55 protein-coding genes, 1 tRNA gene and 7 pseudogenes (1 of these 63 running past the window's edge) are annotated in these 55,078 nt (G+C 66.4%); 38 read left to right on the top strand and 25 right to left on the bottom strand.

Features of this window, described 5'->3' with window-relative positions; all coding sequences use genetic code 11:
• The 6 genes from DK389_RS26915 to DK389_RS26890 form a co-directional block, all read right to left on the bottom strand.
• Positions 1-457, bottom strand: the 5' portion of a protein-coding gene (locus tag DK389_RS26915) for a homocysteine S-methyltransferase family protein (protein WP_109894303.1). It extends 482 nt beyond the left edge of the window; the window shows 457 of its 939 coding nt (coding positions 1-457); its start codon is at positions 455-457; its stop codon lies beyond the left edge, outside the window.
• Positions 458-513: 56 nt separating this feature from the next.
• Positions 514-3,012 (bottom strand): two-component system VirA-like sensor kinase, encoded by a 2,499-nt coding sequence (locus tag DK389_RS26910; RefSeq protein ID WP_109894301.1) that lies wholly within the window; start codon positions 3,010-3,012, stop codon positions 514-516.
• Positions 3,009-3,803 carry a cytochrome-c peroxidase gene (locus DK389_RS26905; protein WP_236960375.1) on the bottom strand — a complete coding sequence of 265 codons (795 nt, stop codon included), beginning with the start codon at positions 3,801-3,803 and terminating at the stop codon, positions 3,009-3,011. The genes DK389_RS26910 and DK389_RS26905 overlap by 4 nt, the downstream gene beginning before the upstream one ends.
• A gap of 245 nt (positions 3,804-4,048) precedes the next feature.
• Positions 4,049-4,771: a response regulator gene (locus tag DK389_RS26900; RefSeq protein WP_109894297.1), complete on the bottom strand. Its 723-nt coding sequence runs from the start codon at positions 4,769-4,771 to the stop codon at positions 4,049-4,051.
• Between the two features lie 290 nt (positions 4,772-5,061).
• A complete protein-coding gene (locus tag DK389_RS26895; protein ID WP_109894295.1) occupies positions 5,062-5,934 on the bottom strand; it encodes an alpha/beta fold hydrolase in 873 nt (290 codons plus the stop codon).
• A gap of 441 nt (positions 5,935-6,375) precedes the next feature.
• Entirely contained in the window at positions 6,376-6,864 is a 489-nt protein-coding gene (locus tag DK389_RS26890; protein WP_109894293.1) for a cupin domain-containing protein, read from the bottom strand.
• Between the two features lie 263 nt (positions 6,865-7,127).
• Here DK389_RS26890 and DK389_RS26885 point away from each other — a divergent pair.
• Positions 7,128-7,394: pseudogene (locus DK389_RS26885) on the top strand (indole-3-glycerol phosphate synthase TrpC); the annotation flags it as partial.
• A gap of 16 nt (positions 7,395-7,410) precedes the next feature.
• On the opposite strand, the pseudogene DK389_RS26880 reads toward DK389_RS26885, so the two are convergent.
• Positions 7,411-7,518 (bottom strand): annotated as a pseudogene (locus DK389_RS26880) (IS5/IS1182 family transposase); the annotation flags it as partial.
• 225 nt (positions 7,519-7,743) lie between these two features.
• On the opposite strand from DK389_RS26880, the gene DK389_RS32985 reads away from it, so the two are divergent.
• Positions 7,744-8,244: a hypothetical protein gene (locus DK389_RS32985; RefSeq protein ID WP_162560886.1), complete on the top strand. Its 501-nt coding sequence runs from the start codon at positions 7,744-7,746 to the stop codon at positions 8,242-8,244.
• A gap of 512 nt (positions 8,245-8,756) precedes the next feature.
• On the opposite strand, the pseudogene DK389_RS26875 reads toward DK389_RS32985, so the two are convergent.
• Positions 8,757-9,460: pseudogene (locus tag DK389_RS26875) on the bottom strand (IS5 family transposase).
• A gap of 84 nt (positions 9,461-9,544) precedes the next feature.
• Between DK389_RS26875 and DK389_RS26870 the strand changes: the two are divergent.
• Positions 9,545-10,144, top strand: a pseudogene (locus DK389_RS26870) (indole-3-glycerol phosphate synthase TrpC); the annotation flags it as partial.
• 26 nt (positions 10,145-10,170) lie between these two features.
• Here DK389_RS26870 and DK389_RS26865 read toward each other — a convergent pair.
• The 4 genes from DK389_RS26865 to DK389_RS32980 form a co-directional block, all read right to left on the bottom strand.
• Positions 10,171-11,106, bottom strand: coding sequence for an NADP-dependent oxidoreductase (locus DK389_RS26865; RefSeq protein ID WP_109896868.1), 936 nt, complete (start codon positions 11,104-11,106; stop codon positions 10,171-10,173).
• Between the two features lie 87 nt (positions 11,107-11,193).
• On the bottom strand, positions 11,194-11,646 hold the full coding sequence (locus DK389_RS26860) for a cupin domain-containing protein (RefSeq protein WP_109896866.1): 453 nt from the start codon (positions 11,644-11,646) through the stop codon (positions 11,194-11,196).
• Positions 11,647-11,929: 283 nt separating this feature from the next.
• Positions 11,930-12,571, bottom strand: coding sequence for an HD domain-containing protein (locus DK389_RS26855; RefSeq protein WP_109896864.1), 642 nt, complete (start codon positions 12,569-12,571; stop codon positions 11,930-11,932).
• A gap of 43 nt (positions 12,572-12,614) precedes the next feature.
• Positions 12,615-12,761, bottom strand: coding sequence for a hypothetical protein (locus DK389_RS32980; protein WP_162560885.1), 147 nt, complete (start codon positions 12,759-12,761; stop codon positions 12,615-12,617).
• A gap of 201 nt (positions 12,762-12,962) precedes the next feature.
• Between DK389_RS32980 and DK389_RS26850 the strand changes: the two genes are divergently transcribed.
• The 15 genes and pseudogenes from DK389_RS26850 to DK389_RS32975 all read left to right on the top strand — a co-directional run bounded on the left by DK389_RS26850 (position 12,963) and on the right by DK389_RS32975 (position 26,904).
• Positions 12,963-13,949 (top strand): GlxA family transcriptional regulator, encoded by a 987-nt coding sequence (locus DK389_RS26850; protein ID WP_109896862.1) that lies wholly within the window; start codon positions 12,963-12,965, stop codon positions 13,947-13,949.
• A gap of 243 nt (positions 13,950-14,192) precedes the next feature.
• The gene (locus DK389_RS26845) at positions 14,193-15,386 is read left to right on the top strand and encodes a glycosyltransferase (RefSeq protein WP_236960373.1); all 1,194 of its coding nucleotides are present in this window, start codon (positions 14,193-14,195) and stop codon (positions 15,384-15,386) included.
• Positions 15,383-16,660: a multidrug effflux MFS transporter gene (locus tag DK389_RS26840; RefSeq protein WP_109894287.1), complete on the top strand. Its 1,278-nt coding sequence runs from the start codon at positions 15,383-15,385 to the stop codon at positions 16,658-16,660. The genes DK389_RS26845 and DK389_RS26840 overlap by 4 nt, the downstream gene beginning before the upstream one ends.
• On the top strand, positions 16,657-17,406 hold the full coding sequence (locus DK389_RS26835; RefSeq protein ID WP_109894285.1) for an alpha/beta fold hydrolase: 750 nt from the start codon (positions 16,657-16,659) through the stop codon (positions 17,404-17,406). Before DK389_RS26840 ends, DK389_RS26835 begins: the two co-directional genes overlap by 4 nt.
• A gap of 93 nt (positions 17,407-17,499) precedes the next feature.
• On the top strand, positions 17,500-18,708 hold the full coding sequence (locus DK389_RS26830; RefSeq protein WP_109896011.1) for an IS256 family transposase: 1,209 nt from the start codon (positions 17,500-17,502) through the stop codon (positions 18,706-18,708).
• 79 nt (positions 18,709-18,787) lie between these two features.
• Entirely contained in the window at positions 18,788-18,919 is a 132-nt protein-coding gene (locus tag DK389_RS35035) for a hypothetical protein (RefSeq protein ID WP_257791914.1), read from the top strand.
• 417 nt (positions 18,920-19,336) lie between these two features.
• Positions 19,337-20,041 (top strand): alpha/beta fold hydrolase, encoded by a 705-nt coding sequence (locus tag DK389_RS26825; RefSeq protein ID WP_162560884.1) that lies wholly within the window; start codon positions 19,337-19,339, stop codon positions 20,039-20,041.
• Between the two features lie 128 nt (positions 20,042-20,169).
• Positions 20,170-20,808, top strand: coding sequence for an HD domain-containing protein (locus DK389_RS26820; RefSeq protein WP_109894281.1), 639 nt, complete (start codon positions 20,170-20,172; stop codon positions 20,806-20,808).
• A gap of 118 nt (positions 20,809-20,926) precedes the next feature.
• On the top strand, positions 20,927-22,489 hold the full coding sequence (locus DK389_RS26815; RefSeq protein WP_236961057.1) for an MFS transporter: 1,563 nt from the start codon (positions 20,927-20,929) through the stop codon (positions 22,487-22,489).
• Between the two features lie 126 nt (positions 22,490-22,615).
• Positions 22,616-23,161: pseudogene (locus DK389_RS34605) on the top strand (FAD-binding oxidoreductase); the annotation flags it as partial.
• A gap of 511 nt (positions 23,162-23,672) precedes the next feature.
• Positions 23,673-24,029 carry a BBE domain-containing protein gene (locus tag DK389_RS35355; RefSeq protein WP_210206788.1) on the top strand — a complete coding sequence of 119 codons (357 nt, stop codon included), beginning with the start codon at positions 23,673-23,675 and terminating at the stop codon, positions 24,027-24,029.
• Between the two features lie 112 nt (positions 24,030-24,141).
• Positions 24,142-24,690 (top strand): arginase family protein, encoded by a 549-nt coding sequence (locus tag DK389_RS34590; protein ID WP_335645504.1) that lies wholly within the window; start codon positions 24,142-24,144, stop codon positions 24,688-24,690.
• Positions 24,585-25,591, top strand: a protein-coding gene (locus tag DK389_RS26800; RefSeq protein ID WP_418292077.1) for an IS630 family transposase whose coding sequence is annotated in 2 segments (ribosomal slippage) — positions 24,585-25,035 and positions 25,035-25,591 — 1,008 coding nt in all. Because the reading frame shifts where the segments join, the coding sequence is not laid out codon by codon here. The genes DK389_RS34590 and DK389_RS26800 overlap by 106 nt, the downstream gene beginning before the upstream one ends.
• Before the next feature lie 22 nt (positions 25,592-25,613).
• Positions 25,614-26,288 carry an arginase family protein gene (locus tag DK389_RS26795; RefSeq protein WP_162560883.1) on the top strand — a complete coding sequence of 225 codons (675 nt, stop codon included), beginning with the start codon at positions 25,614-25,616 and terminating at the stop codon, positions 26,286-26,288.
• Positions 26,289-26,541: 253 nt separating this feature from the next.
• Positions 26,542-26,904 carry a hypothetical protein gene (locus tag DK389_RS32975; protein ID WP_162560882.1) on the top strand — a complete coding sequence of 121 codons (363 nt, stop codon included), beginning with the start codon at positions 26,542-26,544 and terminating at the stop codon, positions 26,902-26,904.
• Between the two features lie 74 nt (positions 26,905-26,978).
• On the opposite strand, the gene DK389_RS26785 is transcribed toward DK389_RS32975, so the two are convergent.
• Entirely contained in the window at positions 26,979-27,881 is a 903-nt protein-coding gene (locus tag DK389_RS26785; RefSeq protein ID WP_109894275.1) for an SDR family oxidoreductase, read from the bottom strand.
• Positions 27,882-27,942: 61 nt separating this feature from the next.
• Positions 27,943-28,680 (bottom strand): SDR family oxidoreductase, encoded by a 738-nt coding sequence (locus DK389_RS26780; protein WP_109894273.1) that lies wholly within the window; start codon positions 28,678-28,680, stop codon positions 27,943-27,945.
• A 178-nt stretch (positions 28,681-28,858) separates the two neighbouring features.
• Here DK389_RS26780 and DK389_RS26775 point away from each other — a divergent pair, with 178 nt between their 5' ends.
• A complete protein-coding gene (locus DK389_RS26775) occupies positions 28,859-29,128 on the top strand; it encodes a ComEA family DNA-binding protein (protein ID WP_335645503.1) in 270 nt (89 codons plus the stop codon).
• 583 nt (positions 29,129-29,711) lie between these two features.
• Here the strand turns inward: DK389_RS26775 and DK389_RS26770 are convergent.
• The 5 genes from DK389_RS26770 to DK389_RS26750 all read right to left on the bottom strand — a co-directional run bounded on the left by DK389_RS26770 (position 29,712) and on the right by DK389_RS26750 (position 33,651).
• Complete coding sequence (locus tag DK389_RS26770; protein WP_109894271.1) at positions 29,712-30,023, bottom strand: nitrile hydratase accessory protein; 312 nt, start codon at positions 30,021-30,023, stop codon at positions 29,712-29,714.
• Positions 30,024-30,032: 9 nt separating this feature from the next.
• Positions 30,033-30,656 (bottom strand): nitrile hydratase subunit alpha, encoded by a 624-nt coding sequence (gene nthA / locus DK389_RS26765; RefSeq protein WP_109894269.1) that lies wholly within the window; start codon positions 30,654-30,656, stop codon positions 30,033-30,035.
• A 13-nt stretch (positions 30,657-30,669) separates the two neighbouring features.
• The gene (gene nthB, locus DK389_RS26760; protein ID WP_109894267.1) at positions 30,670-31,404 is read right to left on the bottom strand and encodes a nitrile hydratase subunit beta; all 735 of its coding nucleotides are present in this window, start codon (positions 31,402-31,404) and stop codon (positions 30,670-30,672) included.
• Positions 31,405-31,453: 49 nt separating this feature from the next.
• Complete coding sequence (locus DK389_RS26755) at positions 31,454-32,464, bottom strand: CobW family GTP-binding protein (RefSeq protein WP_109894265.1); 1,011 nt, start codon at positions 32,462-32,464, stop codon at positions 31,454-31,456.
• Positions 32,465-32,667: 203 nt separating this feature from the next.
• Complete coding sequence (locus DK389_RS26750; RefSeq protein ID WP_109894263.1) at positions 32,668-33,651, bottom strand: GlxA family transcriptional regulator; 984 nt, start codon at positions 33,649-33,651, stop codon at positions 32,668-32,670.
• A gap of 123 nt (positions 33,652-33,774) precedes the next feature.
• Here DK389_RS26750 and DK389_RS26745 point away from each other — a divergent pair, with 123 nt between their 5' ends.
• A complete protein-coding gene (locus DK389_RS26745; RefSeq protein ID WP_109894261.1) occupies positions 33,775-34,452 on the top strand; it encodes an HD domain-containing protein in 678 nt (225 codons plus the stop codon).
• Positions 34,453-34,872: 420 nt separating this feature from the next.
• On the top strand, positions 34,873-35,307 hold the full coding sequence (locus DK389_RS26740) for a DUF1810 domain-containing protein (protein ID WP_109894259.1): 435 nt from the start codon (positions 34,873-34,875) through the stop codon (positions 35,305-35,307).
• A 747-nt stretch (positions 35,308-36,054) separates the two neighbouring features.
• On the opposite strand, the gene DK389_RS26735 is transcribed toward DK389_RS26740, so the two are convergent.
• Entirely contained in the window at positions 36,055-36,264 is a 210-nt protein-coding gene (locus DK389_RS26735) for a cold-shock protein (protein WP_109890725.1), read from the bottom strand.
• A gap of 307 nt (positions 36,265-36,571) precedes the next feature.
• Here DK389_RS26735 and DK389_RS34585 point away from each other — a divergent pair.
• Positions 36,572-36,691: pseudogene (locus DK389_RS34585) on the top strand (alpha/beta fold hydrolase); the annotation flags it as partial.
• Here DK389_RS34585 and DK389_RS26725 read toward each other — a convergent pair.
• Entirely contained in the window at positions 36,637-37,530 is an 894-nt protein-coding gene (locus tag DK389_RS26725; protein WP_236960371.1) for an HWE histidine kinase domain-containing protein, read from the bottom strand. The pseudogene DK389_RS34585 and the gene DK389_RS26725 overlap by 55 nt on opposite strands.
• Before the next feature lie 204 nt (positions 37,531-37,734).
• On the opposite strand from DK389_RS26725, the gene DK389_RS26720 reads away from it, so the two are divergent.
• From DK389_RS26720 to DK389_RS26705, 4 genes are all read left to right on the top strand, one after another.
• Complete coding sequence (locus tag DK389_RS26720; RefSeq protein ID WP_109894255.1) at positions 37,735-38,208, top strand: DUF3597 domain-containing protein; 474 nt, start codon at positions 37,735-37,737, stop codon at positions 38,206-38,208.
• Positions 38,209-38,379: 171 nt separating this feature from the next.
• On the top strand, positions 38,380-38,634 hold the full coding sequence (locus DK389_RS26715) for a hypothetical protein (protein WP_109894253.1): 255 nt from the start codon (positions 38,380-38,382) through the stop codon (positions 38,632-38,634).
• A gap of 1 nt (position 38,635) precedes the next feature.
• Positions 38,636-38,824, top strand: a complete 189-nt coding sequence (locus DK389_RS26710; RefSeq protein WP_109894251.1) for a hypothetical protein — start codon at positions 38,636-38,638, stop codon at positions 38,822-38,824.
• A gap of 279 nt (positions 38,825-39,103) precedes the next feature.
• Positions 39,104-40,099 (top strand): NAD(P)/FAD-dependent oxidoreductase, encoded by a 996-nt coding sequence (locus tag DK389_RS26705; RefSeq protein WP_109894249.1) that lies wholly within the window; start codon positions 39,104-39,106, stop codon positions 40,097-40,099.
• Between the two features lie 24 nt (positions 40,100-40,123).
• Here DK389_RS26705 and DK389_RS26700 read toward each other — a convergent pair whose 3' ends face one another.
• Complete coding sequence (locus DK389_RS26700) at positions 40,124-40,567, bottom strand: DMT family transporter (protein ID WP_109894247.1); 444 nt, start codon at positions 40,565-40,567, stop codon at positions 40,124-40,126.
• A gap of 168 nt (positions 40,568-40,735) precedes the next feature.
• Here DK389_RS26700 and DK389_RS26695 point away from each other — a divergent pair, with 168 nt between their 5' ends.
• Together DK389_RS26695 and DK389_RS26690 are read left to right on the top strand one after the other, a co-directional pair.
• A complete protein-coding gene (locus tag DK389_RS26695) occupies positions 40,736-40,978 on the top strand; it encodes a hypothetical protein (protein WP_109894245.1) in 243 nt (80 codons plus the stop codon).
• A 15-nt stretch (positions 40,979-40,993) separates the two neighbouring features.
• The gene (locus DK389_RS26690) at positions 40,994-41,878 is read left to right on the top strand and encodes a type 1 glutamine amidotransferase (RefSeq protein ID WP_109894243.1); all 885 of its coding nucleotides are present in this window, start codon (positions 40,994-40,996) and stop codon (positions 41,876-41,878) included.
• A 29-nt stretch (positions 41,879-41,907) separates the two neighbouring features.
• Here DK389_RS26690 and DK389_RS26685 read toward each other — a convergent pair whose 3' ends face one another.
• A complete protein-coding gene (locus tag DK389_RS26685) occupies positions 41,908-42,900 on the bottom strand; it encodes an IS481 family transposase (RefSeq protein ID WP_109887600.1) in 993 nt (330 codons plus the stop codon).
• A 137-nt stretch (positions 42,901-43,037) separates the two neighbouring features.
• Here DK389_RS26685 and gntA point away from each other — a divergent pair, with 137 nt between their 5' ends.
• The 7 genes and pseudogenes from gntA (at position 43,038) to DK389_RS26650 (ending at position 52,010) form a co-directional block, all read left to right on the top strand.
• Entirely contained in the window at positions 43,038-43,742 is a 705-nt protein-coding gene (gene gntA / locus DK389_RS26680; protein ID WP_109894241.1) for a guanitoxin biosynthesis heme-dependent pre-guanitoxin N-hydroxylase GntA, read from the top strand.
• A pseudogene (locus tag DK389_RS26675) lies at positions 43,732-44,404 on the top strand (DUF1989 domain-containing protein). Before gntA ends, DK389_RS26675 begins: the two are co-directional and overlap by 11 nt.
• 44 nt (positions 44,405-44,448) lie before the next feature.
• Entirely contained in the window at positions 44,449-45,447 is a 999-nt protein-coding gene (locus DK389_RS26670; protein WP_109894239.1) for an SDR family oxidoreductase, read from the top strand.
• A gap of 66 nt (positions 45,448-45,513) precedes the next feature.
• Positions 45,514-46,665, top strand: a complete 1,152-nt coding sequence (locus DK389_RS26665) for a patatin-like phospholipase family protein (RefSeq protein WP_236960370.1) — start codon at positions 45,514-45,516, stop codon at positions 46,663-46,665.
• A 69-nt stretch (positions 46,666-46,734) separates the two neighbouring features.
• Positions 46,735-48,261, top strand: coding sequence for an ATPase domain-containing protein (locus DK389_RS26660; protein ID WP_109894237.1), 1,527 nt, complete (start codon positions 46,735-46,737; stop codon positions 48,259-48,261).
• Positions 48,261-50,315 carry an ATP-binding protein gene (locus DK389_RS26655; RefSeq protein WP_109894235.1) on the top strand — a complete coding sequence of 685 codons (2,055 nt, stop codon included), beginning with the start codon at positions 48,261-48,263 and terminating at the stop codon, positions 50,313-50,315. Before DK389_RS26660 ends, DK389_RS26655 begins: the two co-directional genes overlap by 1 nt.
• Positions 50,316-50,636: 321 nt before the next feature.
• Positions 50,637-52,010, top strand: coding sequence for a transposase (locus DK389_RS26650; RefSeq protein ID WP_109887551.1), 1,374 nt, complete (start codon positions 50,637-50,639; stop codon positions 52,008-52,010).
• Between the two features lie 192 nt (positions 52,011-52,202).
• Here the strand turns inward: DK389_RS26650 and DK389_RS26645 are convergent, their stop codons facing one another.
• Complete coding sequence (locus tag DK389_RS26645) at positions 52,203-52,448, bottom strand: hypothetical protein (protein WP_109894233.1); 246 nt, start codon at positions 52,446-52,448, stop codon at positions 52,203-52,205.
• A 434-nt stretch (positions 52,449-52,882) separates the two neighbouring features.
• Here DK389_RS26645 and DK389_RS26640 point away from each other — a divergent pair, with 434 nt between their 5' ends.
• From DK389_RS26640 to DK389_RS26630, 3 genes are read left to right on the top strand one after another with little or no spacing between them, the layout of a single operon-like run.
• Positions 52,883-53,593: a hypothetical protein gene (locus DK389_RS26640; protein ID WP_109894231.1), complete on the top strand. Its 711-nt coding sequence runs from the start codon at positions 52,883-52,885 to the stop codon at positions 53,591-53,593.
• Positions 53,593-53,781: a hypothetical protein gene (locus DK389_RS26635; RefSeq protein ID WP_109894229.1), complete on the top strand. Its 189-nt coding sequence runs from the start codon at positions 53,593-53,595 to the stop codon at positions 53,779-53,781. The genes DK389_RS26640 and DK389_RS26635 overlap by 1 nt, the downstream gene beginning before the upstream one ends.
• On the top strand, positions 53,771-54,820 hold the full coding sequence (locus tag DK389_RS26630; RefSeq protein WP_109894228.1) for a tyrosine-type recombinase/integrase: 1,050 nt from the start codon (positions 53,771-53,773) through the stop codon (positions 54,818-54,820). Before DK389_RS26635 ends, DK389_RS26630 begins: the two co-directional genes overlap by 11 nt.
• Positions 54,821-54,861: 41 nt before the next feature.
• Here DK389_RS26630 and DK389_RS26625 read toward each other — a convergent pair.
• Positions 54,862-54,935, bottom strand: a tRNA-Gln gene (locus tag DK389_RS26625).
• Positions 54,936-55,078: the final 143 nt, after the last annotated feature.

Raw genomic sequence — 55,078 nt, 5'->3', positions numbered from 1 at the left:
CCTCGATCTGCGGGTGGTGATAGGCAGCGGCCTCCTCAGCCGTCATGGCAGTCTCGACCGCGTACCCGTCTCCGCGCGGGCCGATCACGCCGTTGAGCACGAGAGGCAGGTCGAGTTGTGCGTGCCGACGCCGGAGTGCGTCGAGAAAACTGACCGCCATCCGGTTCACCTTGGCCAGAGCGACGGCGTCGTAGCCGAGTTTGGCACCCCAATCGGGGTTGGCACGCCAGGTCGGCGTGTCCAGGATCATGCCCACCCGGTATCGCTTTGCCAGCTCCAGGTAGGGCTCGAAGAAGCGCGCCAGCGTAGCTCGCCCCTCTTCGTTGAGGAGCAGAGGAAAGTGGGCGAAGTGGGGAAGGTCGACGTTCTCGTGGAACAGGAGAGTGGTTCCGATGCCGCCCTCAGTCAGGAATGGGCGGCCGGTGAGTTGAGGAAGTGACTCCCGGAATTGCGGCATGCGGCATCTCCATCTGTCATGCGTGTGCGTACTTGAACGATCGCCCGGTCTTCAGATCATCCTGGCAGCATCGCGTCCTCGGGCTGCGGAAGGACGCGGGCGAGTGCCATCGCGATCTCCGACGCGAGCAGCGGCCACTGCACGAGTTCATGGATGCCGGCGCGTGCCAGCGCGGCAGCATCGTCGCCGGCCGCCGAGCCGGTCGCGAGGATGAGCGGGAGGTTGGGAACCTTGCGGTGCAGGGTGGACGCGAAGCACAGCTCCGAGGCCGGCAACATCGGCTGGCCTATCAGAACGGCGGCGAAACGGTTGGGAGCCTCCTCCACGGCCGAGAACGCGAGGTCCATCTGCGAGATCCCGATCGGCTCGTAGCCGAGCGCCGCGAGGACCTCCTCGTCCCTGAGGCGGCAGGCCGGATCCGGATTGAACACCAGGACGGTCTGACCGCACCCCCGCGGCAGACCGGGGGCGCCTCGAGGAACGGCTTGCGATCCGGTCTGCTCGGGGATCATCGCGCAGGGAAGCCAGACTGCGAAGCAGGTCCCGGCACCGGGCCGGCTGGCGACCGTGATCGTGCCGCCGTGCTCGCGCACGATCTCGCGCGCCGTCGCGAGCCCGAGCCCGTTGCCCGCCGGCCGGGTGGTGAAGAACGGCTCGAAGATCCGGCTGCAGGTGGCCTCGTCCATGCCGCGGCCCCGGTCTTCGACGAGGATCCGGACGTAGCGGCCAGCCGGAAACGGATCGGGAAGCCCAGAGGTCGAAGCCCCGATTTGGCGGATCTCGGTCCTGATCACGAGTGGCCCTACTCCATCCATCGCCTGCGCGGCGTTGTTGCCGAGGTTCAGGATCACCTGCTGCAGCTGGGTGGCTTCGCCGGATACCACGGCATCGGGTCCGCCCTCCCGGAGCGTCAGCTCGACGCCGGGCGGCAGGGAGGCGCGCAGCAGGGAGATGCTCTCCGCCACGAGGGCCGACACGCGGATGGGGCGGCGGGCGGCGTCCCGGCGGCGGCCGAAGGTGAGGATCTGGTCGACGAGGTCGCGCGCGCGCTCGCCGGCGCGGCGGATCTCGCCGAGATGCGGCCTCGACCGGTCTGTCGGGTGAGCCTGCTCCTCCGCCATCTCCGCATAGCCAAGGATCGCACCGACGATGTTGTTGAAGTTGTGGGCGATCCCGCTCGCGAACGTGCCGACCGTCTCCATGCGCCGCGCCTGCTGCAGCCGGCGCTCGAGACGTGCCCGGTCCTGCTCCAGGACCTCGCGCCCGACGGCGTTCACGAAGACGTCGAAGGCCATCCTGAGAAGGCCGCGCTCGTCGCTCGGCAGATCGAGCCGGCACCGGACGCCGTCGAAGCCGAGGAGGCCGATCTCGCCCTGGCTCGTCATCCTGGAGACGCAGGCCCAGTCCCGCAGCCCCAGCGTCGAGAGGGCGTCGATCCCGGCTCCCGCGGGCCCCTGTCCTGCTGAGGGAACCTGGACGAAATCTTCCCCTTGGACTGCGGTGCGCGCCGCGAGCAGGCGGGTGCGCTCGATCCAGCCAACCGGCAATTGTGCACCGTCCGCGCTCCAATGGAAAATCCGCCTGTTCTGCCCCAAGTGCAGGAAGTAGGCGCGCTCCGCCCCGAGATTCTCGCCGAGTGCGGCCAGTGCCTGCTCGATCCGCACGCCCAGTTCGTGCGGCGGCGCATCGATGAAGCCGAGGGACAGGCCAGCGATCAGGTGTTCCAGCGTGGCACGCCTCTGGAGACTCAATGCTCGCGACCGGAGCCGCAATCCGAGGTGGACGAGCAGCACGACGAGCGAGACAGAGACCGCGTAGAGCACGACTCGATAGCGCCGTGCGGTCTCGCGAGACGCGCTCTGGTGGGTGAGCACCATGGTGCGAAGGTCGGCCTGCTGTCGGTCGACCGGGATCGCGGAGAGGGCACTCAGGGCTTCGTCCACGCTCGGCAGGAGCCGGTGCAACATGCGTCCATGGGCCAGAAGCGCCTGGATGCTGGGATCGTCGCGCGCGCCGATCTCCGCCGTCAGCCGGTCGAGCCGGTCCGCGACCTCGTTTGCAGCGGCCGGTGCGGTATCGAGCGTCAGGTGCAGCATCGCGGCGGCGAGCTCGCTCACGCGGGCAAGCACCCGGCTGTCGTCGCCGTTCTTGGTGATGGCGGTGCCGAACAGTCCGAAGTAAGCGAGCGAGTTCTGAAGGAGCGCGTTCTCCGTCTTGAAGCGCTCGATCAGCTCATCCTGCCGGCGGATGGAGGCGGCCAGCGCGTCGATCGCGGAGCCCGTCCGAGCGCCCGGCGAGGCGATGCAGTGCATCTGCCCGACGATCCCGTAGAGGTCCGCGATCTCCCGCACGAGGGGGTCGTAGTTGCGCAGCGTTCCCGCTCGGGCCATCAGAACGTCCTTCTGCAGTGCGCTCTCCGCGACCGCCATCCGGTCGAGGTTCTGCAGGGCCTGGTCGTACATCTCCGCGTCGGCATTGACCGCGCCGAAGGACAGCCACGTGAGCAGCAGCAGAAGCAGCGGGACGGCGAGGAGTGCCGGAGGCGCGATCCTCATGGCGTCGCCGGCCGCAGGGGCTTGCCCTGGTAGCGCCCTGTCAGGGTCCGCAGGAACGCGACGATCTGGTCGATCTGCCCGTCCGTCAGTGTCCGGTCGAGCTGAGACTTCGCCATCCGCCGGACTGCCTCGTGCAGCGTGGCAGCGCTGCCGTCGTGGAAGTAGGGCGAGGTCGTGGCGACGTTCCTGAGGCTCGGCACCCGCAGAACCTCGGGCCGATGCGTCGACAGGGGGTGGAAGACGCCGAGGCGCTGCTTGAGGTTGGCTCCGACGTTCACGCCTTGGTGGCAGGACACGCAGCCCAGCGACTTGAAGGTCTCGTACCCGCTCAGTTCCTCCGCTGAGAGGGCGGCCGTGTCGCCGTGCAGCCAGCGGTCGAACGGGCTGTCGGGCGTCAGCAGCGATCGTTCGTAGGTGGCCAGAGCGTCGAGCAGGTCGGTCCGGTTCGGATCCCGGCCGAACGTGCTGCGGAACTGCCGCGTCAGATTTGCATCCTTCCGAATGCGGACCACAACCTCGTCGACGCGAGCTCCCATGACGTCGGGGCTTTCGAGCGAACTCTCCGCCTGCTCCTCGAGGGTTCGGAACTGCCCTTCCCAACCGAGCCGGTAGCTCAGCGCCGCATTGAAGACCGTGGGCGTGTTGAAAGGAGGATCCGAGCCGGTGGGCATCAAGCTTCGAACGCGGCCGTCCGCGCCGTTGGTGCGGGTGTCGTGGCACGACGCGCAGGAGCGCGCTCCGTCGCCTGACAGGCGCGGGTCCGCGAAGAGGCTCTCGCCGAGCGCGAGCACACGCGGATCGGCTGCCGGCGGGGCAGGGATCGGGCTGATCGGCTCCTGATCGGCAGGAGGTGTCGCTTCCGGGAGCGGAGGAGCAACCGCAGGCGCGGTTGCGGCAACCATCAGCCCTGCGCAGAGCACCCATGGACGCGCAGGTCGGCAGGCGCGAACAAGCCAGTCGACGCTCGGTCTCACCCCAGCTCCTCCTGCCCTGGACGTTGCGGATCGCTCGTCCCCCGGGAGCCAGTTCCTCAGGCTCATTCCACCGCCACCGGCAGGGCGAAGACGTACCCGATGCCGCGCTCGGTCAGGATGATGCGGGGCTGGCTGGGATCGGCCTCAAGCTTGCGCCGCAGCCGGAGGATCTGGACGTCGATGCTGCGGTCGAAGACGTCCTCGTGCACGCGGGTCGCCTGGAGCAGGTGTTCACGTGTCAGGGGGCGCTGCGGGGCCGACACGAAGGCCAGCAGCAGCGCGTACTCGCCCTTCGTCAGCATCACCATCTCGCCGGCCGGGCCGGTCAGCCGGCGCGTCCGCGTCGCGAGCTGCCACCCGTCGAAGTGGTAGGTCGCGAACGTGCCGCCCTGCTGCTGGGCAGCCCGCCATGCCTCCTGCCGGCGCAGCACCGTCCGGATGCGCGCCAGGAGCTCGCGCGGGCTGAACGGCTTGACGAGATAGTCGTCCGCGCCGAGCTCGAGCCCGATCACCCGGTCGATTTCGTCCCGGCGATGGCCGGTGGTGATGATGACCGGAAGTTCGGAGCGGGCGCGGATCTCGCGCAGCAGAGCCAGACCGTCGTCGGTGCCGAGGCGCAGGTCGAGAATCACGAGGTGGGGCTCGCCTGCGCGCAGCCGCGCCGCCATCTCCTGGCGGTTGGAGGCGGTCTGCACCTGGACGTCGTGCTCGCCGAGGTAGGTCGTGAGGAGATCGCGCATGGCAGGATCGTCGTCGACCACAAGCACGCGGATCGGAAGTTCCATCGTGGAGCCAACCTGCTCGAGAGGTAGCGCTGTCACATTCATCGGGGGTGCCCAGATATTTCCAAGACGTACCGTTGCTTCCTCTGCCACCGAGACAGCCGTCTCGCTCAGGCTAGGATGACCGGATGAATTCGCGGTCGAGTCGGAAGAGGTTGCACCTCATCCGAAATGCACCGAGCGATCGGTGGACGACGCTGACGCACGGTTTCATGCAAGTGCGTTACAGGAATGTTGCAGGCCTCCGGCGGGGCAATCATCGCCTGCAACATGGCGGTAGCGAGAATGTGCCGTCAGCCTCGGATGAAGGCCAGGAGGTCGCGGTTGATGACGTCGGGATGGGTCGTGCACATGCCGTGCGGGTAGCCCTCGTAGGTCTTGAGCGTGGCGTTTGGCAGGAGCTTGGCCGAGAGCGGAGCGGAATCGGCGTAGGGCACGATCTGGTCGTCGGTGCCGTGCATCACCAGCACGGGCACGTCGATCGCCTTCAGGTCCTCGGTGAAATCGGTCTCCGAGAACGCCTTGATGCAGTCGTACTGCGCCTTGGCGCCGCCGATCATGCCCTGCCGCCACCAATTGCCGATGATCCCCTCCGAGACCGTCGCGCCCGCGCGGTTGAAGCCGTAGAACGGGCCGGAGGGCACGTCGCGGTAGAACTGCGCCCGGTTCGCCACCAGCGCGGCGCGGAAGCCGTCGAACACCTCGATCGGCAGGCCGCCCGGGTTCGTATCCGACTTCACCATCACCGGGGGCACGGCCCCGATCAGCACCGCCTTGGCGACGCGGCCCGGCTCCGCCCGGGCGACGTAGCGGGCGACCTCGCCGCCCCCGGTCGAGTGGCCGACATGGATGGCGTTTTGCAGGTCGAGCGCCGCGACGAGTTCGGCGACGTCGGCCGCGTAGGTGTCCATCTCGTTGCCCGTTGCCGTCTGAGAGGAGCGGCCGTGGCCGCGCCGGTCGTGGGCGATGACGCGGTAGCCTTCTCCGAGGAAGAACAACATCTGGTTGTCCCAGTCGTCGGCACTCAGCGGCCAGCCGTGATGGAAGACGATCGGCTGCGCATCCCTGGGCCCCCAATCCTCCGCTCTCGGACCCCAATCCGCGTTCTTCGGACACCAATCCTTGTAGAAGATCTGCGTCCCGTCCTTGGTCGTCATGGTGCTCATTGGACAATCCTCCCGTAATTCGGAGTAGGGAGAGCCATTCCGCGATGGGTCTGCTTGATGATTGTCCAGACAGCAGACGATCACCGCAGGGAGGATACTGGAGCTGCGGCCTATCGCCCGCAACAAGGCGGACCGTTCGATCTCCGCCAAAGTCCCTGACTTTCCCGCCAGAACTGGAAATCCGCGGTGTCGCGGAGCTGTGGACTATGTGAGACAGATGCGAAGAGCCACGCTCCGCCCGCCTCAATCGCGTAGCGCATGCCACACACTTGGTGGGCTTGCAGGTTGCGGCTGACGACGGTCTCGCCGAACCTCAACGCTGGGACCAGAAACCCGGTGACGTAGAGCTGCATCTAGCGGGGGCAGGGATGGACCTGCGGCGATGGCTGACGCCCCGGAGCAATCCCTGCAGGCCGCTCGCTGTACACGCGCCGGCCGATCTCAGACGTCGAGATAGATCCCGACCGCGGCATTATCCTCGTCCGTGCCCAGGTGGTAGCCGTAGCGTCTGGCGGCGGAGGCCAGGGCAGCAATTTGATCCGGACCAGGAGGTATGAGCGTCGCCGATCTAGCCGCAGGCCGCCCGATCTCCTTGAAGAAGCGGCCCATCCGCATCGTCGTGACGAGCAGCGCCGTCACCTCCTGCCCGGATCCGTTGCGGAACGCGTGCGGCACGCCACCAGGAACGTCGATGACGCTGCGGGGCCCGAACGTCTGCCATGTGCTGCCGAGGAGGCCCTCCAGTCGGCCATCGATGACGTAGAGGGTCTCCCGATCGGGATGGCTGTGGACCGGGATGACCGCGCCGGCTGGGACCACCGACAGGATCACGCAGTATCCCTCCTCGGCGGAGACGGGCGTGGCGAACGAGATCCGCGGCCCCATGATGTCGATGAGGTCGTGGTGCTCGGGGATCAGGGTATCGATCATCGTCTGCGAAAACCTCTGTCGGATCGGCTTTGCAAAAACGGCCTCGCCCAGCCCAGGCTGTGAGGGACCTGCTCATGATCTCGGGAAGTCGCGTTACAAGACGATGTCTGTTGCCCGCAGAAATTGAAGCAAGCCTCGGAGCTGAAACACTGCTGTAGCGGGAGCGCGCGACAAGGACTGTGCCCAGATGGATGCCATCGGACGGTCGTAGCGACTTTGGCGACGCTCGATGGCCTCGTCGTCGCGAACGTTCAGAGGACCCGATGCACAAAATGGCCCCTGCCACCCAGTCCGTGCTCGAACGCATCGAGATCTACAAGCGGCGCGAGATCGCGGAAGCCAAGGCACGGTTGCCTTCGGCGGCCTTGGAGAAGCGTGCGGTGGAGCAACCCCCGCCGCGGGGCTTCGCGGACGCCATCGCGGCCCACATCGCGGCCGGGCGCCCGGCCCTGATCGCCGAGGTGAAGAAGGCTTCGCCCTCGAAGGGGCTGATCCGGGCCGATTTCGACCCGGCGACGCTCGCGGCGGCCTAGGGTCTGGACTCGATCAGCACCAGAACGCGATGACGGCGGCCAGGGCGACGGCTGAAGCGTAGTTGCGGGCGAGCTTATCGTAGCGGGTCGCGATGCGGCGAAAGTCTTTCAGGCGGTTGAAGGTCGGTCCCGCCTGAGCGCGCAGCACATGATCGACGCAAGCCAAACGCTCTGTCCCGTTGCGGCGCGGGCCTCATCCATCGGCATAGTGCGGGTCGAAATAGAATCCGATGGCCGCGCGCCCGCCCTGACGGCCGTCAGGGCACAGGGCGATTTCCAAGCATAAGAAGGGTACCCCATATATGGAACGAACAATTGCGCAGCCGAAATCCCCAACTAGAGCGGCATGCGAGAGGTCGCCGGTATTACCCGGTCTGCCGAGGTCCTGGCCGATGTCGTCGTGCTCGGCCCGTCAGGCTTTGACCGCGTGAATACCGACGTCGTCGGGCGGAGCGGACAACGACTGGCCTTCCGAGCCTCCTCAGCCTCGGCAGCGGAAAAGAAGCAGGAGGGGAACATGAGCTTACGTACTGCTAAAAGCCCCGAAGAGGTGCTCGAAATCCTGAGTGAAAGCAACATATTCTTAGACGGAATGGGCAAGGAAAAATTAGAGAGATTTATTTCGAGCATATCTATGAAAAAAGAAGGCCTTGCCCACTTTTATTATCAAGATGCAAAAGCTGTACTTTGTAATCCCGATTTCGATGTGCTTCTAAATGTGCTTGGAACCAGCAGTTCCATGTTCTTGAACTTTAGGGATTATTCTTGCGATGGTGATTTGGGACGCAAAGAGTGTGTTTACAAGCGAGGTTATTACTGTAACCCTCGCAATTGTCATGCTGATTGAGCGTTATAATGCTAGAGCGTGTTACCCATCAACGCTAAACCATTGACCAGCAATGAGTTTTATGCACGGCGCACAACTGGGTTTATGAGCGATTACAGACACTTAGCCCCGAGTCCATAACACGCTCTAGTTCTTGCATGCGGCGCTTCGCACGAGCAGCCGCCTCTTTTTACTGCCATTTCTTGCATTCTACGCAGGGAATGCGCCGGTTTCTGAAAAATACAATGTTGTGTCGGCGCAACGTATTTATACGCATGCTGAACCGACGCAGGCGCATGACACGCGCGGATAAAGCATGATTAGGGCCGAGCTTTGTGAGAGGCAGATTGGTAGCTTCGGCGCCTTATCGCTGTTGCGCGAGTTGCAGCAGACAGTCCCGGGCCCCAGATGGGCCCAACGCATGAAGGTCTGAGCCGCGCCTCCATGCGAACCGAAGGTAGCGAGAAAATGTATGGTAACGATCCATAGACATAACAACTCTTTGGCAAGCTTATGCTAGGGTTTGGACTCGATCAGCACCAGAAGGTGATGACGGCGGCGATTGCGATGGCTGAGGCGTAGTTGCGGGCAAGCTTGTCGTAGCGTGTGGCAATGCGCCGGAAGTCTTTGAGGCGGTTGAAGGTCGCCTCGATACGCCAGCGTTCGCGGTAGCGCCGCCTGTCGTGGCGGATCTGTCGCTTGCGGCCACGCTTGCCTGGGATGACCGGCGTGATGCCGCTCGTCCGCAGTTCAGTGCGCAGCCAGTCCGCGTCATAGCCCTTGTCGGCGGCAAGACGCTGTATCCGGCCCGGTGCCTCAGCCAACACCGCCGGGGCGGTCGTCACGTCGCTGGCATTGCCGGGCGTCAGCAGGAGGACGCCAGGGCGACCGAGGACATCAGTGAGCGCATGGATCTTGGTCGTCTGGCCGCCGCGCGACGGGCCAATAGCTTGCGCTTTCGCCCCCCTTTCCCGCCGTGCGCCGAGCGGTGGGCCCGGACGTAGGTGCTGTCGAGTGCGGCTGCGTCACCCGCCCATCCGGCCCTGGCCAGCGCGGCGAGCATTGCTTTCCAGAAGCCGCGCCGCGACCAACGATTGAAGCGGTTGTAGACCGTGGTGCGAGGTCCATACGCGGAGGGGCAATCGCGCCAGCGGCAACCCGAAGTGAGCACGTGCAGGATGCCGGAGATGATCTGCCGGTCGTCCTTCCGCTCGGGTCCGGGCTGGTCCTTGGGCATGAAGGGTTCGATCACCGCCGACTGCTTATCCGAGAGCCAGAACAGGTCCGCCATTGCCGCCTCCAGGTCGCAAACGGCCCCCGGGAATCACAAAACAGCAAACCCCGCAACAGCTTGGTTCGGTTTAAACCCTACGAGGCCGGCGGCGCGACCTGCCTCTCGGTGCTCACCGACGAACCGTCCTTCCAGGGCCGCCCGGACTACCTCGCGCAGGCCCGCGCGGCCTGCTCCCTGCCGGTCCTGCGCAAGGACTTCATGTTCGAGCCCTACCAAGTGCTCGAGGCGCGGGCCTGGGGCGCCGACTGCGTGCTCGCGATCATGGCCTGCCTCGACGACGACGAGGCGGCCGCGATCGTCGAGGCCGCGCACGATCTCGGAATGGACGTGCTGGTCGAGGTGCACGACGCGGAGGAGCTGGAGCGGGCGATCCCCCTCGGCACGCGCCTGATCGGCATCAACAACCGCAACCTGAAGACCTTCGAGGTCTCCTTCGACTCCGCGATCCGCCTTGCGCCCGGAATCCCGAAGGATCGCATCCCCGTGGCCGAGAGCGGCATCGCCGGCCACGAGGACGTGCTGCGCCTTCGCGAGAGCGGCCTGCACGCCGTGCTCGTCGGCGAGAGCCTGATGCGCGAAATCAACGTCGCCGTGGCTACACAGCGCCTTCTGTTCGGCGCGAGCTAGGCCATGCGGACGCAATCGGCGACAGCTCAGTCCGGCAGCACCTGCAGCACGATCTTGCCCTTGGGCGCTGCCTGCTCGCCTTCCAGCATCAGATGGGCTTCGCGCGCTCTCGCGAGCGGAAGCGCTGCTCCGACCCGTGTCCTGAGCTCGCCGTCATCGAGGAGCCCGGCAAGAAGCGACAGATGCTCGGTCGTCACCCGCACCAGGAAGAACTCCGCCCTGACGCCGTGCTGCTCGGCACGTGCCTGGTCGGGCTGGGAGACTGCGGACACCAGCCTGCCGCCGCGGCGCAGGACCTTGAACGAGCGGCTCTGCGTCTCGCCTCCGACCAAGTCGAGGACGGCATCGACATCGCGCACCTCGTCCTCGAACCGCTGAGCGCGGTAGTCCACCACCTGCTCGGCGCCGAGGCTCCGGACATAGGCGAGATCGTCCCCTCCGGCCGTCACGATCGTGTGAAGGCCGGCTCGGCGTGCGAGTTGCACGGCGTAGGCCCCGACGTTACCCGCCGCACCATGGATGAGCACGGTTTGGCCCGACTGGAGTTGGGCCTGCTCGAACAATCCCTGCCAGGCCGTGACGGCGATCACGGGCACGGAAGCGGCCTGGACATGCGTGAGCGAGCGCGGCTTTCCAGCCAGCATCGCGGCAGAGGCGACGGCGTACTCGGCATAGGCGCCAACGAATCTGGGGTTCGTCACGCCAAAGACCTCGTCGCCGGCAGCGAACCCGGTTACACCCGGGCCGACAGCCTCGACTGTGCCGGACAGGTCCGAGCCTGGGGTGAGGGGAAGAGGCTGCGGCAGGACGCTTCGCCCCGCTCTGACCCAGCCGTCCCAGGGTCCGACGCCGGCGGCGTGCACTCGGACGAGCACCTCGCCCTCGCCCGGATCGGGACGGGGCACGCTCTCGAAGGTCATCACCGTCGGCGGGCCGAACGCATGCACCCGCCACGCCATCATCGTTGCTTGACCCGAATCGCTGTCGGAAATCTCGGGTGCCATGCTCTGCTCCTTCTACCTTTTGTTGCCCCGGCGGCTGACCTGGACCTACGGCGTTGCCGCCGCTGCCGGATCGGGAACGGTCAGCGGCTTGTCGCCAGCGTCGACGATGAACACGGCCAGCAGACTGGCGGCTTCGCTGTCGCTCGCATTCTCGCTGATCCGGTGATGGGCACCGGGCTCCTCGAAGAAGCTCTCGCCGGCGCGGTAGACCTTGGCAGGTTCGTCGCCGACGCGGCTGCGAACTGCACCCTTCAGGACATGCGCGTAGATGAAGGCGGAGCGGGCGTGCCGATGTGGCAGCGACTTGCCACCCGGTGGATAGGTGACGACCACCGCAATGAGGCTCTTGCCCGGTACGTTGGGCAGCGCGTGCTCGAAGGCCGGCTTCACCGTCTCACGCTCGTGCGCTTGCCCGGGCGACAAACCGAGTAGTGCCAATGCCACGACTGCTGCGGTCGCTGCAGTGTTGGCCAAGATGCGCCTCGTCTTCGAATTCATGATGCTCTCCCGCACATCTGTTGTGATCCAGTTTGTCGAGAAGCTCCCCGAGCCGCCTGTCCCCGGCCATCGAAGTGCCGGACTCGCTTGGTTCCCAGGCGTTGCCGAACCAGGCGATGCCGTAGCGGTTCATGAGACGCACGATCTCGCGCAATTCCTCCCGCTCAGGGGCCATTCCGCGCGTTCTGGCGTCGGCGCGTTCATGGGGGAGGGCTCCGGATCCTTAGTCGCGGATCGAGATTGACAAGCCCGGCCCTACGCCTCCGCGCGTCGCTGCCCAGGCTCAATGCTGCCAGGGTGACGTGAGAATGATGCTGCAGAAGTTCATGCGCTTGTAGTTCGGATCCTTGAGCGCCAGCACGTCGGCCTTAACGTTGCCGAACGTCGTCTGCGGCTTCCTGATCGTTCCTTCGGCGAAGTGGTCGATGACCGCCTCCTTGAAGTTGTGCTCGCGCGGATGGTGCGCGCAGACGTGTTCGCGTTGCTCGGGCGTGAACTCGTCGTAGGCGAGGCCAAGAACGTCCATCTCGACGCCGGCCGTCACCAGAGCGATCGTCGGGCGCATGTGTTCGGGGACGCCCGGCGTGGTGTGCAGGGCGATCGAGGTCCAGACATCCTCGATGTCGCGCTCAGGCACGCCGTAGCTCTTCAGGAAGTCGCGGGCGGCGTTGGCGCCGTCGACCTCGAAGCGCAGGTCCTTGCTCGCGTAGGCGTCGGTCAGTCCCATATCGTGGAACATCGCGCCCATGTAGAGCAGTTCGGGATCGTACTTCAGCTTCCGGCGGTCTCCGGTCAGCGCGCCCCAGAAGAAGACCCGGCGGCTGTGATTGTACAGCAGGTCGTCTTCGGTATCTCGGACGAGCTGCGTTGCGGCTCGGACCATCGCACTGTCGGGCACGCGAATGCCCGCGACGGTCTCGAGCAGGTGCAGGCTCCCGTTCATCCTCGTCGCTCCTGTGGTGGCAGGTTCAGTTGAAGCGGTGGGTGGCGAGCGGATCGCTGGCAGGGAAGCTGTCGGCGAGCGCCTCATCGAGCCAAGTATCTGGATCGACAGTTAAGGCCGATGGAGTGGTGCAATCGCACGCCTCCGCACAATTCGAGAGTTTTTCCGGCATCTCTGGCTCCTCCTCTGCTATAAAACGTCGAACGTTCACGCTGGAAGACAGGGAACTGCTCTCGAGTGGATAGTGGGTCGGCGGCTCGTCGCACGCAACGCGGTAGACCCCGCGATCTCCGCCATCCGCCCCGACTTTTCCGCCAAGCGGTCGCAGCACTCGGGAAGGCGGTGCTAAACGTCCGCGATGTGGGAGGCGATCATGTCCGACCGAAGCGTCGCAATCGTGATCCATGACGGCGTCCAGGCGCTCGACGTCACAGGCCCAGGAGACGTCTTCGCCGAGACGAACGGCATCCTGGGCGGGAGAGCGTCCTACCGGACTGTGCTGGTGGCGCGCACGCGCGAGCCCGTCACCGCATCGAACGGCATGCGCCTGCTCCCCGACCTCGGCTTTGAGGAGGCGCAGCAGCCCTTCTCGATCGTGCTCGTCGCCGGCGGACCTGAGCTTCCGACGGCGCCGCCCGACGAGGAGCTCTCGGCCTGGTTGAGGATGGCCGCCGCACGGGCGGACCTCTACGGCTCGATCTGCACAGGCGCCTTCGCGCTTGGCCATGCTGGACTGCTCGATGGGCGAGCGGCGACCACCCACTGGCAGATCGCCCAGCACCTCGCCACCCTCTTCCCGCAGGCGAAGATTGATCCCGACAGGATCTACCTGCGCGACGGCCGCCTCATCACCTCGGCCGGCGTCACGGCCGGGATCGACCTCGCTCTAGCCCTGGTGGCGGAAGATCATGGTGCGACAGTCGCGCTGGCTGTGGCCAAGCGGCTCCTGGTCATCGCCCAGCGACAGGGCGGCCAGTCGCAGTTCAGCCCCTTCCTGGCGGCGCCTGTCGACGCGGGTTCGCCGCTCGCCAGAGTCCAGCAGCATGTGCTGGAGCATCTCGGCGAGACGCTCTCAGTCCGGCAACTCGCCGCCGTCGCGCAGACCAGCGAGCGATCGCTGTGGCGGCTGTTCAAGGACGTCGGTCTGACGCCGCACGACTTCGTGGAGGGCGCGCGAGTGGACGCTGCGCGCAACCTGCTGGAGGGCAGCGAGACGCCCCTCAAGGTCGTCGCCTACGACTGCGGCTTCGGCAATCCCGAACGGATGCGGGCGGTCTTCTGCCGGCGGCTGGGTGTCTCGCCTGCGCAGTACCGCGACAGCTTCCGCATGCGATCGGACACGTTCGAAGCCGCAGAGTAGACAAGACCCGGTGCCGTTCGCCCGCCAGGGTGTGGATCAAGCGCGCGGCCGATTACGGCTGCAACGAAGATCCCGGCAAATCGAAACAGCGGTGTCATCGCGCCGGCCGAAGAGCACGCCCGACGATGCGAGGTGCAACGTTCGGTCAGTGAAGGCACATCCATGCCGCTCCACATACTGTGCATTTCCTGGGGTAGCTCTGGCAACCTCAGCCCCATGCTCACGGCAGGGCGTCAGCTGCGCGTGGCCGGACATCACGTGCGGGTCATGGCCGATCCCGCGATGCAGAGCGAGATCGAGGCCGCCGGGTTTCCGTTCGTGACATGGCGGCGGGCGCCAACCGGGAGCGAGGCGGATCCGGCCGACTGCTCCGACGTGGCCGAGTGGAACCGCAGGGCGATCTTCGCTCCGGCTGCTGCCTATGCGGCCGACACGTTCGAGGAGATCCGGCGCAGCCCGACCGATGCCGTGCTCGGCCTCGACATCCTCTTCGGCTGCGCGCTCGGCGCCGAAGCGGCCCGCGTGCCCTACGCGATGCTGTCGCCCCATGTCAGCATCCGGCCGGTCCCGGGCCTGCCGCCGGCCGCCAGCGGCCTCAAGCCACCGACTTCGCCCGAGGAGCAGATGGAGGCCGCGGCTGCGGCCGAGCGGATCGCCTCCCTGATGGACGGCTTCCTGCCCCTTCTCAATCGGGCACGTGCCGACCTGAAGCTGTGCCCCCTAGGCAGAACCTTCGACATCTACGACCGCGTGGACCGGGTCTTCCTGGCGATCAGCCCTGCCTTCGACTTCGAGGCGACCACCTTGCCTTGGAACTACCGCTATGTCGGGCCGCTCCTAGACGAGCCGGTCTGGTCTCAATCCGGCATCCCGCCCTGGCCGGAAACCGAGCGGCCACGAGTCCTGGTCGCCTGCAGCACCGGGGCCCAGAACCAGACCGAGCTGATCCAGCGGATCGTCCGCGCCATCGGAAGCGTCGATGTCGAAGCCGTCGTGACAGCCGGGCCCAACGTCGGCATCGACGCCCTGCCGGGGCCGAGCAACGTGCGCGTCCTCCCTGCTGCACCGCATGATGCTCTCATGCATCAGGTGTCGCTCGTCGTGAGCCAGGGTGGGCACGGCACGGTCAGCCGGGCGCTCCTCCATGGCTTGCCGCTGCTGGTGATCCCGATGGGCCGCGACCAAGGCGACAACGCCGCACGCGTCGAAGCGCGCGGAGTTGGCCTCAGCCTGCCCCCGACTTCCTCGGAAGCCGAGATTGCCGATGCGGTGCGCCGGCTGTTGGCTGAACCGTCCTTCCGCAAAGCGGCCGGGCGACTCGGCAAGGTGATGCAGGCGGACGTCGATGCGGCCGGGCTGGTCCGGGAGATCGAGGCGATGGCGGTCGCGCCCTACGCCCCTGCGAGGGCTGATGCCCGCGCACGATCACGGACATGAGTACTCCCGGCCCAGTTCGCATGCGACCGATCCAGCCAGGCTCCGCGACGTTCTTGGCCCTGCTCGGGCTGCTGGCAGCGCTGCCGACGTTCGGCATCGACATGATCCTGCCGAGCCTAGCGGCCACGGCCGCCGATCTCGGAGCGCCGGGCTCCGAGGTCGGCTTGGCGATGAGCGTCTACCTGCTGAGCCTCGGGGGAGCCCCGCTCCTCCTCGGGCCGTTGTCCGACCGCTTCGGCCGCAAGCCGGCTGTCGTCTGGGGCTGCACGATCCTGATCGTCGCGAGCGCGGGCTGCATGATGGCGCAGTCGCTGCCGCAGCTCCTCGCCTTCCGAGTTCTGCAGGGGATCGGCGCCTCCGGGCCCGGCACGGCGGCCTTCACCCTCGTGCGGGACCGGTTCCAGGGCGAGGAGGCGCGCGCGAAGATGTCCTTCGTCGTGCTCGTCATCAACGTCGTACCGATGCTGGCTCCGAGCGTCGGCGCCGCACTGCTCGGGATCGGAGGCTGGCGCCTGATCTACGCCGCGCCCATCGCCGCAGCGCTGGTCCTGCTGCTCGTCATGCGGTTCTTCGACGAGCCCACGCCGCCCGATCCCCGGTCTTGTCCCAGACCAGCGGAAGTCGCCGGCGTGTACCGGCGTATCCTGCGGGACCCGCTCTTCCTCGGCAACGCGCTCTGCAACGCTGCCATGGGCGGTGCGGTCTTCGCCTACATCACAGGATCCTCGCTGTTCTTCATCGATGCCCTCGGCACCAGTCCCGAGCGGTACGGCCTGATCTTCGGCGCGAGCTCCCTGTCCGTGATGGGCGGAGCCTACCTCAACAGGCATCTCGGCCGGCTCGGCGTCTCCGCCGGCCGGACAATCGTCTTGGGGCTTGCCGTCGCGACGTTCGTCGCAGCGATCCTGTTCATCTCGGCGCTGGCCAGGTCGTCCTCGCCTGTTCCAGTGGTTGCCGCCATGGTCGGAGTGGCGCTGTCCTTCGGACTGATCTCGCCGAACGCGGTGCACGCAGCGCTGCAGCCCATGCCCGAGGCCGCTGGCTCGGCCAGTGCCGTGGCGATCCTCCTCCAGACGGCTATGGCCGCGGTCTCGAGCGACCTCGTGGCCCGGCTCTTCGACGGACGGACGGCCTTGTCGATGGCCGGGGTGATGCTCGGGTTCAGCCTCGCCGCCGCCGGCATCTACTCGGGCCTGAGCCACTTGGGCGAACGAGGCGCTCTGACGGCACCGCTTCGATCGACCGATCCAAGTGTGGAAAGAGAGACCCGATGACTTTCGCCAAGCTACGAGCCGAACCGTCGTTCACGCTCCGCGACGGCGTACGCCTCGCGCATTTCGAGGCGGGGCCTCTGACACCCGAACTCGCGCCCCTGCTGCTGATCAACGGCTGGACGGGAGACCATGGGATCTTCACACCCCAGATCGCCCACTTCTCGCGCGAGAGGCGGGTCGTCGCCGTCAATCTGCGGGGCCACGGCGCCAGCGACGCGCCCGAGCAGGAGTACACGATGGCGGGCTTTGCCGACGATGTCGCCTGGCAATGCCAGACGGTCGGATTGGAGAAGCCGGTCGTCATCGGACACAGCTTCGGGGGCGCCGTCGCACTCGAACTCTGCGGCCGCCACCCGGATCTCGCTGCCGGCCTCGTGATGATCGACTCGATGGTGATGGCGCCTACCGCCATGCGCGATCAGGCCGATGCCCGGAAACTCCTGCAGGACATCGGCGGTCCAAACTACTCCGCGATGTCTCAGGCCCACGCCTGGGAGATCGGCTGCGACTTCGACGACCCGAAAAGGCGCCGGGAGATCTTCGAGACCTACATCCTCGGTCCTTGCCTCCAGACGCCGCAGCACGTGGCCTATTCCGCGATCCGGAACTTCATTCTGGAGCACGATCCGACTCCGGTCGCGACTGCCTGCAAGATACCGATGGCCTACATTTCGGCCGATGTTTCCGCCATCGAGGCGGGACGCGACCTGGAGCGGCTGAAGGTAGCGTCCACGGACGAGGTGTAATTTCCGGGACCGTTTCGGTGGGGATTGGGGTGGCCATCGGGGCCGGCGGCTAAGGTGGAGTTTGCGGACTTCAACCTGAGCCGGGAGCACCCGATGACCGACGACAGAGTGGCACTGATCGAGGCGCTGCAGAAGGCTGACGACGGCAACTTCCTGCGCTCGTTGGCCGAGACGGTCCTGCAGATCCTGATGGAGGCCGACGTGGAGGGCCTGATCGGCGCGGGCCGCTACGAGCGCACAGGCGAACGCAGCACCTACCGCAACGGCTATCGCGAGCGCAGCCTCGACACACGGCTCGGCTCACTCAACCTCAAGATCCCCAAGCTGCGGACCGGCAGCTATTTCCCCGGCTTCCTGGAGCCGCGCCGCACGGTCGAGAAGGCGCTGGTCGCCGTGATCCAGGAGGCGTGGATCGCCGGCGTCTCGACCCGGCGCGTGGACGACTTGGTGCAGGCCATGGGTCTGTCGGGCATCTCCAAGTCCTCCGTGTCGAAGCTGTGCAAGGAGATCGACGAGCGCGTGAACGCCTTCCTGACGCGCCCTCTCTCGGGTGCGTGGCCCTATCTCTGGCTCGATGCCACCTACCTGAAGGTGCGCGAGGGCGGTCGCATCGTCTCTGTCGCTGCCATAGTCGCCGTCGCGGTGGACACCGAAGGCCGGCGCGAGATCGTCGGCCTGCACATCGGCCCCAGTGAGGCCGAGGTGTTCTGGACCGACTTCCTGCGGAGCTTGGTCAAGCGCGGGCTCTCGGGCGTGCAGCTCGTCATCTCGGATGCCCACGAGGGGCTCAAGGCGGCCATCCGCCGGGTGCTGAAGGCGACCTGGCAACGCTGCCGCGTTCACTGGACCCGGAACGCGCTGGCCTACGTGCCGCGGACCCAGCAGACCATGGTGGCTGCCGGCCTGCGCCACGCCTTCCAGCAGCCCGATCAGGACGCCGCCCGGGCCGCCCTTCAGCACCTGGGCGAGCAACTGCACAACCGCTGGCCGAAGCTGAAGGTCTTCATCGAGGCCACGTGCGAGGACGTGCTGGCCTACCTGACTTTCCCGCTCCAGCATCGGGCCAAGCTTCACAGCACGAACCCGCTGGAACGCCTCAACAAGGAGATCAAGCGGCGCGCCGATGTGGTCGGCATCTTCCCCAACACGGACTCGATCCAACGCCTGATCGGTGCGGTGCTTCTGGAGGCCAACGACGAGTGGCAGCTTCAGCACCGCTATATGCAGATCGAGGGCATGGCCGGGTTTGCTCCGGCGTTGATCGAGGAGAGCGTCACGACACTTCCACCACAGGCTGCCTGACCGATGGCGGCTCCAATTCCACCCCGAAAGTCCACCTCATTGACGGACGTAACCGCGGCTGAAGCGCTTCTGTCCGCAGATGGTAACCGCCAAGACCCTCCTGGCCGGTCACTTCAACACCATCGAGGTGGCTGATCAGGTCAACGCGATGATCGAGCGGTTCCTGGCCGTCGGATTGCGGCCAACGACCATGCGCTTGGAGCGCCTTTGAAGGTCGTAGCCGTGTTCTGGTCAGCCAAGTGCAAGCCGTGCCCTTGCCCGGACGCCACCGCGCCTGCACCGCCTCGCACCTCCGGAGCTGCGGCTGCATGGCGGGAAAGCCGGGTCGGATGGCGGAGATCGAACGGTCCGCTTCGTTGCGTGCGGCAAGCCACAACTCCAATATCATCCCTGTAGTGGTCGCCAGACTTCCGGCGAGTCCTTGAACAGTTCGATACGAGGACGGTCACTGCCCTCCAGTTTCCTGGAGTGACTGGCGATGCGCGCCAGCGTGATCAGGCGCGATACAGAGATTTTCTACAGGAACCGAGACGCGCAGGACGTATGGCCGTTCATCCGGCCGATGAGGGCCAACGCTAGAACTGCCCGTCCGTACTCCTCGCAGCTCGCAGCAGATCCGGAGTTCACGATGGCCCATCGACGCAGTTTCGTTCTCGTTCACGGTGCCTGGTACGGCGCCTGGGTCTGGCAGGACGTCCTCGCCAGACTGCGCGGGCTGGGTCATCTGGCGAGCGCACCGACCCTGACCGGCCTCGGCGAGCGCCGGCATCTCGAGCGCGGCCGCGTCGATCTGGAGACCCACGTCGAGGACGTCGTCGCGCACATCGAGATGGAGGATCTGCGCGACGTCACCCTCGTGGGCTGGAGCTACGCCGGCATGGTCGTCACCGGCGTCCTGGCCCGCATCCCCGAGCGGATCCGCGACATCGTCTACCTGGATGCCTTTTTCCCGGAGGACGGGCAGGCGCTGGTCGACTACGCACTCCCGGAGATCCGCCCGAGCTATGAAGCCGCGCGCGTGAACGACCTGCCGATCCCGCCGATGCCCGTGGCGGCTTCCGGCATCACGGATCCGAAGACCATCGCCTTCGTCGAGCCGCGGCTCGTCTCCCAGCCCTGGCAGACCTTCTTCCAGCCGGTCAAGGCGCTGAAGACACGCCCCGACATCCCGCTCGCCTACGTGGTCTGCTCGCAGACACATCCGATGCTCTTCATGAGGCGTCTCCCGGAGATGCAGGCAAACCCCGCCATCCGGACGGCGATCCTGAACACGCACCATCAACCCATGCTGTCGATGCCGGACGAGACCGTCTCGGTGATCGTCGGGGACTGAGCGGGATTGCGGCGGACCGCCTGAGAACGACGCCAACCCGCATGGATGTGCCGGGAGGCGTTACGAACAGAGGAATGAATTCAGTGTCGCAATGGTGAGATCGCGAACATGGAAATGGGAGTTCGACAATGGTCAGCGAGATTTCCGGCATCAGGATCCCCGACAGCAAGATCGCACGCGAAGCCGCCGAACTGGTGCGGCAGCATGAATCCGAGCTGTTGTTCAACCACTCCGTGCGGGTCTACGTCTTCGGCGCGATGAAGGGCGTTCGCGAAGGTCTGAAGTTCGACCGCGAACTGCTCTATGTCGCGTCCCTGTTCCACGACATGGGCCTCGTCGACGCCTACCACACCGACACGAAGCGGTTCGAAGTCGATGGCGCCGATGCCGCGCGCGAGTTTCTCAGGAGCCACGGCATTCCCGAGCCTGAGGCGAATCTGGTCTGGGAAGCGATCGCACTGCACACGACGCCCGGAGTACCCGAATACATGCGGCCGGAGATTGCCCTCACGAAAGCGGGCGTCGTGATGGACGTGCTCGGTATCGGATACGACGCCTACACTTCGGAACAGCGCGATCAGACCGTTTCCGCGTTTCCTCGGGGCGACTTCAAGAACGACTTCGTTCAGGAGCAGCTTCGTTCGGCCTTGAAGAAGCCGCAGACGACGTTCGGGACGGTCAACTTCGAATACATAGAACACTCCGGCCACTCCATCTGCAGGCCGAACGTGTGCGCACGCATTCGCGCTGCTCCGTGGGCGAGCTGAGCTTTAGGAAACTGTCGAGCTGACGAAAGCTGGCCGAACCACACTTCGGATATTCGCCTAGCCATCAGAACTCCTCCGCCTACCAGCGGAGGCAATCCTGATCTTCTGCGTGGTCACCATGTTCGGAACGCCAACTTCCCTGATCTGGCTGACCCTCGGCGCCTTCGCCATCGGCACCGAGGGCTTCATGATCGCGGGTCTGCTTCCCGCCCTGGCGCGCGACTTGGGCGTCGGCTTGGCTCCCGCCGGTCACTTGGTCACCGCCTTCTCCCTCGCCTACGCGGTCGGCGCTCCGATCATGGCGGTGCTGACGGCTGGGCTGGAACGGCGCCGCCTGCTGGCCATCGCCATGGCCGGCTTCACTCTTGCCAATCTGCTCGCCGCGCTGGCGCCGGACTATGCCGCGTTGCTGGCCGCGCGGCTGATGCTGGCTCTTTCCGCCGCCAGCTTCATGCCGGCGGCCAGCGGCTATGCCGCCGCGCTGGGAGGCCCGGAACGGCGTGGTCGCGCCCTGTCCATGGTCACCAACGGCCTCACCTTGGCAATCGTCGCCGGCGTGCCGCTCGGGGTGCTGGTGGGAGAAGGCTTCGGCTGGCGCGCCACCTTCCTCGGGGTGGCCGGTCTGGCGGCGCTCTCGCTGCTCGGCATACTCGCTGGGCTACCGCGCCAGCCGGCAGGCACCACGGCCAGCTTGGGCGAGCGTCTGGCGCTGGCCAAGCGGCGCGACGTGCTCGTGGTGCTGGCGACCAGCGTGCTGACCGTGGCAGGCACCTTCACGATCTACACCTATCTCGGCGTCTTCCTGGCCGATGTGGCCGGCGTCGGTCCGCAGGAGCTGGCTTTGGTGCTGCTCGGCTTCGGGCTGGCGAGCGCGGTCGGCACACGGCTCGGGGGCGACGCGGCCGACCGCTGGGGCGCACGCCCGACCGTGATCGTCGGCGGATGTCTCGCCCTGCTGGCCTATCTCGCCCTGTCGCTCGGTCCGGGACTTGGGTCGACCTCGGCCATGCCGGTCCTGCTGCCGGCCATCCTGCTCTGGGGACTGGCGAGTTGGGGCCTCATGACGGCGCAGCAGGCACGGCTGGTCGCGCTAGCTCCGGCCCTGGCACCCGTGAGCCTGTCGCTGAACTCCTCGGCCATCTACCTCGGCAGCGCGACGGGCGCGGCAGCGGGCGCGCTGATCGTCGCCGACGGCGTCTCAGAGCATCTCGGCTGGGTGGCGGCGGGGTTCGCGGTGTCCGCACTCCTGCCGCTGCTGGCGGACGAGCGCAGGCGGGGGGGAGGGCGACGCTCTCGGCGAGGATCACGGTCGGCAAGGCAGCCGATCTGCGCTCCGCAAAGGCTGAGCGCCTCCTCCGTCATAGACACTTTTAAGTTCCGGTCTCTACGAGTACTTCCCATGTTCTGGACAACACGTCTGATCTCCAACGACGAATGGCTCGAATATCTGAGCGCATTCGAAGCTCACTGGCAGCTGCTGCACTACCCTCGCGACATGCTCCTGATGGCCGTCAACGAGACGCGAATCATGATGAGGCTGTTCGTCGGAGTGCCGCGCACGGAAGATCTGCTGGCTTACTCGGGTTTCGAGCACACCGAACGCAAGTTCCTGCCGAGGGCGCCCATTCTGCTTGCCGGGCATCGCGACGTCTTCCAGGCGATGTTCCAGTCGGGCGGCTGAGCACCATCCACGCCGTCGTTCGAGCCTCTCCGCGGACCAGACATCGCGCCGCCGACCGAACCGAACCGCCACCTGCCGGTACCGACCATCCCGTCCGGCTTCGAGAACACTCCTTCCGTTCCTTGGATGCATGTCATGACTTTCAAAGACTCGTTCCTGCCGCCGCTATCGCCGGCGGATATCGCGCCCCTCGTGGCCTCGGTCGCGGGTTCGGTCCTTCTGCCGGGCGAGGCGGGATACGACGACGAGCGCGCCGTCTGGAACCTGAACCACGAGCTGGTGCCCGCGGTGATCGTGGTGCCGGAGAGCGCGGCCGATGCGCAGGCTGCCGTCGCTTTCGCTGCGGGGCAGCACCGGCCGGTCCTGGTGAAGACCACCGGCCACCAGATGGTCGGTCAGGCGCGCGGTGCCGTCGTGATCGCAACCCGCCGGATGAACGACGTGGTCATTGATGCGGTCGGCTGCACGGCTCGGGTCGGCGCCGGAGCGATATGGTCCGAGGTCGTCGAGAAGGCCGCCGAGGCTGGGCTGGCCCCGCTGAACGGGTCGAACCCGACCGTGGGCGTCGTCGGCTACACCCTGGGCGGTGGTCTCAGCCCGACCCTCGGCCGGTCCCACGGCTACGCCGCCGACCACGTGCGCTCCCTCGACGTGGTAACAGCGGACGGCGCACTGCGGCACGTCGATGCGGAATCCGAACCCGACCTGTTCTGGGCGCTGCGCGGCGGCAAGGGCAACTTCGCGGTGGTCACGGCTCTGGAATTCGACCTGTTTCCGGTGTTCCGCCTCTACGGCGGCGGCATCTACTTTCCGGGCGAACGGACGGCCGACGTGCTGAGGGCCTGGGCCGCGTGGCACCCAGGCACCCCGGAGACCATGGCGACCTCGATCGCCGTGATGCGGATGCCAGCGATTCCCGAAGTGCCCGAGCCGCTGCGCGGACAATTTCTGGTGTCGGTGCGGATCGCCTACAACGGCACGACCGCGGACGGCGAGCGGATGGTGGAGCCGCTGCGGGCGGTCGCTCCGGCAGTCTTGGACACGGTGCGGGACATGCCCTACGCCGAGGTCGCGTCGATCCACAACGAGCCGACCGACCCGGTGCCCTACTACGAACGGGGCATCATGCTGTGGGAGTTCCCCGCGCAGGCGCAGGACAAGCTGATCGAACTTGTGGGTCCGGATGCCGACACCGACCTTGTGCTCGCCGAGTTGCGGGCCCTGGGCGGGGCGTGGGACCGGGAGCCGGCGGCGCCCAACGCCGTCGCGACCAGGGGGCCTGCCGTACAGCCTGCTTGGCGTCTCGGCCGGTCCGCTGTCGCAGGAGCAGCAACTCAAGAAGTCGGTCGCCGATCTGCTGGACGGCATGAAGCCTTGGGAGGCCGATCGGCGGTTCGTGAACAACCTCGCGCCGGAAGAGGCGGCGGACGCCGCGGCGATCTACGGCCCGGAGCGCTACGGGCGCTTGGCGTCCATCAAGAAGGCCTATGATCCAACCAACATGTTCCGGCTCAACCACAATGTGTCGCCAGCCCCCTGAATCGCTGGACAACGTCCTTTCTGCGAAGCTCACGGCTATCATCGACGCCAGACGGGGCAGGTTTGTCATCGACCCCGACTTCTTCACGAGGCTCGTACACGCGGGCGTTTAGATGAGCGACAAGGCAAAGAGACGGAACACCCCCGATCGAATGGATCTGCCGTTCGTGGGATTGACGACGTTTGCACGTCAGCCGGCCTGCACGGATTGGGATCTGCTCGATGGCGCCGACGTCGCCGTCCTGGGCGTGCCGATCGATACGGCGTCGAGCTACCGTGTAGGCGCGCGCTTCGGCCCTCGCGCAATCCGGGAGGCCTCCATGTTCCACAGCTTCGGGCCCGAAGGTGTCTTCGACTTCGAGGACGAGGTGACGTACCTGGCGGCGAACGAGGTCCAGATCGTGGACGCCGGCGACTCATACCGGTCGACGGTGATAGCGACTCACGAGGTTTCGTATCGGCGGCGGATCTGGTTCGATGAGGCAAACCGGGAGGGTTTGCCATGTCCGCTGCGGTTGCTCTGCGTGAGGATTTCAACGCCGACGATCTTCGACGTCTGGCCAAGGCCAGCCGAGACGCGGGCCAGAGCCGCCGGCTGCTGGCGCTGGCCGAGATCTACGAGGGCGGCAGCCGCACGGATGCGGCTCGGATCGGGGTGGTAGGGTTGCAGACGGTGCGCGATTGGGTGCTCGCCTTCAACGCAGCTGGCCCGGCCGGGCTGATCAACCGCAAGGCCCCGGGCAACCCAGCCAAGTTGAGCGATGCGCAGCGTCAAGCGCTGGCGCAGATCGTCGAGAGCGGGCCGGACCCGGATCGACACGGCGTGGTGCGCTGGCGGCTGAAGGATCTCGCCGCCTGGATCTACGCCAGCTTCGGCGTGAGCCTGGACGAGAGCACGGTGGGCCGCACGGTGAAACAACTCGGCTTCCGCAAGCTGTCGGCACGCCCGCGCCATCATGAGCAGGACCCGGCCGCACTGGCAGCCTTCAAAAAAACTTGCCCGCCGAGGTGAGGGCGATCCGAACCCGGCTGCCGGCTGGCGCGGCCATCGAGGTGTGGTGGTCAGACGAGGCTCGGGTCGGCCAGAAGAACACGCTGCCCCGCCGCTGGGCGCGCCGCGGCAGCCGGCCCTCGGCGCCCAAGGACCAACGCACGGCCCACGCCTACATCTTCGGAGCGATCTGTCCCGAGAAGGGCAAGGGTGCCGGCCTCATCATGCCGAGATGCGATACCGCGGCGATGAACGAGCACCTCAGGGAGATCAGCTGCAGCGTCGAGGAAGGCGCCCACGCCGTGCTGATCCTCGATGGGGCGGGCTGGCACGTCGCCCACGACCTCGTCGTGCCCGCCAACATCACCCTGCTGCCGCTGCCAGCCTGCGCCCCGGAACTCAACCCGGTCGAGAATGTCTGGCAGTTCCTGCGCGACAACTGGCTCGGCGACCGCGTCTTCTCGTCCTACGAGGACATCGTCGAGCAGTGCTGTCAGGTCTGGAACCGGTTCATCGACCAGCCTTGGAAGATCATGTCCATCGGCCTGCGTGACTGGGCCTATCAGTTATGATCACCACCGATTGGTATCAGACGTGATCTATGCCGACACGAAGCGCAGCCTCGCCAACGCCGAGCAGGCGGTGCGTGCGCTCCTCGATGCGGGAACACTTCCCTACATCCTCGGTGGCGATCATGCGATCACGATGGCGACGGTGGCCGCCTACTCGGAGCAGCCTCCTATGCACATCGTGCATCTCGATGCACACCTCGACTTCATCGACGAGCGCAACGGAGTCAGCTGGGGGCACGGCAGTCCGATGCGGCGCTCCTCGGAGATGTCGCACGTGAAGGGGATCACGACGCTCGGCCCTCGCAACATGGCCGCTGTCAGCCGCAAGGACTGGGAGGCGGCGAAGATCTACGGAAGCCACGTGGCATCGTTGCGGACCGTGCGGATACAGGGTGCCGAGGCATCGTTGCGCCACATCTCCGATGGCGAGCGCGTCTACGTGTCGATCGACGTCGACGCGTTCGACCCCCCGATTGCGCCGGGAACGGCAACCATCAGCCACGGCGGCTTCAGCTACTACGAAGTGAAAGACATCCTGAGAGTCGTCGCCCAGCGGTTCGAAGTCGTCGGCGTCGACTTCGTCGAGGTCTCGCCGCCCTACGATCCTTCCGGCATCACCGCACTTCTCGCAGCTCGGACAAGCCTCGACTTCATCGGGTCGATCTTTCACGAACGGGCACGGCGAAGGAAGGCGTGATCGACAGGCCTTCGAGTCTGATTCCATGCACCGCGCACCGCGCCACGGATCCGAAGGCCATGCCTGCGTTGAGCGCCGCAGTCGATGCTCCCGCGGGTCGGCGAAATAGTTCGATCGGCCGAGTTCCCGGGGCTCATTGACGCTACAGTCATCGCTCGATCAGCGGTGGCCACCATTGCGCGCAACCGATCGGATTTTAAAATGATGAACCTATTCACTTTGCTCAAGCATCTCGAGATTGAGGTGCAGCACGATGACGGCGTCGAATGAACCCGGTCGCACCGCCTACGAGGCGCGTTTCACTGGGCAGACACTCGGACCGTGCGGCACTGCGCCGGCTTGGAGCAATCTCGGACCGGGCGAACGCGCGATCTGGGCACAGGTCGAAGCGGCCGTGCTTCAAGATCTGCGCGAGGCGGCGCGCCAAGCTGTTCGAGCACACGATGCCATCGGCGTCGCTGTGAAGGCAGAAGCCGTAGACGAGGCGATCGAGGCCGAGAAGCACATGGAGGCCGCTGTGGAGCGCCTCCGCGCACTGGTCGAGGGCGAGGCGGATCGGGAGACGCGTAGCGAGCCACCAAAGCCGAATGTCCGTCGTCGGCTTCCATGTACGTGATGTTGGTGTCCCCGGCAGTGGTCAGCTCCGCGGCGACCGCCTCCTTGAAGAGCCCCCTCGCATGAGGAGCTCACTCAAGCCTTTCGCGCTGGCTTGAGCAGGTCGGACAAGCCGACCCGGTGCAACATCTCGGCACGGAGGCGGTCCAGCACCGTGAAGCCGACGTCCGCTCCATCCTGGCTCGGGTCGTAGTGCACGCGGAACGGCCGCTGGCCGAAGGGCGTGTCGACCACCTCGGCAATGCGGGCGGCTACTGGCGACGGATCGGCATCCTCAGGCACGATCGCGGCAAACGCCTGCTGCACCTGCTCGCCAAAGTTCTTGTAGGGACCGGCCTCGTACTCCGCGACACAAGCCTCATCCGCTGGCCGACCGGAATGAGCGAAGTGGTTGGTGCCCTTGGTAAAGGCCCCAGGGACGACGATTGTCGTCTCGATTCCCCAGCGCGAGAGTTCGCGGGCATAGAGCACCGCAAGGGAATCCATAGCGGCCTTCGCTGCGAAGTACGGCGCCAGGTAGGGTGGCGTGCCGCCGGCCGAACTGGAGCTCGACACCCAGACCAGCAGACCCTCCCGGCGAGCACGCATGTGAGGCAGGACGGCACGGTTGACCCGCTGCGTGCCAAGCACGTTTACGTCGTATTGCTGCGCGAATTGTTCGGGGGTGAAGGCCTCAGCAGGGCCGAACATCATGTGGCCGGCGTTGTGGACGACCACGTTGATCCGTCCGCTCTCGGCGATGAGCTTCCCGACGGCAGCGTTCACAGACTCTTCGGACTGCACGTCCAGTTCGAGGGGACGCAGGTCGATGCCCTCCTTCGTCGACAAGGTAGTCAGCTCGGCGGCGTTCCGGGCGTTGCGGTTGGCGACGTCCCGCATGGATGCGTAGACGGTGTGGCCGGCGCGCGCCAAGGCCACGGCGGTCAACCGGCCGAAGCCGCTCGAGGATCCGGTGACGAGGATGATCTTCTCGGACATGACGGGCTCCTTTCGATCGTCGTCGCCTCGATGCGGCGCTGTTCCTGGGATCAGGGGACCATCAGACAATGCCGCCGTTTGCCCGCAGGACCTGGCCGTTGATCCAGCCGCCTTCGGGGCCGGCGAGGAAGGCGACGGTGTTCGCGATGTCCTCGGGCTGCCCGAGCCGCTCGAGGGGAGCGAGCTTGGTGAGCTGGTCGATCGACGCCTGCGGCTTGCCCTCGAGGAACAGAGCCGTGGTCGTCGGACCCGGCGCGATGGCGTTGACTGTGATGTTGCGCCCGCGCAGTTCCTTGGAGAGGACGTGGGTCAAAGCCTCGACGCCCGCTTTGGTGGCGGCGTAGACGCCGTAGGTCGGCTGGTAGAGCCCCACCACGCTGGACGAGAGGTTGATGATGCGGCCGCCGTTCCTCAACCTCTGAGCCGCGAGCCGCATCATGTTGATTGGCCCTTTGAGGTTGATCGCGATCTGTCCATCGACGACCGCCTCATCGGCCGCGGCGACCGCCGCCAGACGCATGATCCCGGCATTGTTGACGAGAATGTCGACACCGCCGAAGGCGGCCTCGGCCGCGTCCCACATTCGGGCGACCGCCTGGGGGTCGCTGACATCGGCCTGCGCCGTCAGGGCCTGGCCGCCGGCCTCCTCGATACTCGCGGCCAGCTTCTCTGCCTCTGAGACCCTCCCGGCGAAATTGATCACGATGGTGAAGCCATCTCGAGCCAAGCGGCGAGCGATGGCCGCGCCGATGCCTCTCGAAGCTCCCGTGACGAGGGCGACCCTTTTGCTATCTGTCATGTTGTCTCTCCTTGGTGCCAGCGCTTGCTGTGTGAGAGAAGATGCACCTTCAAGCGCTCGGAGGATCTCATATCCTCAGACCTCAAAATTCCTCCACAATGACTAATCTCCGTTAGCTCTGTTTTCTGACGATCTGGCACGCTTGTGCTGCCTGCACCTGAAACTGAGTAACGGAGCAATGGTGGGAAGCCAGCGGTGCGGTCGCCTCATCACAAGCGTGAGCCCCATGATCGATCTTAACACGGCAACTGCCCAGGATCTGGACAGCGTGCTCGCCTCGAACGGGCACGCCTTCGATATTGTGCACTATCGGGAGGAACGGGGTCGGTTCTCCAGCCTACGGCAGCTCGATGAAGTTTCCGAGTCCCAGTGGCAAGGCGGACGGCATCGCGGATCAGGTCACGGTTGGGCGACGCTGAGACGCGCGGAGCATCGAGAAGACTGGTGAGATGACAAGCGAAACAGCCGAAAGAGCCACCTTACCCGACAGGGTTGCCCTGGTGACTGGGGCAGCGCGTGGACTGGGCCTTGAGACAGCCCGGCAGGCCGGCCGTTAGGCGTCGAAGGTTAAGCGGACCCGGATGAATCGGCACACCTGCCTGCCACCGATTACGTGTCTGTTTTCGATCTCAGGACCATGCGACCCTCATAACCATCGAATCCGCCACTGTAAGAGAAGCGGCTGTAAGCAATTTTTCTTGCCCTTTCCGCGCATGGCCCGCTGACCGAGCTCTGGTTGATTGCGGTCTGGCCGGCTCGCCCCTTTCCCGTTCTGCTTGTTGTCGGCATCGGCACTGCTCCACGGCCGGGGCGGGAGTGGGTTCTCTTGATCATGACAATCGAGGTCCTTCTCCGATTTCCATTCGATTGTTTGTCGTGGGGAACAGAATGGGCGACTGGATCGCCGCGCGTCGATCGGCGATCCGTCGGGGTCCGAGCGTGATCCTAGGGGGATGGCGCATCGACAGATTTGACCAATGCCGATGGCCGTCGATAGCAAGACGTCCGGGTTCTGGGAGCCTCGCGGGGCATCAGCCGGTTGGACGGTGTCCTGCAAACAGACTGGCTTCTGTCACGCGCTCAAGCGCCGTCAGCCAGCACTCGTAGTAGTTCCAGCCTGGGTCGGACCGGTTGTGCGTTGCCTCCCACGCAGCGATCTCGGAAATCAGCGCCTGGCGAAATTCCTCCCACTCGAAATGGCCATCGCGGGCAAGGGCGACAGCCAGGCCGAACGCCTGCCGCTCCCAGGGCTCCGCGAAGCACAGCGCACCGTTGGCGTAGGGCGGAGTATCGGGCTGCCCCATCATGCTGGCCACAGCGAAATGCTCGAAACTCGTCTGCATCGTGGATGCTCAAGCAGCCTTCTGAAGGGCAACGGCCACGCCCATCATCGCTTCCGGAGTGACCAGCTTCGCAAGCTCGTCCTCGCTCATCCCCTGCGTTCCATCGGGCCGCTCGGGCACGACAAACCAGCGGATCTGGGCCGAGCTGTCCCAGGTCCTGATCTCCTTCGACGGATCGACTTCTAGGCCGAACTCCTTGAGCACCGCCCGCGGCTCGCGTGCTGCCCGGGCGCGGAAGGACGGGTCCTTGTACCAGTAAGGCGGCAGCCCCAGCACCGGCCAAGGATAGCAGGAACAAAGCGTGCAGATGATCAGGTTGTGGACCTGCGGCGTGTTTGCGACAGCGCGCATGTGCTCGCCCTCAGCGCCGGCGGCACCCGTGGGCAGGCCGAGCTGCGCAACGGCCGTCATCGTGTCGGTCACGAGCAGCGCCTTGAAGGCGTCGTCAGTCCAGGCCCGCGCCACGAGTTTGGCGCCGTTGAACGGACCCATCTCGGTCGCGAAGGTCTGCATGACCTTGTCGACGGTCTGGTCAGTGATGACGCCCTTCTCGATCAGTAGGGCTTCGAGTGCCCGCACGCGCGCCGCGTTGCGCAGTTCGCGGTCGTCCGAATAGGCGAAAAGGTCGGTCATGGGTTCCGCTCCCTCACGCGGCGACACGGTGCTCGACCGGGCGCAGATAGGCATCGAACAGGTCGGCATAGATAAAGAAGCCGGGTTCGGCGTTTCCCGGCCAGAGGTGCTGCGGGTCGAACTTCACGCAATAGACCGGCATAGCAGGCCCTATGCCGTCAGGCCCAGTCGAGCAAAGGTAGCTGAACGCGTCGTCGTAGACGGTCTCGACAACGCCGGTCTTGTTCCGCAAGTAGCCCGGCAGCCGGGTGTGCTCGACCGTCGGCGGGTCGGCGACCAGCACCGTGTCACCCACGGCGAAGCGCGGCTTGTCCGCCCGTTCGTGCCGCGGCGAGTCACCGTCCATCAGGTACTTGTGGATGCGGTCGTCGACATCCGACGTTCCCGCGGACGGGAGCGGCTTGGTCGGATCGGCGAGATACTCGACCGTCCGCGCGTCGAGCTCGGCCTGCGTGATGTAGCCGTTGGCGACGAAGAAGCCGGAGATGCCGCCGAGCCATTTCTCGTAGTAGCGGTACTTGAAGTAGTCGAACGGGTTCATGGCCTCCGCGCCCTTGCGCAGGTCGGCCCAGGTCCAGATCGTGCGGAAGGTGCTCGAAGTCTGCGGCAGGTTGAGCTGCGGACTGAGGGCCATCATGGCGGCGTGGATGCCGAAGATGCGCTCCTCCCAGGGCTCGACGAAGACGCGGAGTTCGGGCCTGACGGGATCGAGGCCCTCAAGGCCGCCGAGCGTGTGCTGAAGCTTCATGAAACCTCCATCCCGCGGGCATTCGCGCGGCTTCGGGTGCGCGAACGGTTCAGGCGGCCGCTTGCTCGGGCGTGCAGGCGGCAATCTCAGCCTCGATCTCAGCCCGGTCGAGCCTGCGTCCGATGAAGACGATCTCGCCGCGTCGCGGCTCGGCGGGCCGCCACGGTCGCCCTGGTCGGCCATCCAGGGTCATGTGCACGCCGTGGAAGACGTAGCGGCGCGCCTCGCCTTGCAGGGGCACGATGCCCTTGATGCGGAAAATGTCGGCGCCTTTGTCCTGAACGAAGCGGTTCATCCATCGGAAGAAGATCGTCGGGTCGAGGTCGCCGTCGGTGCGAATGGCGACGCTGCGGATGGACTCGTCGTGCTCGTGCTCAAGGTCGGATAGCAGTTCCGGCTCGATGGAAAGCGCGTTCTTCAGGTCGAAGGCGCGCAGTCCGAGAACCTCCTCGGCAGAGATCCGTCCATCCTGCACGCGTCGGATACGAGCGAGGGGATTGAGACGACGCAGTTCGGTCTCGCAGGCGGCGAGCCTCTCCTCATCTACGAGGTCGATCTTGTTCAAGAGCAGCAGGTCTGCGAAGGCGATCTGTTCGCGCGCAACGTTCTCGCCGCCCGCGGCCTCGGCCGCCTCTCCCATCGCGAGCCAGAGCGGATTGTGCCGGGCATCGACCACCGTCACGAGGGCATCGAGTTCGGTCTCGGCACGCAGTCTCTCATCGAGGATGAAGCTCTGAATGACGGGCGCCGGGTCTGCCAAGCCGGTCGTTTCGACCAGTATCCGGCGGACGCGCTGCGGACGAGCGAGCAGGCGCTCGATCGTGGTGACGAGATCCGCGCGAACTGTGCAGCAAATGCAGCCGTTGTTGATCTCGATGATGTCCTCATCGACGCCGACGATGAGCTGGCCGTCGATGCCAACCTCGCCGAACTCGTTCACGATGACTGCCGCCCCTTCCGCACCCTCGTGGGCCAGCAACTGATTGAGGAGGGTGGTCTTGCCCGAGCCGAGAAAGCCCGTGAGCACCGTGACGGGTATGCGCGTTTCCAACACCGACATTGGCTCTCTCCGAGGAGGTTCCCGTCACCGCATGCAAAGCTAGGTCCACCCCGCGCCTCGGTGCCAGCGTTGGTTCTTGGCAGTTTCTGCCAAATAGACGACAGATCGGGCCATAGGAGCTCGGGCGCCTGCCTATGCTGCAGAAAGCGTATCTCGCCGGGCGACCCGAACAAGGCTCCGCCGCGCCGCGAGCTGGCGCCCGCTCAAATCTCGGATAGCGTCTCGCCCGCCGGAGATGCATGGCGACGCCGGTACTCCGAAGGTGTCAGGCCGAGGCGGCGCAGGAAGGAGCGCCGGAGCGTATCGGCATCGCGGAAGCCGCAGACTCCGGCGACCTGCTTCGAGGCTGCCTGTCCCTCTTCGAGGAGGCGACGCGCTGCCTCGATCCGGACATTCTCGACAAAGGCTGCCGGCGTCAGGCCCGTCTCGGTCCGAAAAAGACGTGCGAAGTGACGGGGGCTCATCCCCGTGCGCGATGCCAGCTTCGCCACGCTATGGTCCTCTGCGGGATGGGCCGCCACCCAGCGCTGGACCTCCTGCAAGGCGGACCGGCTTGCCAGTGCTCCAACGCCCCGCCGGCTGAACTGAAGCTGGCCACCACCGCGCTTGAAGAACATCACAAGCTGCGCTGCGACCTTGCGCGCGATCTCAGATCCCAAGTCCTCCTCCACCAGCGCTAGGGCGAGGTCGAGCCCGGCCGTGACCCCGGCTGCCGTCCTGAGCGGCCCGTCGAAGACGCAGATCGCATCGGCATCGACCCTCGCCTCCGGGTGGCGGCGCGCCAGGGCATCTGCGACGGCCCAATGGGTCGCGACCTTTCGGCCGTCCAGGAGACCGGCCTGGCCCAGTAGAAACGCGCCGCTGCAGACCGAGCCGTAGCGGCGCGAACGGGAGGCGGTTGAGGCGAGCCAATCACGCAGGACGGCGTCCGGTCGAAAGTCCTCCATCCGCGGCGCGCCGGCAACGAGCAGCGTGTCGAAAGCGGGCGCTGTCTCATCCCCCAGCACGATGTCCGTGACCAGACGACGGCCCGAGGAGGTCTCGATCGGGCCAGGAGCGATGCCAACGACGACGAGTTCGTAGATCTCGGCTCCGGCCTGAGTGTTCGCCTCAGCGAAGACGTCGAGCGGACCCGCCACGTCGAGCAGCTGTACGCCCGGCAGGGCAAGAACCGCGACACTGTGCATGACCGCTCGGAATCCCCTGTCCGTCCCTGCCTCCCAATTGGCAGAAATCGTCTGAATCCAGCGATTGCTGCCGCTCTTACGGCGCCATACCCCATTGGGGCACTCTCACCAAGGAGATTTGCCGTGAGCATCAGGTCCGAGGCCGCCATTCCCGATAGCCAGCTTGCCCGTGCCGTCACTGAGTTCGTCCGAGATAACGAGACCGAGCTGCTCTTCAACCACTCGACCCGCGTCTATCTGTTCGGGGCTCTTGCCGGCATCCACCGCGGTCTCAGCTTCGATCGGGAGCTGCTCTACGCGGGCGCCATGTTCCACGATCTCGGCCTGATGCCGAACTACGGGAGCACTGACGAGCGATTCGAGGTCGACGGCGCCAACGCTGCTCGCAGTTTCCTGAAGGCACACGGCGTGCCGGAGGCTGACGTTTACACGGTCTGGACCGCCATCGCGCTGCACACCACGCCCGGCATTCCGGTTCACATGCATCCAGTCGTCGCATTGGTCACGGCCGGTGTCGAGATGGACGTGCTTGGCTTGACGTATGGCGACTATTCCGACGCCGAGCGCGAGGCGGTGGTATTGGCCTATCCGCGCACGCCGGACTTCAAGGAGGACATCATCCAAGCCTTCTATGACGGCATCAAGCACAAGCCGGCCACCACGTTCGGCAACGTCAAGGCCGACGTCATCGCCGACAAGGAGCCGGGCTTCGGCGGGGGAAACTTCTGCAGCATCATCCGGAACTCGCGCTGGCCGAACGGCGCGCATGCGCCAGGATGCGGCTGCGGGGCGCACGGCTGAGCCGCGGCCGCCCGAACCTCAAGGGCATGCAGATCGGCGAGACAAAAGCCCGGAACCTTCCGAGAGGAAGCTCGGCCGACACCCATGGACGGCAGGCACGGGCATGATGCTGCGAAACGAGCGCGAGATCGAGCGCGAGCGGGCAAGGATACCGACAAGGTCCGCTTCTGGCGTTCTGACGCGGAAAGCGGACCAGCAGCTAACGGCCACCATCGGTCATTCGAGGGCATTGAACTCAAACCGCCCGTCAGCAGACGCTTCAAGGGTCTAGACGGCATCGCGAGTTGCCGCCTTCGGTTTTGTGACCGCATCTGCGTTGCTCAGGCTTGGCAGCATACGGCGGGGCAAACAGGGTGCTCCGGAGATCAGCAGGCGTCGGGCAGAAGGGACCTTAAGGTCCGCTCCTCCCGTTATCCGGCCATGACCGATCCTTTTGACCTTGCAAGGTTCGTGGACGCTCAGAGCGGTGTCTATGAGCAGGCGCTGCGGGAGCTGCTGGCGGGGCATAAGCGCAGCCATTGGATGTGGTTCATCTTCCCTCAGATCGCCGGCCTCGGGTTCAGCGCCATGGCCCAGCGCTATGCGATCGGTTCGCTCGACGAAGCTTGCGCCTACCTGCAGCACCCGCTGCTCGGACCTCGCCTGGAGCGCTGCACCGAGGCTGTGAACCGGGTGTCAGGGCGGTCGGCGCATGCCATCTTCGGCTCCCCCGACGACATGAAGTTCCGCTCGAGCATGACCCTGTTCGGACGAGCCGCGCCCGATGCTTCACCCTTTCGGACGGCCCTTGATCGGTACTTTGGTGGGCAAGAGGATCCGCGCACGCTGGAGAAACTGCAGGCGTCCTGCCGGTGAGGTCCGTTGCGCCAGTGGCTTCATCAAATCAGGCCTCGCCGGGAGAGTTCATTCTTGAGGTAGGCGTAGAAGATCGGTGCAGCGATGAGGCCCGGAACGCCGAAAATTGCCTCCATGTACAGCATCGTCACCAGCAATTCCCAAGCGCGGCCAGGTGAGTGCTCTCACAAGGGGCCGCTGACTTGGCAACGGCCGGAGGCATTGGACGTCGGTCATGGATCGCGTTCCGGGCTGATTGCCGGGTCGCCCACCAGCCGGATTGAAGCTGCGACTGGGTGATCGGGGGTCGCAAAGTCTTCCAGCAGTCGTCCGCTCGACCAAAGCTCAGCTCTCAGCCCCTGGGTCAGTTCGCGCGCCCGACGCTTCGCCTCGGTCTCGTCGCAAGCTGGGATGAGCACCGTGGCTTGCAGACTGCCGTCGTAGGCGAACCGATGAAGCTTGTAGGCAGACGCAGCTCCGCGGGGCCTGCCGGGAAACTTGATAAGGTTGGCCATTGCCTACCCGTTGGGTCACAGGCGGGGGCGTCGAGCCCTCAGTCGCCGGAGCCCGGGGTAGCTCATCCGGCGATGCGGGCACTCTGCGCCGACGGGTGTGGGAAAGATAGGCCCGAGCCGGTACGGCCCAGCAGTGGGTGGTCCGCTCCGCATTGCGCTTGGCCATAGCCGAGCCTTGACGCACCCGCCGGTCACAAGCTCGAAGACCGACACGTGACGAGCGGTCCAGATGCGGGCCGCTCGCTTCCGAGCGTCAGACTGCCTTCAGGTTGGCAGCACTTTCCTTGCCGCTCCGTCGGTCAGCCTCGACCTCGTAGGAGATTTTCTGCCCCTCGTTGAGGCTGCGCATCCCGGCGCGCTCGACAGCGGAGATGTGCACGAACACGTCCTTGCCGCCGTCATCGGGTTGGATGAAGCCGTAGCCCTTGGTCTCGTTGAACCACTTCACGGTACCGGTGCTCATGACATCCTCGGTCCCTCGCAGGCGGTCATCGGATTGGAGCCGCGGCCGGTTGCCTGCCGGGCGGCGTGATCGACGGGGAGCGACGGGAGACAAGGACCGGCCTGCGAGGGCGTGACGGTCCAAGTGATCCGGTCACGTGCCGATGCTCACCTCCTACGTTGCGAAGGTGCACCTCGCAAGGCAAGCCCGCGGCTTCCGTAATGTGCCATCCATCCGGCTCGGACGGCAGCTGGGAAAAGAACGTTCGCGGACTGGGCATTGCCGAGCGCCCGGTGATATCGCTGCGGCAGCTCGAGGGAATGCAGCGTTGTCCGTCATCCAGCGACACAACACCAAACTGGCGGGGACTAGGCCTACAGCGATGGTCTTCGCTCACGGCTTCGGTTGTGACCAGAACATGTGGCGGTTCGTGGCTCCGGCCTTCGAGGCCCAGCGTAGGCTGCGCCCCGTGGCGCCTTCCTCGACCCACCACGTAACGTTGAGCCGTCCGTTCGGGTCGGCGAGGGAGCCGTGCCGGAGGGCGTTGGTGGTCAGCTCGTGCAATGCCATGCCGACCGGCACCGCGAGCTCGGACGGCAGAACGACCTTAGGGCCATCCAGGGTCAGCCGCCCGCGCTCGTCGTAGGGTCCCAGTTCGGTCCGCAGCAACCCGCCGAAGGAGGCGGCCTGGGCGAGATCCTCGGTGATCAGCGCGTGCGTCCGGGCCAGCGACGTGATCCGGCCCGACAACGCGCGGGTGAACTCCGGGATGGTGAGGGAGGAGCGGACCGTGGCGTTCACCACCGCCTGCACCGTCGCCAGCGTGTTCTTCACCCGGTGGTGCAGCTCGCGCACCATCAGCGCCTGACGGTCCTCGTAGGCGCGACGCTCGGTGATGTCGCGCTGGGCCGAGACCCAATGGGCGATGCGCCCGTCGGCCCCGCGCACCGGCGTGATCAGCCACTCGACGAAATAGGTCGTCCCGTCCTTGCGGTAGTTCAGCGCCTCCCCCTGGAAGGGCTTGTCCGCAGCCAGCGCCGTCCGCATGCGGTCGAGCACGGCGCGTTCGGTTCCTGGCCCTTGCAGCAGTCGCGGCGTCCGCCCGATGACCTCGCTGACCTCGTAGCCGGTCATGCGGCTGAAGGCGGGGTTGGCGTACTCGATGCGCGGGCCCGGCTCATCGAGTTCGGCGGAGGTGATCAGAACCGCTTCGCCGGCCGCTTCGACTGCGGCGAACAGTACATCCAGGTCCGGGCGAACCGGCTCTGTATTGTCGGGATACTGCAAATCCGTTCCCCCTCCGGCGGCACGAATTCGCCAGACGCCCATCGCGGCCCAACGACAGGCCACGCGGACAATCGGCGGGCAGGGCGTTGGTTGCCGTCGGGCGGCACCTCTCCAGAGGGGCCGAGCGTCGCAGGGGAACGCCCGCCACAGCCCTCCGTTGTCGAGCGCCCTCTCCAGACGGGGCTTGGAAATTCGGAGGACGGGATGAGCATCTTCGGGTCGATCATGTCGAAGATCTTCGGCGGCGGCAGCGCCAGCGCCCAAGCCGCGGCGCCGCACGCCTCGGAGACGCCGAGCGTGTCGGCGGCGGCGCAAGGTCAGGACGGCCCAACCGGCTCGGCCAGCAACGCGGCCGCGCCTTCCATGAGCGGCGCTTCGTCCCCGGTCGCGGCCGCACCTTCCGGCGCCGGACAGGCGAACGTCGACGTCGGCCAGGTCCTCGCAGACCTCGCCTCCAAGAAGGGCCAGGGCCTCGACTACAAGCGCTCCATCGTAGATCTGCTGAAGCTGCTCGACCTCGACAGCAGCCTCCAGGCCCGCAGGCAGCTCGCTGACGAGTTGCAATACACGGGCAATAAGGAGGACTCGGCTACCATGAACGTCTGGCTGCACAAGCAGGTGGTGCAGAAGCTTGCCGAGAACGGCGGCAAGGTCCCGGACGACCTCAAGCACGCCTGACGACGGGTTCCGACCACCCGGGCCTGTCGCGCCCCGCCGTGGGTACGGGCGGTCCGGGCCACTGGCGCAGGCACCCTTGGACATCGAGCGGGTTGACCGGTCGATGACAGCCCCCGCGCAGGCGCCGTCACGCGAACCCGGGATCCCACCCACGCGCAGGACGGCCAACTTATGCACCACCGTACCGTCGTCGCCCTCGCCATCGGGTTCGCAGCCTGCGTCCAGGACGCGAGAGCCGGCTCCCCGTCCCAGCCCGACCGGGAAGCCCTGAAGGCGCGCTGCAGCGGCGACTACGCGATCTACTACGGGGACCTCCCTCGGGACGGGCCGGAGGTTCAAGCTTGCTTCCGGAAGAACATGGCCGACCTCTCGCCGGCCTGCCGGACGGAGGTCGAACGCCACGAGAAGAGCGGCAGGAGGGGCTGAGATGGCGTCCGAGCCCGGCGATGCACGCGGTGACGAGAGCGGGAGGCCGCCCGTGCTCGATGCCCTGACGCGCGAGCGCCTGGGCCGCTATCTGCAGGAGATATACGAGCCGGTCGTCGATGAGGCCCTCGACCCGCGCCTCGCCGAGCTCATGCAGGCTCTGGAGCAAGCAAGGACTGTGGCACGTTGACGACGGGAGCCCGAGCCGGGAGCACGCCTCGACCCGCCTGGCAGGGACTGCCAGGACCAACGTGGCGGCGATACTGATGGGACTGTACGGGCCCGGTCCTTGGAACGACCCCGCGCCCTCGACCGGTTCCTACGCCCGACGGGTCCGGCCTTGCCGAACCGAGGCGCCGCGGTCGATGCCCCGGCCAGCGGCACGCGGGGCTTCGTCCGGACATGGAACCGATGCCGGTAGGATCCAGTCATTCCAAGGCGTTTACTTTGCTCGGGTGCGGATGGGCTGATGGCGGGGCCTTGCTCCGGTGACTTCGACGAGCTGCTCGACTGCGTCATTGTGGGCGGCGGCCCCGCCGGCCTGACGGCTGCCCTCTACCTGGCCCGCTTCGGGCGCCGCTTCCTGGTGGTGGATGCAGGCGACTCCCGCGCGTCCTGGATACCAACCAGCCACAACGTGCCGGTCTTCGTCGACGGCATCTCCGGGCGGGAGATCATCGCCCGGCAACGCGAGCACGTCGCGCGCTACGGCGCCCGGATCGTGAACGGCACCGTTACGGCGCTGCGCGCGATGGAGGGAGGCTTCATCGCGAGCTTTGAGGAGGGAATAGGAAAAGGCATCGCACGTGAGGTCAGGGCGCGCCGGGTGCTCCTCGCAACGGGCGCGGACGACGTGGAGCCGGACCTGCCCGGGCTACCCGACGCGGTCCGGCGGGGGCTCGTGCGCTACTGCCCGATCTGCGACGGCTACGAGGCGAGAGGCAAGCGTATCGCGGTGATCGGCCACGGCGACCGAGGGCTCGGGGAGGCGGTCTTCGTGGCCCGCACCTACTCGCGCGACGTAACCCTGCTGACGCTCGGCCAAGCCATGCTCCTCGACGCGCGCGAGCGCGAGCGCGTCGAAGAAGAGCATGGCATCCGGGTCGTCCACGAGCCGGTGGTGCACCTCGACATTGAGGACGGCAGGCTCACGCGGCTGCGCACGGCAAGCGGCAAGGAGCATCGATTCGAGGTGCTTTACTCCGCGCTGGGATTGAAGCTGCGGTCCGAGCTCGCCTTGAAGATCGGCGCCGAGCACGACGGGACGGGAGCGCTCATAGTCGACGAGCACAACCGCACCACGGTGGCGGGCCTCTACGCAGCAGGTGGCGTGGTGCGTGGGCTCGATCAGGTGGTGGTGGCGATGGGCCATGCTGCCATGGCGGCAACGGACATCCACAACCGCTGCGAGTTGCCGACCGAGGAGGAGGTCGGCGGAGCCGACAGGCGCGGCGGCTCGGCCTGACTGAGCCTCAGCTCCATTCAGCCCTCAGAACAGCGCGACCAGCGCCACGCCCGCAACCATCAGGACGCCGCCGAGCACCCGCCCGATGGTGGCATGGTGCACCTCGAACCCGACCCAGCCGTAGTGGTCGAGGACGATGGAGGCGAGCACGCCCACCGTCACCAGCGTGCCCAGGCACGGCGCCGCGCCGAGTTTCGGGGCGATGAACAGTTGCGATAGCGTCAGCACCGTGCCGAGGATGCCGCCGCACCAGGCCCACCAAGGAATCTGGGTCGCCTGCTCATAGCTCGGCACGCTCAGACAGCCGGAGACCAGGCCTGTGACCAGCAGGGCGGCCCCGCTGACGACGACCACGACGAGCCCAGCGAAGAACGGCTGCGAGGATGCCTTGGCCAGGGTCGAGTTCGGGCCGGGCTGGATCGCGTTCGCGAGCCCGGCGAGCATGGCGAAGCCGTAGAGATACCACATGCGGAAGCCTTGGAAGGAGAAGGGCTTCCTAACGTGGAGCGCGTCGGTTGTCTGTCTTCCGGAGCAGGATGCCGCAGGCGCCAGAGCAAACCCTTCCTCACGGCAGCGGTTGTCCCAGGCGTCCTCCGGGCCGGAGGCAGGCATGGGTCAGTCGGAGGCAGAGGCGCCATGGCGGTCGAGCGCGATCAGGATTGCCCTTACATGCGGCGGCTGCACGAGATGCTCGCCGACCAACACCTGTCAGTTATCCCCGCCGTGGCAGACGCCTTGTTGGAGCGGCTGATCGCCTTCGAATCGGAGGCCCAGACAGCCGGAGCCTCGGTCGAGACTCTCGGCGCCATCTCGAACGCGCGCTTCGCGGCAGGGCTCGCCAGCCTGCGGCCCTGGTTCCCCATGCCACGTGGACACTGAGAAAGTACGAAAATCGTGAGTTCAGTCCCATCGACGTTCCGGTTCCTCGTGGCCGAGAGCGAGACGCCCGACGCGCGCGAGGAGCGCCGGAAAAGCGTCGGTCGCTCGTCGGGCGAGACCTACCTCGACATCCTGCTGAGGCTCACGCCGGGCGCCGCCTGCGACCGCATCCAGCCGGCCGACGCCGAAGCGGCGCTGCCACCCGGAGCCAGCCTGGCCGGGTACGACGCGGTGTTCCTCACCGGCTCGCCGCTGCACCTCTACGAGGAGACGCCGGAGACCCGGCGCACGATCGGCTTCATGCGGGCCGTGTTCGCGGCCGGTACGCCATCATTCGGCTCCTGCGCCGGCCTGCAGGTCGCGACAGTCGCAGCCGGAGGCAGCGTGCGCCCGAACGCCCGCAGCCCGGAGGCCGCTTTCGCGCGACGGATCGCACCGACCGAGGCAGGACGCGCGCACCCGCTGCTGGCTGGACGGCCCGCGGCATACGACGCACCGGCCATCCACACCGACGAGGTCGAGGCGCTGCCACCCGGTTCCACGCTGCTCGCCGGCAACCGCGTCACCGCCGTCCAGGCCGCCGAGATCCGCTTCGACGGCGGGTTGTTCTGGGGCGTGCAGTACCATCCCGAGATCGGCCTCGACGAGGTAGCCGGCGCCCTGCGCCGGCAGGCGGACACCCTGGTCGAGGCGGGGCTCGCGCGGGACCGAGAGGACGTCGAGGCTTACGCCCGCCAAGTCGATGCCCTGCATCGGGAGCCGGGACGGCGCGATCTCGCTTGGCGCTTGGGCCTGGATGAGCAGGTCACCGACGAGCGGCTCAGGCTGGCCGAGATGCGCAACTTCATCGAGGCGCTCGCGCGGCTCGGCCGGGAGGGCCTGCTGGCTGTGGATAGGTAGGACAGCACCCAGCCCACGCGGAACGCGGCCTAGGTGTTTGGTCCCGGGATTTGGTGGTGCGGGTTCTGGGTGAACCTAGAGGGCTCCTCCGTCCAAGCTTTGCAGATAGCTTCGTAGGGCGTGAGGCCGCGTAGCGTCTTGAGGCGGCGGGCGAAGTTATAGGCGGCCACGAAGTCGGCGAGGTGCTGCCGAAGCTGACTGTGGCTGTCGTAGTAGAAGCGCTTGACGGTGGCGTCCTTGATCGTGCGGTTCATCCGCTCAACTTGACCATTCGTCCAGGGATGGCGCGGCTTCGTGAGACGGTGCTCGATGTTGAGGTCGGCGCAGGCGCCCTCAAAGGAGTGGCAGCGGAACAGCACCTTCTCGGCGCGCATCGCTCTGATCTCTTCCGGCGTCCAAGTGTTCCCGGACGGCTCGGTGAAATGCGTGCCGTTGTCGGTGAGCACCGTGTGGATCTTGTAGGGAACGGCGGCAGCAAGGGCCCGCAGGAAGTTGCCGGCGACCCGGCGCGTGGCCTTCTCGTGCAACTCGGCGAAGGCGAACTTGGAGGTCCGGTCGATCGCCACAAGCAGGTAGAGTCGGCCTTCTTTGGTGTGCACCTCGGCGATATCGATGTGGAAGTAGCCGAGCGGGTAGCGCTTGAATTTTGCACGTAGCGGCTTGTCGCCATCCACTTCGGGGAGCCGCGAGATGCCATGGCGCTGCAGGCACCGGTGCAGGCTTGAGCGTGTAAGGTGCGGGATCGTCGGCTGCAGGGCGTAGAGGCAGTCGTCGAGTGGCAGCAGGGTGTGCCGGCGAAAGGCGACGATCACCGCCTCGTTCTCGGCCGTCAGCACCGTAGACCGGTGTTCCGTTGGCCCCGTCTTCCGGTCAGCCACCGAGGACCGCTTCTTCCACTTCGCGACGGTCTTCGGGTTGACGCCGTAACGGGCCGCCAACGCCCTCAGGCTCGCTTGACTATGCTGTATCGCTCGACGGACTGCCGCTGTCGTCGTGGCGCTCCCGTGCTGAACCTGGCCCATAGCGCGTCCTTCCACTCTCGTGAGAAAACTGCACCATCAAACCCTGGGATCAAACACCTAGGCGGGACCGTTGCCTGAGGCCGCGGAACCCTGTGCCGGTTTCGCGCGCAACCGTGCGACGTGCGTGCCGAGTTCCGATGCAACTGCCCCGAGACGATACCAACCATCCGCAGGCCGAAGCCTTCCGCACCTTCATCCGCGATGCGGGGTTCCCGTGCGTCGGTGCCAAGTCGGCCTTGTCGAAGGGCCAGATGCGCGTCCTGGTCGCCCGCGACATCACCTCGGCCTGGGACGACATGCGCATCTACCCGGCGCTGATGGCCTTCGCGGCGCGCTACCGGAGGCGGCCGGACCTGTTCCAGAGCTTCGCGGTGGTCTTCGAGGGCCCAGGTCACCTCGACGAGGAGGGCTTCGAGCGGCACCTCTGGGACCGGGTGCAGTCGCTGGCCGACAAGGACGCCTGGCTCGGCCATCCCTGGGACGGTCGCGTAGCCCAGGAGCCGGACAACCCGCACTTCTCGATGAGCTTCGCCGGCGAGGCGTTTTTCGTCGTGGGCCTGCACCCGAACGCGAGCCGGCCCGCGCGCCGGTTCTCGTCGCCGGCGCTGGTGTTCAACCTGCACGCCCAGTTCGAGCAGCTGCGCGAAGCGGGCCGCTACGAGAAGCTGCGCTCATCCATCCTGCGGCGGGATGAGGCACTGGCCGGCTCGGTCAACCCAATGCTGGCTCGCCATGGCGAGGCGTCCGAGGCGCGCCAGTACAGCGGCCGAGTCGTCGGCGAGGAGTGGCGCTGCCCCTTCCGGCCGCGCCGCGCGAACGCAGGGGGCGCCAATGTGCGCTGACGCCGGCACCCACGAGATCGCGCCGCGCTCGGGCGTGGCCTTCACCCTCGACAAGGGCGACCGCCTCACCGTCATCGACCCGCGAGGCGAGCAAGTGGCCGATCTCCTGGCCTTCAACCGCCACGACCTCGACGAGGTGATCTCGTCGGGACGCACGCTCGATTACGCGAGCCGGATACACCTGACGACGGGCGACCCGCTCTACTCTAACCGCTCGAACGTCCTCCTGCGCATCGTCGAGGACACTGTCGGTCGGCACGACTTCCTGCTGACCCCGTGCTCGGCCGACACCTTCCGCATCATCTACGGCGACGCGGACCCGCACCGCGGCTGCTTCGGCAACCTCGCCCACGCGCTCGCCCCGTACGGCGTCGCCCCGACCGCATCCCGGTAGCGTTCAACTGCTTCATGAACGTCCCCGTCGACGGCGCACGGGCGCCTTGACGGTCGAGCCGCCGCTGAGCCAGGCCGGAGACCGCATCACCTTCGAGGCTGAGGCCGACCTCGTCATCGGCCTCACCGCATGCTCGGCGCTGCAGTCGAACAACGGCAGCTTCAAGCCGATCCACTACCGGATCGAGCGGGCGCGAACGCCGAAGGAGGCGGGTGCAGGCGACCACGAAGGTCAGGGTGCGCGCAACGCTTCGGCGTCTGGCGCGTAGCCATGCCGGGTCTCCCTTCGGGGGCGACACGGAGCGAACCGGACATGGCGCACAAGCCGCTGCACGAGCAGGTCATCGTCGTCACCGGCGCGTCGAGCGGCATCGGCTTGGCGACTGCCCGCATGGCCGCCGAGCGCGGCGCGCGGGTGGTGCTCGCCGCCCGCAGCGAGGACGTGCTCGCCCGGGTCGCCGACGAGCTAGGCCCGAAGGCCGCCTACGTCGTGGCAGACGTCGGCCGGCGCGAGGACGTCCAGGCCATCGCCGCAAAGGCGATGGCGACGTTTGGCGGCTTCGACACCTGGGTCAACGTCGCCGGCCTGACCGTCTACGGCCCGTTGCGCGAGATAACTCACGAGGACCACGAGCGCCTGATCCGGACCAACCTCTGGGGCACCGTGAACGGCTCGTTGGTCGCCGTGGAGCACCTGCGCGAGCGCGGCGGGGCATTGATCAACGTCGGCAGCATCGCCTCCGACCTGGCCTTCCCGTTCCAGGGCCTCTACGCGACCTCCAAGCACGCGGTGAAGGGCTTCACCGACACCGTGCGCATGGAACTCATCGCGGAGGGCGCACCGGTCTCCGTGACCTTGGTGAAGCCCGCCTCCATCGACACGCCGCTGCCGAACCGGGCGCGCAACTACATGGACCGCGAACCGACGCTGCCGCCGCCGATCTACCCGCCTGAGGAGGTGGCCAATGCCATCCTGCACGCCGCCGTGCACCCGCAGCGCGACATCTTCGTCGGCGGCGGGGGCAAGATGTTCGTGATGGGCAAAGAGTTCGCGCCTGGCGCCTATGACGAGCTCGCGCCGGCCATCATCGCCCTGCAGAAGCGGTCGGAGAGGCCCAGGGACCCCGAGGGCGCCCTGCATGCCCCGCGGCATGCCGGCGCGGTCCGCGGCGACCCGCCGGTCCCCGTCATGCGCACGAGCGCCTACACCAGGGCGACCCTGCACCCACTCGCAACCGCCGCCGTGCTCGCCGCTGGTCTGGTCGCGACGGCCGCGGTCATCATCGGCACGCGGCCCGGTCCGCGCCGCTGACCCGCGGCCGCTGCCCGCGGCCGTATTCAGGTGGGGCCCCATTCCTCTCGACGCGCGAAGGCACGGATGCCGCACAAGATACGCGACCTCGCCCTGGTCTTTGCCGGCGGCAACGCCGTCGGCGCCTACCATGCCGGAACCTATGAGGCGCTGCACGACCGCGGGCTCCGGCCCGACTGGGTCGTCGGCGCATCCATCGGCGCGGTGACCGCCGCCATCGTCGCGGGCAACGCGCCTGAGGATCGCGTCTCAAAGCTCCGCCAATTCTGGGACGAGGCGACACAGGCCACGGGCCCGAGCCCGACCGGGCTGCTCAAGCCGCGCCAGGTCTACAACGGACTGCACGCCCTCTTGGCGCTCGCCTGGGGGCGCCCGAGCATCTTCAGCCATCGGTTGCCCGGCCTATGGTCGGCCCTACCGTGGGTGCCGAACGACGTCGCGCTGTTCGACAACCGGCCCCTTCTCCGGACCTTGGAACGCCTCGTCGACTTCGAGCGACTGAACCGAGGCGGCACACGTCTGACGGTGGGCTGCGTCGACATCGAGTCCGGCGAGGAAGTCTACTTCGATACGGCTCGCGAGGTTGTCCGGCCCGAACACATCCTCGCCAGCACGGCCATCCTGCCCGCCTTCCCACCAGTCGAGGTGGATGGGCGTGTCCTGTGCGACGCCGGCTACACGAACAACCTGCCTCTCGACCCGATTTTCGCAACAGAGCCCGACGGGGATCTTCTCTGCATTGCCTCGGACCTGTTCAGCCTGCGAGCGCCGCGACCGGCTTCCATTGACGCGGTGCTGGAGCGCGCGAACGATCTCATCTTTGCCAGCGCGGCGCGCCGGGCAATTGCAGGCCTCAAGCGCGAGTACGAACTGCGGCAACGGCTCAATCCAACCGGGCCGGCGGTGACGCTGCTGCATCTCATCCACCAGGCAGGCGCGGACCAACTCGCCGCCAAGAGCTTCGACTACTCGCCGTCGTCGATCCGTGACCGTTGGGCGGCGGGCAGGAAGGATGCCGTCGATGGCTTGATGCGCCTGTCCGACCTCGGGCGCGACCATCGTCGGTTCACCTACGTCGCCTCCCAAAGCCCTGAGAGGTCCGATCCGGCATCCTTCGGGCGGCTGCAGGATGGTGCGGCACCGAGGCCAGGGCCAAGCTCCGGCTGGCTCAAACAACCGGCGCAAGACGCAGATATGCGGCGCGGCGGGGACAGCTGAGCAACCAGGAGCATTCCTTAAGGCCATGCGTTGAGGTGGCGACCTGGAAAGGCTTGGCGCAACAGTACCATGGCAGAACACGGATCCTCCCCCGACGCACCGAGCGGCGCTCACGGGCGCATATCCACCGGCATCCCCGGCCTCGACGAGGTCCTAGGCGGTGGCCTCACGCCGAACCGGCTCTACCTGCTGGAGGGCACGCCCGGCACCGGGAAGACCACTCTATCGCTCCAATTCCTGCTGGAGGGCGCCGCTCGCGGCGAACGCGGCCTCTACGTCACCCTCTCCGAAACGGAGGATGAGCTGCGTGCCGCGGCTGCCTCGCACCGCTGGTCGCTCGACAGCATCGAGATTTACGAACTCGTCAACGAACTCGGCCTGGATCCTGACAGTGAGCAGTCGATCCTGCACCCATCCGAGATCGAGCTTGGTGAGACCGTCAAGGACGTCATCGCTCGCGTCGACGATCTGAAGCCCGCCCGGGTCGTGTTCGACAGCCTGTCCGAGCTTCGCCTGCTGGCCCAGAACCCGCTGCGGTACCGTCGCCAGATTCTGGCCCTGAAGCAATTCTTCGCCAAGCGTGCCTGCACTGTACTGATGCTCGACGACCGGACCTCAGAGACTGGCGACGTGCAGCTCCACAGCATCGCCCATGGGGTGATCTCGCTGGAGCAGGCACCCCGCGAGTTCGGCTCCGAGCGCCGTCGGCTGCGGATCATCAAGATGCGCGGCATCAAGTTCCGGGGCGGCTACCATGACTTCGTGCTGGAAACCGGCGGTATCCGTGTGTTCCCTCGCCTGATCGCGGCCGAGCACCACACGAGCTTCGACCCGACGGGCAAGTCCACCGGCTCAGACGAGCTCGACCTGCTGCTCGGCGGCGGCCTGGTCCCAGGCACCAACACCCTGCTCCTTGGCCCCTCAGGGGTCGGAAAGACCACGACCGCGGTCGGGTGCATGCTGGCTGCCTTGGAGCGCGGGGAAACGGCAACCTACTTCCTGTTCGACGAGGGGCTCGCCACCGTGCTCACGCGTTCCGCGATGCTCGGCATGGATCTGGCCCCTCACATCGCGGCGGGCCGGCTGACCATCACCCAGATCGACCCGGCAGAACTCGCTCCGGGGGAGTTCGCCACCCACGTCCGGCAAGCCGTGGAGGAGCGCCATTCGACGTTCGTCGCCATCGACAGCCTCAACGCCTACCTGCATGCCATGCCGGGCGAGGAGTTCCTCATCCTGCAGATGCACGAGCTCCTGAACTACCTGAACCAGCAAGGCGTCACGACGCTGCTGGTCCTCGGCCAGCACGGCGTCATCGGGGACGTGCGCACCGACATCGACCTCAGCTACCTGAGCGACGGCATCCTGCTCTTCCGGTTCTTCGAGGCCAAGGGCGAAGTGCGCGCGGCGGTCTCGGTGGTGAAGAGCCGGGTTAACCCGCATGAGCGCACGATCCGCGAGTTGAGGTTCTCGGCCCAGGGGCTGCGAGTCGGCGAGGCCCTGGATGATTTCGAGGGCGTGCTCTCGGGTCTTCCGTCCTATCGCGGGAAGGTCGCGATGTTGCCGGGCGGTACCCAGCCAGGCGGAGCGGCCTGATGCACCGACCCGCGGGCCACGAGGGTCGCGTCCTCGTCCTGGCGCCCCGCGGACGCGATGCAAGCGTGATCGAGCAGGTGCTCAACCGCGCCGGCACCCCGACCGGGACCTGCGCCGACCTGACGGATTGGGTGACGTGCCTGCGAGCGGGAGCCGGTACCGCGCTGGTCACCGAGGAAGCGCTCGCAGAGGCGGACACGCGTTCTTTGTTCGCCTGGCTCGACGAGCAGCCCGCCTGGTCCGACTTCCCGTTCATTGTCCTGGCGACACGGCAGACAGGCCGCCGGTCGGAGCACGCTGCCGGCATCCTGGCGCGGCTCGGTAACGTCATCCTGCTGGAGCGCCCGATCAACGCCGAGACTCTGACCAGCGCCGCCGCATCGGCGCTGCGGGCGCGCCGGCGCCAGTACCAGGCGCGCAGCCTCCTGGCCGAGCGTGAACGCACGCAGGAGCACCTGCGCCTCCTCAACGAGGGTCTGGAGCGGCGGGTCGCCGAGCGGACCCGCGAGGTCGAGGCCGCGCGCGAGACCCTGGCCTTTGCGCTCGACGCGGCCGGCATGGGCTCGTGGGACCTTGATCTCGCGAACGGAACCTCCCGCCACTCCCCTCGTTTCGACGCCATCTTCGGCTACGCCGAGCCGATACCGTCGTGGACCCGCGATGCCTTTCTCGCTCACGTGGTCGAGGAGGACCGTCCTGCGGTCGAGAAGGCATTCTCGGCCGTTCGGGAAGCCGGTGGGATCGACCTGGAATGCCGGATTACGCGCCGGGACGGCGCCGTGCGCTGGGTCGCCGCGAAAGGGCAGGTCAAGTATGACGCGTCCGGCGCGCCGGCCCGCATCGCCGGGATCCTGGTGGACCGCACCGAGCAGCACGTCACGGAAGAGGCGCTGCGTCAGGCCCAGAAGATGGAGGCCATCGGGCAGCTCACCGGCGGCGTCGCCCATGATTTCAACAACCTGCTTACCGTGATCGTCGGCGGCCTGGACATGATGCTGCGCCGCCCCGAGCAGATCGACCGAGTCAAGCGCTTAGCTGAGGCGGCCATGGGCGCCGCGCGGCGCGGCGAGCAGCTCACGCAGCAGCTTCTCGCCTTCTCGCGCCGGCAGATGCTGCGACCACAGACGCTCAACCCGAACCGCCTGCTGCTAGACTTCAAGCCTCTTGCCGAGCGGGCGGCAACGGGCGCCGTCGAGCTCAGCTTCGATCTCGACCCGGCCCTCGACCCCATTCGCATCGACCCGGCGCAGTTCGAGGCGGCGGTGCTGAACCTGATCGTGAATGCGCGCGATGCCCTGGAAGGCACCACAGGGCATGCGCGCATCGCGGTGATGAGCCGCAACGTCCATCTCGGAACGGCTGCGGTCGCCGACAAGGGCGTGCCCCCGGGACCTTACGTGGTCGTGTCCGTGACCGACACCGGCAGCGGCATCCCGCCCGACAAGCTCCAGCGCGTGTTCGAGCCGTTCTTCACCACCAAGGAGGTCGGCAAGGGAACGGGGCTCGGGCTCAGCCAAGTCTACGGCTTCACCCGGAGTGCCAAGGGCTTTGCCCAGATCGAATCCGAGATCGGCAAGGGCACGACGGTCAGCTTGTACTTTCCGCGTTCGACCGACCCAGCTGGCGAGGAGACGGGCGCTGGTCCGGCGAGTTCGATCCCGCTGCGCCGCGCCGGCGAGGGCGAGACGGTTCTGCTGGTTGAGGACGACGAGCAGGTGCTCAGGATGGCTGTCGAGAGCCTGGAGGAGTTGCGCTACCGGGTCATCGTCGCTCGCAACGCCGCCGAGGCACTGGAGCACCTTCGGGGCGTGGAGCGCATCGACATCCTGTTCTCCGACGTGGTCATGCCCGGCGGCATGAACGGGTCGCAGTTGGCGGTCGAGGCACAGAAGCTCCGGCCCGGCGTCAAGGTCCTGCTCACGTCAGGCTATGTGGCGAACCTCGACGAAGGTCAGGTGATGGCCCAGAGTGAGATGCCGGTCCTGAACAAGCCCTACCGCCGCGACGAGCTCGCCCGCTCGCTGCGCCTGGTGCTGGGGCAAGAGGGGCGTTGATCCGTCACCGAGGGGCGCCAACGACCGGCGTGAGTGCGGGCGGCAACGGCGCACATAGGAGCTTGAGGCCGGCGTGTTGTGGCTGCCTACCTGCAAGAGGTCCGCTTCCTATCAAGAGTCGAAACTTCGGTTTGGATAGATCTGAGATCCGGTCCGGGTCTGTCCGGGGCGTTCAGCTGAACCGCATCAATCGTCCGCTTTCTCATGATCCAAGCCCCGAAGCGGACGGACCGCTTACGGCCGATTGTGTTGAAAAACTCGGGTGTTGCGGCGGTAGTCGTGAGGTGATTCACTTCTGTCGAGAGACGGAGACCGAAGCAGATGATGGGACCTCGGCAAGTCGAGCAGGGTGCCCTGTTCTACGAGTTCTCGCTCGATACACATATCCCAGCCGACCATCTGCTGCGCGCCATCGACCGCTTCGTTGACCTGTCGGGTCTACGCGCGCACCTGCAGCCGTTCTACAGCTCGACGGGCCGGCCCTCGGTCGACCCCGAGTTGATGATCCGCATGCTGCTCATCGGCTACTGCTTCGGCATCCGATCCGAGCGCCGCCTGTGCGACGAGGTCCACCTCAATCTCGCCTATCGCTGGTTCTGCCGGCTCGGGCTCGACGGCCGGGTGCCGGACCATTCGACCTTCTCCAAGAACCGCCATGGCCGCTTCCGCGACAGCGACCTGCTGCGCTGCTTGTTCGAGACCGTGCTCGCCCGCTGCATCGCCGAGGGGCTCGTGGGCGGCGAGGGCTTCGCGGTCGACGCCAGCCTTATCAAGGCTGATGCCAACCGGCAGAAGGGTGTTGAGGGTACGAACGGCCTGCCACCCGAGAGCGTCAGCCGCGCCGCCCGGGAGTACCTGGCTGTGCTCGACGACGCCGCGTTCGGAGCTGCGACGCCGGTCGTGCCTAAGCTCGTTTCCCCCGCCGACCCGGCCGCGCGCTGGACGGGTGCGGACGGTGGGCTGGCCTACTTCGCCTACGCGGCCAACTACCTGATCGACCTCGACCACGCGGTCATCGTGGACGTCGAGCCGACCACCGCGATCCGGCAGGCCGAGGTCACGGCCGCCAAGCGCATGATCGTGCGCTCGCGCGAGCGCTTCGACCTCTACCCGGCCCGGCTCGCCGGTGACAGCGGTTACGGCTCGGCCGCGATGCTGGGCTGGCTCGCCCACGAGCAGGGCATCGAGCCGCACATCCCCGTCTTCGATAAGTCCGAGCGCCGCGACGGCACCTTCAGCCGGTCGGCCTTCACCTACGACCCTGGCGCCGACGCCTACACCTGCCCGGCCGGCAAGCACCTGCGGCAACGCCAGAAGGTCTATCGGTCACCGCCCCCGCTCGTCGACGCAGACGGGATGCTGCGCTACCGCGCGAGCAAGTACGACTGCGAAGCTTGCGCGCTGAAGCCACGATGCTGCCCCAACGCATCCGCCCGCAAGATCCCACGCTCGATCCACGAGGGCGCCCGGCAGATGGCGCGCGACATCTGCGCCTCGGAGGCGGGCCGTACCTCGCGGCGTGAGCGCAAGAAGGTCGAGATGCTGTTTGCCCACCTTAAGCGGATCCTGCGGCTGGATCGGCTTCGGTTGCGGGGGCCAGACGGGGCCCGAGACGAGTTCCACCTCGCGGCCGCCGCCCAGAACCTACGGAAGCTGGCCAAGCTGATCCCGCTGGGGCAGCCGAGCCTAGCCTGACCGGCTGGCGGGAGCCCCCCCGGCCAAGCACCCGGTCAAATCTCAATCCAGGCCAACCGCGAGTTTTTCAACGAAATCGGCCAAAACCGGTCGGCAGCTTCGCGCCCATTTCAGCCATTCGGCCGCCTCAGACGGCTTCTCCGAAGCGTTCATCCGTCGGCTGGGCGTTATGGAGCTGCGGCTCTGTCGCGCTCACGGCTTCAGTGCCCTGGCCAGAAGCGCCCATCGCTGTCGGTGCAGCTTCGGCAGGGAGATCTGGTAGTCCCGCAACAACGCCGCAGCCTCGGTGGTGTCACAGCCGGCCTTGGTGAGGCCAGCGATGGCAGCTGCCAGCGCCGTGACCTGCGCCTCGGCCTCCACAATGCGACGGTCCAGCGCCTCGAGGATCTCGTCCTGCGTCCCTGTCATGACCTGTCCGGCGCGCTCGGTCGCGTACAACCAGCTCGCCGAGAATGAAGATCATGGCCGCTGATTTCGAGAGCAGAGAGGCGCGCAGGGTCATGCCTCGCCAACCGAGCCTATCGGGCGGTGTCCCTCCGGGTGTGTGGCCGCTGGCGACGAACCTATCACTGATGCTGATGGACACGGTCCCAGACGAGGTAAGCGGTCCAGACGCTCAAGATCGAGACATAGCCGTAGAAGACGAGCGCTTCGGTCATCGTGGGCACTCCGGATCGTGAGTGATCCCTCTGCGCTTCCGAACCACCGTGCGTGTCTGGTGTTCCGCAGCAGCGCTTCGCGCCCGCTGACAGGGTGGAATGATCGGCCGCTATCGGGGCGCCCGTCTTTCACAAGTAGATTCCGAGTCGAGCCCAGAATACCTTGGCAAGGATTTTTGTGCGTGCTACGCAGATTTAGAGGCGAGGTGAGCAATGAAGCTGCCCGGTTTGGTGAAGTTGCTGGCTGAAGGCGACGAGCGCGGCGAGGCTGCGATCGCGCATATCGCACGCATAATCCGAGAGGCCGGTCACCTGCCGACCACGAAGCGCGGGCGGGGTGCTTCGGACATGGGTGTGCTGGAAGCGGCAAATTTGCTCATCGCGGCGAATGCCACCGATGTGCCAGCAAAGGTTAGCGAGGCCGTCGAGACGTTCCGGAACCTGCGTCAAATCCCCGTGCGCAAGAACGAAGGAGGCTTCGACATCCGCGCATCGAAGGGGTGGAAGAAGATTCTGGTATGCAAAACGTTCGGCGAAGCCCTAGAAGCGCTGTTTTCCATAAATCAAAGAGATATTGACGATATCTGCGAGACATTCAACAAGGTGATTGGTGCGAACAAGCCGCTTGATTTGATAGTATTCCGGTCTGTGCGCTTCGTTTGGCCAGACTGTGCGGCTTCTGTCATGCTGAATATCGCGAATGCTGACAGCCTCCGCGATGGATTCCGGCGCGATGCTGATCTGAGCGGGAAACGTATAGAGCTACAGTTCGGCCTCACGGAGGCAGATCGTCTGTTCCTGGAGGAGCAGAAGCCATCCGGTCGCATCCATGAGGTGACGGTTCGAGATGCGGTGATCCGTCGGCTGGCGGAAGCGTGCGCAGCGATGTCGGGCGAGGCGATTGAAGGGGAGGTGGCGGCCTGATGTCCCGCCGTCAGATCATTACACAAGCTGCGATCGCTCGCGCCGTTAAGGGCGCCCAGGCCGGCGGCATCAAGGTTGGCCGCGTCGAGGTCGAGGGCGGCAAGATCGTGGTCTACTCCAGCGAGGACGTCCGGCAGGAGTCGACGTCCGAGTACGACGCATGGAGGATTAAGCGCGATGCGCGTTAGGCTGAAGGGGATCAATTCCCGAACGAAAGTGCTGAGCGACGGCACCAAGCGCACCTACTGGTACGCGTGGAAGGGCGGCCCCCGCATAGAGGGCAAGCCGGGCACGCCCGAGTTCATCGCGAGCTACAACACCGCGGTTCAGGGCAGGGCGCAGCCCAAGCAAGGCGTGCTGCTTTCCATCCTGCAGGGCTTCCAGGCGAGCGACGCCTTCCTCTCCAAGAGCGAGGTGACCCGCAAGGACTACGTCCGGCACATCAAGGCGATCGAGAAGGAGTTCGGCGACTTCCCGCTGGGCGCCCTGACGGATCGCCGCGCCCGCGGGAACTTCATGGCTTGGCGTGACCGGCTCGCGCTGCGCTCCCGCCGGCAGGCCGATTATGCCTGGAGCGTGCTGGCGCGAGTGCTGTCCTGGGCGCTCGACCGCGGTCTGATCCTGGCTAACCCGTGCGAGCGGGGAGGGCGCTTGTACCGGGCGCAGCGCACCGATCGGGTATGGACGGATGCCGACGAGGCCGTGTTCCTAGCCTCAGCGCCTGCCCACCTGCGCCTCCCGCTGATCCTGGCTCTCTGGACCGGTCAGCGGCAGGGCGACCTGCTGCGCCTCACCTGGGCGGCCTACGACGGGAAGTGCATCCGGCTGAAGCAGGGCAAGACAGGTGCACGTGTCGTCGTCCCAGTCGGAGCACCGCTCAAGGCGGCACTCGACGCCACCGAACGACGCAGTCCGGTGATCCTGCTCAACTCTGAGGGCCGGCCTTGGACCAGCGACGGCTTCCGATCGTCCTGGAGCAAAGCGTGCAAGGCCTGCGGTATCACCGGCCTCACCTTCCACGACCTGCGTGGGACCGCGGTGAGCCGCTTGGCGCTCGTCGAGAGCTCGGAGGCTGAGATCGCAACCCTGACCGGCCACTCGCTCAACGACGTGCGGTCGATCCTTGATGCCCACTACCTGAACCGAGATCCGGCGCTCGCCGCTTCGGCCATCAGGAAGCTTGAAACGAGAACACAATTTCCCGACCGGATGCCCGACCGGGGCTGAATGGTCTCATCGTGAAAGGGAAAAAGCGTAGTGTTTTGAGGTGGCTGGGGGACCTGGATTCGAACCAGGACTAGAGGAGTCAGAGTCCACCGTTCTACCGTTAAACTATCCCCCACCGAAATCCGCGCTCGTTCAACGGACTTGGATGTCCCACGTCCGATGGCCTGTGCGGCTCCTGCGGCGCGGGAGGGCACGAGATAGGCTGAATGCAGGCGCCGGTCAACCGCCTCGACAGGAGGCCGCGCCGCGGCCTCGCCT

The sequence above is a fragment of the Methylobacterium durans genome, from assembly GCF_003173715.1.
Taxonomy (GTDB): domain Bacteria; phylum Pseudomonadota; class Alphaproteobacteria; order Rhizobiales; family Beijerinckiaceae; genus Methylobacterium; species Methylobacterium durans.
This window is presented reverse-complemented; position numbering and strand designations above follow the sequence as displayed.

What these genes read in the sequence shown, in the direction of transcription:
- DK389_RS26910 (WP_109894301.1), bottom strand. Translation starts at nt 3,012, where the DNA reads ATGAGGATCGCGCCTCCGGCACTCCTCGCCGTCCCGCTGCTTCTGCTG.
- DK389_RS26900 (WP_109894297.1), bottom strand. Translation starts at nt 4,771, where the DNA reads ATGGAACTTCCGATCCGCGTGCTTGTGGTCGACGACGATCCTGCCATG.
- DK389_RS26895 (WP_109894295.1), bottom strand. Translation starts at nt 5,934, where the DNA reads ATGAGCACCATGACGACCAAGGACGGGACGCAGATCTTCTACAAGGAT.
- DK389_RS26890 (WP_109894293.1), bottom strand. Translation starts at nt 6,864, where the DNA reads ATGATCGATACCCTGATCCCCGAGCACCACGACCTCATCGACATCATG.
- DK389_RS32985 (WP_162560886.1), top strand. Translation starts at nt 7,744, where the DNA reads ATGCGAGAGGTCGCCGGTATTACCCGGTCTGCCGAGGTCCTGGCCGAT.
- DK389_RS26865 (WP_109896868.1), bottom strand. Translation starts at nt 11,106, where the DNA reads ATGATGGCGTGGCGGGTGCATGCGTTCGGCCCGCCGACGGTGATGACC.
- DK389_RS26860 (WP_109896866.1), bottom strand. Translation starts at nt 11,646, where the DNA reads ATGAATTCGAAGACGAGGCGCATCTTGGCCAACACTGCAGCGACCGCA.
- DK389_RS32980 (WP_162560885.1), bottom strand. Translation starts at nt 12,761, where the DNA reads ATGCCGGAAAAACTCTCGAATTGTGCGGAGGCGTGCGATTGCACCACT.
- DK389_RS26850 (WP_109896862.1), top strand. Translation starts at nt 12,963, where the DNA reads ATGTCCGACCGAAGCGTCGCAATCGTGATCCATGACGGCGTCCAGGCG.
- DK389_RS26840 (WP_109894287.1), top strand. Translation starts at nt 15,383, where the DNA reads ATGAGTACTCCCGGCCCAGTTCGCATGCGACCGATCCAGCCAGGCTCC.
- DK389_RS26835 (WP_109894285.1), top strand. Translation starts at nt 16,657, where the DNA reads ATGACTTTCGCCAAGCTACGAGCCGAACCGTCGTTCACGCTCCGCGAC.
- DK389_RS26830 (WP_109896011.1), top strand. Translation starts at nt 17,500, where the DNA reads ATGACCGACGACAGAGTGGCACTGATCGAGGCGCTGCAGAAGGCTGAC.
- DK389_RS35035 (WP_257791914.1), top strand. Translation starts at nt 18,788, where the DNA reads ATGGTAACCGCCAAGACCCTCCTGGCCGGTCACTTCAACACCATCGAG.
- DK389_RS26825 (WP_162560884.1), top strand. Translation starts at nt 19,337, where the DNA reads ATGGCCCATCGACGCAGTTTCGTTCTCGTTCACGGTGCCTGGTACGGC.
- DK389_RS26820 (WP_109894281.1), top strand. Translation starts at nt 20,170, where the DNA reads ATGGTCAGCGAGATTTCCGGCATCAGGATCCCCGACAGCAAGATCGCA.
- DK389_RS26815 (WP_236961057.1), top strand. Translation starts at nt 20,927, where the DNA reads ATGTTCGGAACGCCAACTTCCCTGATCTGGCTGACCCTCGGCGCCTTC.
- DK389_RS35355 (WP_210206788.1), top strand. Translation starts at nt 23,673, where the DNA reads ATGCCGACACCGACCTTGTGCTCGCCGAGTTGCGGGCCCTGGGCGGGG.
- DK389_RS34590 (WP_335645504.1), top strand. Translation starts at nt 24,142, where the DNA reads ATGAGCGACAAGGCAAAGAGACGGAACACCCCCGATCGAATGGATCTG.
- DK389_RS32975 (WP_162560882.1), top strand. Translation starts at nt 26,542, where the DNA reads ATGACGGCGTCGAATGAACCCGGTCGCACCGCCTACGAGGCGCGTTTC.
- DK389_RS26785 (WP_109894275.1), bottom strand. Translation starts at nt 27,881, where the DNA reads ATGTCCGAGAAGATCATCCTCGTCACCGGATCCTCGAGCGGCTTCGGC.
- DK389_RS26780 (WP_109894273.1), bottom strand. Translation starts at nt 28,680, where the DNA reads ATGACAGATAGCAAAAGGGTCGCCCTCGTCACGGGAGCTTCGAGAGGC.
- DK389_RS26775 (WP_335645503.1), top strand. Translation starts at nt 28,859, where the DNA reads ATGGTGGGAAGCCAGCGGTGCGGTCGCCTCATCACAAGCGTGAGCCCC.
- DK389_RS26770 (WP_109894271.1), bottom strand. Translation starts at nt 30,023, where the DNA reads ATGCAGACGAGTTTCGAGCATTTCGCTGTGGCCAGCATGATGGGGCAG.
- nthA (WP_109894269.1), bottom strand. Translation starts at nt 30,656, where the DNA reads ATGACCGACCTTTTCGCCTATTCGGACGACCGCGAACTGCGCAACGCG.
- nthB (WP_109894267.1), bottom strand. Translation starts at nt 31,404, where the DNA reads ATGAAGCTTCAGCACACGCTCGGCGGCCTTGAGGGCCTCGATCCCGTC.
- DK389_RS26755 (WP_109894265.1), bottom strand. Translation starts at nt 32,464, where the DNA reads ATGTCGGTGTTGGAAACGCGCATACCCGTCACGGTGCTCACGGGCTTT.
- DK389_RS26750 (WP_109894263.1), bottom strand. Translation starts at nt 33,651, where the DNA reads ATGCACAGTGTCGCGGTTCTTGCCCTGCCGGGCGTACAGCTGCTCGAC.
- DK389_RS26740 (WP_109894259.1), top strand. Translation starts at nt 34,873, where the DNA reads ATGACCGATCCTTTTGACCTTGCAAGGTTCGTGGACGCTCAGAGCGGT.
- DK389_RS26735 (WP_109890725.1), bottom strand. Translation starts at nt 36,264, where the DNA reads ATGAGCACCGGTACCGTGAAGTGGTTCAACGAGACCAAGGGCTACGGC.
- DK389_RS26720 (WP_109894255.1), top strand. Translation starts at nt 37,735, where the DNA reads ATGAGCATCTTCGGGTCGATCATGTCGAAGATCTTCGGCGGCGGCAGC.
- DK389_RS26715 (WP_109894253.1), top strand. Translation starts at nt 38,380, where the DNA reads ATGCACCACCGTACCGTCGTCGCCCTCGCCATCGGGTTCGCAGCCTGC.
- DK389_RS26710 (WP_109894251.1), top strand. Translation starts at nt 38,636, where the DNA reads ATGGCGTCCGAGCCCGGCGATGCACGCGGTGACGAGAGCGGGAGGCCG.
- DK389_RS26705 (WP_109894249.1), top strand. Translation starts at nt 39,104, where the DNA reads ATGGCGGGGCCTTGCTCCGGTGACTTCGACGAGCTGCTCGACTGCGTC.
- DK389_RS26700 (WP_109894247.1), bottom strand. Translation starts at nt 40,567, where the DNA reads ATGTGGTATCTCTACGGCTTCGCCATGCTCGCCGGGCTCGCGAACGCG.
- DK389_RS26695 (WP_109894245.1), top strand. Translation starts at nt 40,736, where the DNA reads ATGGCGGTCGAGCGCGATCAGGATTGCCCTTACATGCGGCGGCTGCAC.
- DK389_RS26685 (WP_109887600.1), bottom strand. Translation starts at nt 42,900, where the DNA reads ATGGGCCAGGTTCAGCACGGGAGCGCCACGACGACAGCGGCAGTCCGT.
- gntA (WP_109894241.1), top strand. Translation starts at nt 43,038, where the DNA reads ATGCAACTGCCCCGAGACGATACCAACCATCCGCAGGCCGAAGCCTTC.
- DK389_RS26670 (WP_109894239.1), top strand. Translation starts at nt 44,449, where the DNA reads ATGGCGCACAAGCCGCTGCACGAGCAGGTCATCGTCGTCACCGGCGCG.
- DK389_RS26665 (WP_236960370.1), top strand. Translation starts at nt 45,514, where the DNA reads ATGCCGCACAAGATACGCGACCTCGCCCTGGTCTTTGCCGGCGGCAAC.
- DK389_RS26660 (WP_109894237.1), top strand. Translation starts at nt 46,735, where the DNA reads ATGGCAGAACACGGATCCTCCCCCGACGCACCGAGCGGCGCTCACGGG.
- DK389_RS26655 (WP_109894235.1), top strand. Translation starts at nt 48,261, where the DNA reads ATGCACCGACCCGCGGGCCACGAGGGTCGCGTCCTCGTCCTGGCGCCC.
- DK389_RS26650 (WP_109887551.1), top strand. Translation starts at nt 50,637, where the DNA reads ATGATGGGACCTCGGCAAGTCGAGCAGGGTGCCCTGTTCTACGAGTTC.
- DK389_RS26640 (WP_109894231.1), top strand. Translation starts at nt 52,883, where the DNA reads ATGAAGCTGCCCGGTTTGGTGAAGTTGCTGGCTGAAGGCGACGAGCGC.
- DK389_RS26635 (WP_109894229.1), top strand. Translation starts at nt 53,593, where the DNA reads ATGTCCCGCCGTCAGATCATTACACAAGCTGCGATCGCTCGCGCCGTT.
- DK389_RS26630 (WP_109894228.1), top strand. Translation starts at nt 53,771, where the DNA reads ATGCGCGTTAGGCTGAAGGGGATCAATTCCCGAACGAAAGTGCTGAGC.